Genomic DNA, 56,360 nt, shown 5'->3' with positions numbered 1-56,360 from the left:
GACCGGCGACTTACCGAAGGTAGTCGTGAGAAAGGTGATGGCCGTGCGGGGGCCGTCGGCGAAGACCGCGATCTGCACGGTCTGCCCGTCGGAGGTCTGGCTGACCAGCCGGGAGCCACTCATCACGATCGTCGACACGGTGGACGCTGCGGCCTGCGTCGGCGTGGCCGGGGGAGTGGCCGACGCAGTGGCCTCCGCGGTGGCCTGCACGGTGGCGGTGGGGGTGGTCCCCGGTGCGGGGGCGGAGGAGCAGGCGCTCAGCAGCAGCCCCGCCAGCATGGCCAGGGCGATGCTGCCCCGGATCCGGGACCGGGCCCGATCACCTGTTGTGCGTCGTTCAGTCATTGATTCCCCCGCCGGTCACTGTGTCCCCCACCCGATCATGCCGTGGTCACATGTTACTGCGCGGCGCCGGCGAGCACGGCGGCGAGGGCTGCGCGCAGCCGGGCATCCGCCTCGATGGCGACCTGTTTGATCTCCGGCTTCGTGCTGAGCTGCGCCATGATGGCCGGGTCGAGGGCCTCCACGGTGGTCTCCCCGGCCCCCGCGTGGCGACGAACGACGACGTTGCAGGGGAGCAGGGCGCCGATTCCCGGGTCGGCAGTCACGGCTCGCTGGGCCAGGGCGGGGTTGCACGCACCGAGAATCAGGTAGTCGCCAACCGCATCGGCGGCTTCCTGGCCGAGCTTGGCCGCGAAGGTGGACTGCATGTCGATTTCGGTCAGCACTCCGAAGCCCTGGTCGGCGAGCGCTTCCCGGGCCATCCGGACCGCCTCGTCGAACGGGACATTGACCGTGACTGTGTGTGCGTAGCTCATGGTGTTCCTCCACTTGGATGACGTTCACTCGGGACGGCGCAATGTCACCCCGAGTCCATCATGCGCGCAGGTGGCCCGACCCGCCACCGTCTAGGAAGCCAGAGGTGCCGAGTGCGCGGCGACCAGCGCGGAGCTCCGCTCCCAGAGTTCGGCCGCCAGCTGGGCGTCGTAGGCCTGCTTGTTCGCCTTCTGGATGCGGCGCTTCTCGTAGTACTCGCCCGATGCCCAGTCGGTGCCCGGCTTCGCGGTGGCCAGCCAGACCAAGGTGTCGGCCCCCTGCTCGGCCCCGAGCAGCAGGCGTTTCAAGGGAGTCTGGTAGATCAGCCGCATCAGGGTCGTCGACCCGGTGGAGAAGCTCGTCGCCACCACGCCCGGGTGGAAGGCGGCCGTGGTGAGTCCCTGGTCGCTGTAGCGGTGGTGGAGCTCCCTGGTGAAGAGGATGTTCGCAAGCTTGGCGTCGCCGTAGGACTTGTTCGCGGAGTACTTCGTCTCGGCCTGCAGATCGCCCAGGTCGATCTTGCCGAAGAGCAGGTTGGCGGCGCTGGACGTGTTGATCACCCGGGCCTGGCTGGCGATGAGCCGATCCATCAGCAGGGTGGTCAGCAGGAAGGGAGCCAGGTGGTTGACCTGGAAGGTCTTCTCGCAGCCGTCCACGGTGGTTTCGCGCTCACCCATGATTCCGCCGGCGTTGTTGGCGAGCACGTCGATGCGCGGGTAACGCTCCTGCAGTTCGACCGCGAGGTTGCGCACCTCGTCAAGGCGGGAGAAGTCGGCCACGAGGAAGTCGGCGCCCAGCTCCGCGGCGATAGCGGCGGTCTTGGCGGGCGAGCGGCCCACGATCACGACGCGGTCGCCGGACTGGCTGAGGGCGCGGGCGGCGGCGGCGCCGATCCCGTCGCTGGCGCCGGTGATCACGATGGTGCGTTCGGTCATTTCTGGTCCCCCTGGGTTACGTGACATAGCCGCCCTTTTTCAGGCCGGCTTCGATTTCGAAGCGGTTCTGCAGCGGATTGCGGCCGGCCACCAGGTAGAGCAGCGGAAAGACCATGCCGAAGCGCTGCCACTGGCGTTTGTGCACGGCCTCGTGTTCGAGGACGGCCGCCGACACGTTCCGGTTGGTCAGGTAGCAGCCGCCGACACAGGATCCGCCGCGACCGAATGTCCAGGCGGGCATCCCGCGGAAGACGATGAGGCCGCCTCGGCGCTCGACCTTGCCGGTGCTCCAGATGGATCCCCAGATCAGGGCGACCGTGGTGGCGTAGAGATAGCCGGCCCGGCTGAGGGGGGAGTCGAAGAGGATGCGGCGCACTCCTCCAGCGTAGGCGGCCCCCACGACAGAAAGCTGAGTCTTTCGCTCCCCAGGCGGTGCCGCCCGATCAGGCCAGTCCACGGGCGCGGGCGCGGCTACGGGCGGCCGTACTCCTCGAGCAGGCGCAGCCAGACCTCGCTCAGGGTGGGGTAGCTCGGCACCGCGTGCCACAGCCGGCGGATCGGCACCTCACCGACCACGGCAATGGTGGCCGCGTGCAGCAGCTCCGCGACATCCGGCCCCACGAAGGTGGCCCCGATCAGCACCTCCCGGTCGAGGTCCACGATGGCGCGCGCCGACCCGGTGTAGCCGTCGGCGTGCACGGATGCCCCGGCCACCCCGCCCAGGTTGTAGTCCAGCACCCGAATGCGAAACCCGGCCTTCTCGGCAGCAGCCTGGGTCAGTCCGATCGACGCCACTTCGGGGTCGGTGAAGGTGACCTGCGGCACGGCGGCATGGTCGGCCGTGGCGACGTGGGTGCCCCAGCGGGTGTCGTCGACGCTTGTGCCGGCGGCCCGGGCCGCGATCACGTCGCCGGCCGCGCGGGCCTGGTACTTGCCCTGGTGCGTGAGGAGGGCCCGGTGGTTGACGTCGCCGGCGGCGTACAGCCACTCCCCGGCCAGTTCCGGCGCGGCGCCCTGCACCAGCAGGGTGTCGTCGACCTCGAGCCAGTCACCCGGTGCGAGGCCAACCGTTTCGAGCCCGACATCCTCGGTGCGGGGCACCCGACCGGTGGCCACGAGCACCTCGGTCGCGGTGACCCGGGTGCCGTTGGACAGGGTGAGCGTCACGTCGCCGTCGGCGTTGCGGGTCGCCTCGGTGGTCGACACCCCGGACAGCACGGTGACGCCTGCTTCCCCGAGGGCAGCGAGCACGAGTTCGCCGGCGAACGGCTCCTGACCGCCGAGCAAAGCGCTCCGAACGATCATCGTGACCTCGGCGCCGAGCCCGGCGTAGGCGGTGGCCATCTCGGCCGCGACCACGCCGCCGCCGATGATCGCCAGGCTGTCCGGGATTCCGGGGGCGCTGGTGGCCTCGCGGCTGGTCCACGGCGACACGGATGCCAGGCCGGCGATGTCGGGCAGCAGCGCCGTCGACCCGGTGCTGACGACCACGGCGTGCGCGGCGGTCAGCACGGTCGTGTTGCCGTCGTCAGCGGTCACGGTCACCTGCCGCACACCGGTGAGCCGGGCGTGCCCGCGCACGAGGGTGATCCCGGTCTTCTCCAGCCAGCGCACCTGGCCCTCGTCGGACCAATTGCTCGTGAAGGAGTCGCGGCGGCGCAGAACGGCCGCGACATCCAGGTCGCCGGTGACAGCCTCCGCTGCCCCACCGACGCGCCGGGCGGCGGCCAGAGCCGCCCCGCTGCGCAGCAACGCCTTCGACGGCATGCACGCCCAGTAGGAGCACTCGCCGCCGACCAGCTCGGCCTCGATGATCACGGTGCGCAGGCCTGCCTGCGTCGTGCGGTCGGCGACGTTCTCGCCCACAGCGCCGGCGCCGATCACGATGACGTCGAAGCTCATCGCGCCGGGTTCGGTGGGGGTGGTGCTGGTGGCGGGCATCCGTCTCTCCTGGGGTCAGTGGCACTGATCAGTGGCGCTGATCAGTGGCGTGAATCGGTGGTGCGGACAGCCTAACGCCCGACGAACGTCGCGGGCCGGCGACTGACGAAGGCCTCCATGCCGATGCGGGAGTCCTCGGTCACGGCCAGGCGGGCCAGGGCCGGCTGCAGCCCGGCCTCCGCGGCCGCGGCGCCCTCCCGCACGGCGGTGCGGGCGCTGGCGAGCGTGGCCTGCACGGCCAGCGGGGCCTGGGCGGCGATCCGCTCGGCCAGTTCCAGTGCACGCTCGAACTGGGTTCCGTCCGGTACCACCTCCTGCACGAGCCCGATGCGGTGGGCCTCGCGGGAGTCGAACATGTCGCCGGTGAGCATCCAGCGCATGGCGTTGCCCCAGCCGGAGGTGCGCGGGAATCGGATCGTCGCGCCGCCGAACGGCAGGATCCCGCGCGCCACCTCGATCTGGCCGAACCGGGTCGACTCGGCCGCGACGGAGATGTCGCTGGCGAGCATCAGCTCGATGCCGAGGGTGAGGCAGGTGCCCTGCACGGCCATCACCACGGGCTTGGACACGCTCTGCCCGTCGACCTGCCACGGGTGGATGCCGCCGTCCGGCACCATGTCCAGGCCGTCGGGGCCGAGCCGGGGGCCGATGTCGGCCAGGTCGAGGCCGGCCGTGAAGTGGTCGCCGACCGCGTAGACGAGGCCGACGCGAAGCTCGGGGTCGCGCTCCAGCTCCCCGTAGGCGAGAGCCAGCTGCTGCAGCAGCGCCAGGTCGGCGGCGTTGCGCTTCTCCGGGCGGTTGAAACCGATCAGCAGCACGTGCCCGCGCCTCTCGGTGATGATTCGTGATGAATCGGAAACGGAGTGCTGCTCGTTCACGGATGCCTCCCTTGGCCTCGTGACGCTGGCGCGTCGATCCCATGCTAAGGCCGCGCGGGGCAGCCCCCCGACCAGCACTTTCGAGTCGCGGAACTCAGCGGGTGAGCGCGCCGATGATGCGCAGGATGCTCGGCAGGTCGTCGGTGGCGGCCTCCGGCGAGGCCGGGGCGAATCCGGCGATGGTGGCGCCGGCCAGCTCGAATTCGGCGCGCAGGGCGGTGATCAGCCGGTTCAGGGACTCGACGCTCAGCCCGAACGGGTAGAGGTCGGCGAGGCCGTCCAACGCCGACGGGTCGAGCACGTCCAGGTCGAGATGCAGGTAGAAGTTCTGCACGCCGGTGGCGTGCAGGGCAGCGACGAGGGCGCCGGGGGAGTCGAGGTCGTCGACCGGGAGGCTCACGATCCCACGTTCCTGGATCAGCGCGTCCTCGGCCGGGTCGAGGTCGCGCACGCCGCCGATGACGACGCGCTCCAGCGGAATGCACACGTCCGCGTCGAGGGTCAGCCCCTCGGCGCCCTCGCCGGTGATGGCGCGCAGCACCATGCCGGTGAAACCGCGGGAGGAGGAGGTCTCGGGGGTGTGCAGGGCGGCGTGGGCGTCCAGCCAGACCACGGCGAGGTCATCCGGATGCCGCCGCGACGCGTGCTCGACGGCCGCCAGTGACACCCCGTTGTCGCCGCCGATCGTGAGCACCGGTCCGTCACGGCCGGGCAGCGCGGCCGCGAGTCGTTCGCGCACCATGACCAGGGTCGAGAAGCGGTCGATTCCGGTGTTGAGAGCATCGCCGGCCTCGGCCGGCACGGGCACTTGGTGGGTGACGGAGGAGGGAAGATCGCCTCGGATCGCCTCCGCCCCGTCGCTCAGGCGCATCGCGCGCGGAGAAACCGAACCCTGCCACTGCGGCACAACAACGAAGGTGGGAGCCATACTTCAGTATGCTCCCAGACCTTCCCCGCGCGCGGGGTTTTCGTGGCGGATCGGGCGGCCCCGAACGCCCGATGAGCTGCCCCGAACGCAGAGGGGCGCCGATGGGATGCTCCCGTCGGCGCCCCTCTGTGCGGGTAGCGGCCGCTACTGCGTGATGGAGCTGGTTCCGCCGGACTTGAGCGCGGCGAGGCGAGCGTCGACCTCGGTGAGTTCGCCGAGGTCGTCGAGGCTTTCGAACTGGGCGTCCAGGCTCGACGCGGCCAGTTCGTGGGCACCGCGCACGCGGGCCTCCTCGCGGCGGATCTTGTCCTCGAAACGGCTGACCTCGCTGGTCGGATCCATGATGTCGATGCTCTTGACGGCATCCATCACCCTGGTCTGCGCCTCGGCGGTCTTCGACCGAGCGATCAGTTCGCTGCGCTTGGCGGAGAGCTGGTTCAGCTTCTCCTTCATCTTGTTGAGGCCGTCCTTGAGCTGGGCCACGACGGCCGTCTGCGAGGCGATCTGAGGTTCGGCGATCTTCGCCTCCTTCTCGGACTGCAGCTGGCGGCCGAGGGCCATCTTGGCGAGGTTGTCGAAGCGGTCGGCGTCGGCCGTGTTACCGGCGGCACGCAGCTCGTCGGCTTTGCGGCTCGCGGCCAGGGCCTTGCCGCCCCACTCGGTCGCGGCTTCCACGTCTTCCCGGTAGTCGTCCTCGAGCAGGCGCAGGTTGCCGATCGTCTCGGCGATCGCGCTCTCCGCGTCGGCGATGCTGTTGGTGTAGTCGCGCACCATCTGGTCGAGCATCTTCTTCGGGTCTTCGGCGGAGTCCAGGATTGAGTTGATGTTCGCTTTGGTCAGCTGGGAAATTCGGCCGAAGATGGATTGTTTCGTCATTGTGCGGTGTCCTTTCGAGTTCCGGAGCAGCGGATGCCTCCATTGTGTCGGTTTGTGCTGGTCGAGTCGTGCGTGGGCCCCGGGCGGGGCGCCGGGCTGCTGTTTCGGCATGCCCGGCGGATGCGAGGGGTCCGGTGTCTAGAACCGCCCGCCTCCGCCGCGGCGCGAACGGGATCCGGCCCCGCCGAATCCGCCGGGCATGCCGAAGCCGCCGCCCCCGCCGCGGCGACCGCCGCCTCCGCCTCCGCCGAACATGCCGCCCCCGCCGCCGCCGGAGAGGATCGTGTTGATCAGGATGCCGCCGAGCACGGCCCCCATCACCCCGTTGCCGCCGCTGCCGCCGGTTTGGTGACCGGGGCCGTAGCCGCCCGGAACCTGACCGGCGAACCCGTCGACGTCGTCCCGGGCGCGGGCGATGGCGGCCGCGGCGAGGGAGTTGGCCCGTTGCGAGGCGGCCAGGGCGGCATCCGGGTCGGCGGTGGCCAGTGATTCGGCCTCCACGAGGACCCGTCCGGCTTCGGCGAGCCGGGTGCGCGCCTCCGCGCCCACGGCCCCTCGTCGGGCGGAGATGAAGTCTTCGGCGGCCGACACCTGCCCGCGCGCGGCGAGCAGGTTCTGGTTCAGGGCGGCCCGGGCGCGCTGGGCGCGTGCCTCGGCGTCCCGCACGCCCTGCAGCGCGGCATCCATCTGGTTGTTGGCGGCGTCGAGCCCCGCCATCAGCTCGAGCGGGTTGATCCGGCCGGCCGCGGACCGGGCGCGCACGTCGGCGAGGGTCTGTTCGGTGTGGCCGATCACCCCCGGCAGCGCGGCGGCAGCCTCGGTCGACGCGGGCAGGCCGCGCGCGGTCACCAGATCGGTCTGCAGTTCGGCGACCGTGGCCGCCATCCGCTGGGTTGCGGCGGCGAGGTCGGTGCCGAGGCGGTCCACGGCGTCCAGCAGCATTCGTGCCTGGTCGACCGATTCCTCGGCCGCACGGATGTCCACGGCGGCCGCCGCCGTCTCGCCGGCACCCAGCCGGGTGGCGGCGCGGGCCAGGGCGGTGTCCGTGAAGGCGAGGCGTTCCCGAGTCTCGGCGGGGTTGTCGGCGACCGTGCCGAGCGTCGCGTCGGTGTAGCGGGCGGCCAGCCCCGCCAGGCTCTCCTCGCTGCCGCCGAGGCGGGCCCGCACCGCATCGGCGCCCCGGGACACGGTGGCGGCGACCGCCGGAGCGTTCTTCTCCAACTGTCGCAGTTCGTCGAAGTCGTCGGTCTGCGCGTCGAGGGTGAGGTTGGCCTGGCTGCAGAGGTCGATGATCGCGGCGTACCAGGCCCGCTCCTGCTCTTCGGAGTCGGGCTCGGCATCGTCGAGTTTCTGCTGCAGGGTGAACGCCTGGCTGAGCTGGTTCCTGGCCGTTTCGAGCGCAGCCTGGAAGGCGGTGGTGGCCTCCGTGCCGTACTGGGCGACCGCGAAACCGAGCTCCTGCTCGCTGGAACGGATCGCGTCGTCGGTCTGCACGAGGGTGCTCGAGGCGCGCCGCTTGAGCTCGGGGGTCGTCAGGGCCTGCAACCCGGTCGGCGCTGCGGCGCCGGCCGGGAGGGACTTCCTGCCACCGCGGCGGGCGAGCAGGATGACCGCGCCGACGACAAGGAGCACGAGCACGGCGATGACCACGAACACGACGATGAGCAATCCGCCGGCACCGCCGGGGCTTTCGTTTCCGGGGCTGATCTCGCCCGGAGCGACCGGTTCGCCCTGGAGAGCCGCGGAGACCCCCTCGGCTGCGCTGATCGCGGCGCCCGCCCAATCGTTCTGGCGCAGGGCCGGCTCGATGGCGACGGTTTCGATCTCCCGGAGCTGGGCATCCGTCAGCGCCGAGTCGGGGGCCACCGACAGCTGGTACTGGCGGTCGTCCGTCGCCACGGCCAGCAGCACGTCGTTGGTGCCGAAGCCGTTGTTGTCGGCCGTCTGGTCGGCCCACTGCTCGCGGTCCTCGACCCCGGTGAAACTGTCGACGTAGGCCACGAAGAGGTCGGCACCGGTCTCGGAATAGAGCTCATCGAACGCGGCGGTGACTTCGTCCGCGCGGTCGGTGACGGCGTCGACCGTGTCCACGATATGACTGGCCCCGAAGTCGACCGGGTCTTCAGCCCAGGCCGCCGTGGGCGCCCACGCGCTGGACATCGAAAAGCTCACAACCGCCGCAACCGCGACCGGAATCAACCACCGTGACCGCATGGACCCCATCCTCACACCAACCATCGCTTCTCCGGCGTTCCTCTGCCGAGCATAGAACGGCGAAGCAGGCCCGTCCACCGTCCACGCGCCAGAGGCACCATTGCCCACTGTTACGGCCGGCTGGCGGTGCCGGCCCGCTGTCCCCAGACTGGGTCCACACCCCAACCGCGGTAACCGCGCACGCGGACACCACAGAATCCGACCTCCGGAGGCCGACCATGACCCGTTCGTTCTCCATGGCTCCGCGGATCGCGGTCGTCGAAGTCACCCGCCACCGCCCCGACCGGCCCGCGTACCACGCGAAGGTGCAGCTGCTCAATGCCGCCGCCGCCGACGCCGCCGAACACGGCGGCTGGTCGGTCTCCCGGCTGGCGGCCGCCGACCGCACGCCGGCCGAACTGCTGGCGGCGACGGATGACTGCGACGCCATCCTGATCATGGGTGGCGAAGACATCGACCCGCGGTTCTACGGCGGCGGCACCGGCTATCCGGGGGAGACCCGTCACTTCGCGGTGGCCGACGCCGGGCAGATCGCCCTCGTGCGGCGCGCCCTCGACCGGGCCACCCCGCTGCTGGGCATCTGCCGCGGCCTGCAGATCATCAACGTCGCCCTCGGCGGAACCATCGTGCAGCACATCGAGGAGGGCCTCCACCGCAACGTCGACGTGCCCATCGACCAGATCCTGCGCGAGCACGCCGTGCGCCTGCTGCCCGGCAGTAGCCTGCGCCGAAGCCTCGGCCAGGCCGGCATCTCGGTGCAGAGCGCCCACCACCAGAGCGTCGACCGCCTCGGCGCCGGCCTGGTCCCGGCCGGGGTGGCTCCCGACGGCCTCGTCGAGGCGGTCGAACACGAGTCCGCGCCGATCACGGGCGTGCAGTGGCACCCGGAGGCGCCGGATTCCCCGGCGGAGCAGCTTCCGCTGCTGCTGGCCGCCCTGCAGTCTCAGCTCGCCGAGGCTCGCGTCGCCGACCCGCTGGCCGCCTGACCCGGCTCAGCACCCGGATGCCCGGGTCACTAGTCTGGACGGATGCCGCTCGAGATTCGCACCCTCCGCCTCCTGCTGCGCCGCTGGCGCGAGTCAGACCTGGCGCCGTTCGCCGCGATGGGGCAGGACCCGGAGGTGATGCGGTACTTCCCGGCACTCCTCGCCCGGACCGAGAGCGACGCGCTCGCCGCCCGGGCCGACCGGCTCTTCGACACGCACGGCTACGGGCTCTGGGCGCTCGAGAAACGGTCGACGGGCGATTTCCTCGGCTTCACCGGGCTCGCACCCGTGCCCGCGTTCCTCCCCGGCCCCGGTGGGATCGAGGTCGGCTGGAGGCTGTCCCGCGCGTCCTGGGGCCAGGGCTACGCCACCGAGGCAGCCCGGGCGGCCCTCGATTTCGCCTTCGGTCGGCTCGAACTCGAACAGGTGCACGCGATCACGGCGGTCATCAACGAACCGTCGCGGGCCGTGATGGAACGACTCGGGATGACCGCGACGGCCGAGTTCCAGCATCCGAAGATCCCCGTCGGCTCGCCGTTGCGGGTGCACATCCGCTACTCGATTTCGCGCGCGGCCGCCGCCCAGGCGTCCGCCGCGGCCGACCTCACCGGGTAGAGTTCAGGCACTTTACAAAAGGACTGGCCGCCACCATGGAATCGACTGCCGCGCACCATCTCCGCCGAGCGCGCGCATGAGTGGCCAGGAAGCCCTCACCCGCCAGACGGTGGACCTGTTGCGCGATCTCATCCGCAACGCCTGCGTCAATGACGGCACTCCCGATTCGGGCGGCGAGATCCGCAGCGTGCGCACGCTCGAGGGGTTCTTCGCCGGGTCCGGACTCGACCTCGAGGTCGTCGAACCGCATCCGGGGCGCGCCTCCCTGATCGCGCGCATCCGGGGCACCGACTCCACGGCCCCCACCCTCGCCCTGGTCGGCCACCTCGACGTCGTGCCGGTCGATGACGGCGGCTGGACCCGCGATCCGTTCGGCGCCGAGATCGTCGACGGCGAGATCTGGGGGCGCGGCGCCCTCGACATGCTTTACCTGACCGCCGCCTATGCCGTCGTCACCCGGGCCATCGCGACCGGACCGTACCGGCCGCGCGGCGACCTCATCTTCGCCGCGGTCGCGGACGAGGAAGACGGCAGCCGCTTCGGTGTGGAGTGGCTGACCGAGAACCGGCTCGACCTGATCGACGCCGACGCGGTGCTGACCGAATCCGGCGGGGCCATGGTCGGGCCGCGGCCGCTGATCTCGACGGCCGTCGGCGAGAAGGGCATCGCCGGGCGGCGCCTGTCGGTGCGCGGCACACCCGGCCACGGGTCGGCCCCGTGGGGTGCCCGCAACGCGGCCGTGATCGCGGCGGATGCGGTGACCCGCCTGGCCCGGTACCGCGCCCCGGTGCAGATCACCGCGGATTGGCGCCGCTACGTGCAGGCCCTCGAACTGGACCCCACCCTCGCCGCGCGACTGCTGGACCCGCACCGGATCGACGACGCCCTGAACGAACTCGGCAGCCTGGCCGGCTTCGCCCACGCCTCCACCCACACCACCATCTCACCCAACATCGTGCGGGCAGGGGTGAAGGACAACGTCATCCCCGCGCTGGCGACCATCACGCTCGACATCCGGGTCCTGCCCGATCTGGCGGCCACCGACGTCGACGCGTACCTGCGCGACGCGCTCGGCGACCTGGCCGACGACGTCACCATCGAGGGCGACGATTTCGCCGCCGCCACCCGGTCGGCGGTCGACACGCCGCTGTTCCGCTCGCTCGGCAAGGCCGTGCGCCGGGCCTACCCCGACGCCGACCTGCTCCCGGTGCTCAGCGTCGGCGGCTCCGATGCGAGGTTCTACCGCCGTCGCGGCATCCCCGCCTACGGCTTTGCGCTGCTCAGCCGGCACTGGGACTACGGCACCTTCCGGCAGCTGTTCCACGGCAACGACGAGCGCATCGACATCGGCTCGATCGCGCTGACGGTCGCGGCCCTCGACACCGTCGTGCGCGACTTCCTCGACTGAGCCGCCGCAGCCGAGAGACCGAGATGAGACCGAGATGAAAACGAGATCCATGCCCCGGAGGAAGTCCCGGCCCGGCAGTCAGACCGGCACGCGGCGACGGATGCCCACCCGCACCGGTTCGGGAGCCGTCGCCTACCTCGCCATCGTCGCCTTCGTGGCGACCTACCTCGTCGTCGACGCCTACCGGCCGGTTTCGATCTGGGTGGCCGCGTTCTACCTGGCCCTCAGCCTCGCCTGCTTTGTCGTCTACGCCGTGGACAAGTCCGCCGCGGTCGCGGCGCGCTGGCGGGTGCCGGAGAACACGCTGCTGCTCCTCGGGTTCGCCGGCGGCTGGCCGGGTGCGATCGTGGCCCAGCAGGTGCTGCGGCACAAGACGAAGAAGGCCAGTTTCCGGCAGGCGTTCTGGGGCACGGTGGCCCTGAACCTGGTGGCTTTCGTGGTGATCTTCTCGCCGCTGCTGCCGGGCATGCTGGCCGGCTGAGCCGGGCTGAGCCGGGCTGAGCCGGGCTGAGCCGGGCTGAGCCGAGCCGGGCGGCGCGTGCCCGGCCGCGGGTTCATCGTTCGATGTCAAGGTCGGCGACGCATTACGTGCACAATTCCGTCGTGGGCGAACTCTATCCCGTCTCCTGCCCTGACATCCTGCCGACCGGGACGCGCGAACTCGACTTCGAGTTCGAGTCGACCGGACCACCCGACCTGACGGCAGGCAAGGGTACGCCGGGCCGGATGCAGCTCTACCTGGACGGCGCGCTCGTCGCCGACGCCGAGGCGCCGGTCACCGTCCCCGTTCGCGCTGAACCCGGGCGTCCTGACCTGCAGCGCCAACCCCGGCTCCCGGTCACGCGGGAGTTCACGAGCCCGTTCAAGTTCACCGGCACGATCCGCGAGGCGACCGTGGACATCAGCGGTGAACTGCTCTCCGACCCGGAGGCCGAGCTGCGGGCGCATATGGCGCGGCAATAGGTCGCCCGCCGGCTGGAATCCTCGTTGTGTACTTATGCTTGTATTGATAGGCTAATACAAAACTAAGAACACAACGGGGGGTTCTGATGCTCGGTGACGTCTGGTCCAACATGGTTTTCCACGTGGCCCTCTCAACCTGGGTCGTGGCCGTTCTGCTCGGGGGTTCGTGCGTGCTTCTGTGGTTCTCGACCCACGTTCCCGCTGTGCAGCGACGGCTCGTTGCCCAGGCGTCGACGGCCGCCGGGCTGGGCCTGCCGCACGCGTCGGCACCGATGGTGCGGGCTGCCCAGGTGCGGCGGGTGCGCGGCTTCGCCGTCGGTGCATTCCTCGGCGTGATCGTTGCGGTCTTCTTCGTGTACCTCCTCGGGGCGGACCGCGGCGGCCCGGCCACCGTGTTCCTGCTCGGCGGTTTTTTGATCGTCGGGGCGTTGGGCCGTGCCGTCGCATCCGTGGCCGGCGAGGTGAAGAGGACCGGTGTGGGGGAGCGTGTCGCCCACGGACGTCGCGCCCGGCTGGCTGATTATGTGCCGCGGTGGAAACGCGTCGGAGCCCGTATCGCCGTGTCTCTCAGCCTGGCGGTACTCGGCATCCTGGTAATGCTGCCCGTCACCCGGGAGCTGCAGCTCGCCGTCTTCCCCGAGCGCTTCAGTCTGGCGGTGGTGGTGTCCGGGTTGGCCGTGGGGGCGCTTGCTGCGTTCGAAATTGGCGGCCGGCTCCTCGTTGCACGGCCCCAGACCACGGCGTCGGAGCGGGAGCTGGCCTGGGACGATGCGCTGCGCTCGGCTGCGATCCTGGATCTGGTCGCCGCCGCGTCCCTGCTCGGCGCGTTCGGCGCCTTCTTCGCGGTTCAGGAAATCGCGATGGCGCTCCAGGGGAGCGGTGGCGGTCTGGCCTCCGTGGAAGCGGTCAACGTCTTCGCGTTCGCAGTGCTGTGCGCGGGTACCGCCGCATCGGCTCTCACCTCGTCACGGCGCCATACCCTCCGCACCCTCCATGCGGATGCCGCTCCGCGCCTGGTCGGCCCGAAATGATCCTCCGCATCGACCCGAGCTCGGCGACACCGCCGTTCGATCAGCTGCGCGTGCAAGTCATTGCGCACATCGGGAGCGGGGCCATGGTTGCGGGAACACGCCTGCCGACAGTACGCCGGCTTGCCGCGGACCTGGGGCTAGCGCCGAACACCGTGGCCCGCGCGTACAAGGAACTCGAGGCTGCGGGGTTCATCGAGACTCGCGGCCGGGCCGGTTCCTTCGTCAGGGCCGCGCCGGAATCGGTCGAACAGCAGGCGCTCGGCGCGGCGCAGACCTATGTCGAACGCCTGCGGGAGCTGGGGGTCAGCCAGGCCGACACCGTGGCCTACGTCACCACGTTCCTGCAGAGCTGAGGCCCCCCGGTGGGATCGGAGGCCTCCCGGGAAGAGTTCGTGGAACTTCGGTTCGTTGCCGCCGGGGTGGTCCTCGGATCCCTGCTGGCCGGTGATCTCCGCCAGGCGCGCCTCCACGATCTGCTCGAGCACATCGTCGGGCACCGGGCGGTCCGGCGTGAAGCGGATGGTGCCCGTCGACAGGGAGAAGCCCTCGAGGTGAGCGCGCACCGCATCGATCGCCGCGGGTGAGAACGGGAGAACTGACAGCGGCTCGGCGCTGGCGGCCACGCCGATGAGTGGGCTGCCGTTCACCGTGAGGGTGGGGAGACCGTACCCGTCGGGGCGCACCGTGTGGAAGCCGGCGCACGATCGAACATGCGCCCGCTTCCCCAGGGTGCGCCGCGACGGCTGCTGCGCCCCTGGCCGGAGCGGCCTAGGATCCCGGCATGGACATCATCCTCGTTCCCGGGTTCTGGTTGGATGCCTCGTCGTGGTCGGAGGTCACCCCGGCGCTGGTCGCTGCGGGGCATCGGGTGCATCCGCTCACCCTGCCCGGACTGGAAGCGGCCGACGCGCCACGGGCCGGCATCGGACTGCGCGACCACATCGACACGGTCGTGGCGGCGGTCGACGCCATCGGCGGCCCGGTGGTCCTGGTCGGCCACTCCGGCGGAGGTGCCATCATTCACGGCGCCGTCGACGCCCGCCCGGAACGGGTGGTTCGCGCCGTCTACGTCGACAGCGGCCCGCTCGGAGCAGGGGGCGTCATCAACGACGGGTTGTCCGCCGTGGGCGACGATATACCGCTGCCGCCGTGGAAGGACTTCGAGCAGGCCGAACTCGTGGACCTGACGGACGATTTGCGGGCAATGTTCCGGGCCCGCGCCGTTCCGGAACCGCGGCGTGTGGCCTCAGACCTGCTGCAGCTGCTGGACGAGCGCCGATACGACGTTCCGGCCACTATCATCTCCTGCGAGATCCCGTCCAAGCTGCTCACCGAGTGGATCGCGGCCGGACATCCGTTCGTGGACGAGCTCGCCCGCATCCACGACGTCGAGTACGTGGACCTGCCCACCGGGCACTGGCCCCAGTTCACCAGGCCGGCCGAACTCGGCGCCGCAATTCTGGCGGCCGTGGAGCGCGCCACCTGAGGTGCTGAGCGGGCCTCTCGCGGAAACCGTCCGCTACGGAGTCGCGACGAGTGTGTCCGGGTGCTCATTCGGCGTTGCGCGGGAGCTGCGCCGCTCCGCGCCAGGCGTGCCACGCGCGAAGCGGCGCACGACCTGCGCGAGACGGATGCCCGCGGCGTCGGCCACGCACCGATGCCGCAGAATGGGAAGGTGGAAGACCTCGCACTCGACGGTGATGGCCCCGCGTGTCCGGCATGCGGGGCAGAGATGAGTGCAGACGGCGTGGACACGGCCGAGGGGCTCGAGTCCTGTCACCGGTGCCCGTGCTGCAAACTGGTCATCGTCATTCCGGGGCTCTGGCCGGAGTGATCGTCAGCCGTGGGAGCGACCACGGACGGCGTCACCCGGGGGAGCGAGCGCCCCGCCGCCGCCCGACTACTGGCCGGGAGCCCGATAGGCCGGTGTCTTCCTGGCGGCGGCGTCGAGATCCTCCACCGTCAGGAGCGGCTTCAATCGCACCCTCACCGCACCCGTCGAATTGATCATGAGCGAAAGTGCCGCGGCGTCAGAGGGTTCCGGGACCTCGATGACCCCCAGAACGTCGGTCTCCCCGAAGGCGTAGTAGAAGCACTCGACTGATCCGCCCACCGTTTTGAGGGCGGCGACGAGCGCCTCCCGACGGCTCGTGCCGCCTTCGCGCATCAGGCCCTTGATGCCTTCGCCCACGTAGTTCGCTTCAAACAGATATTTACTCATGGTGATTCCCGTCCTCTGATGCGCAGGACGCGGGCATCCGGAGTAACGCCCGAGACCTGCATGCGGTGACCTGCCGAGACACGGCACCGTCGCTGGTCCCCGAAGTGGGGCTGCGGAACATGCTAGGCCCGGCTGTTGCCCCTGGCAACGGGGCGGCGACCCGGCCAACCCGGTGGGCGAGCCCGTCGAGACCGGCGAAACGCCCTGGGGCCGGTGAACAGGAATTCGATACTAATTCTAAAAAAATCCCATGAAAGATGACAGACTCTCGATTATTCGTACTAATCAAGCTATCCTCGAAGCATGACAAACCTCGCGGACGACCTCAGGCAGGCAACGGATGCCGTCGCCCGCCTGGGCTCGTCCAGCGCCGACTATGAGGCCCTGCCCGACGCCGTGGTGTTGGCCGGTCAGAAGCAGCTCGCGGCCGCCCGGCGCCTGCTCGATACCCGGTCCGCGTGGATGGCCGCGACCATCGCCCGCCGTTCCCGGCCCGAGCTTGGCCACTCGGGTCTGGCAGCGCAGCAGGGGTTCCTCTCGCCCGAAGCCCTGATCCAGAAGTGGACCGGCTCGTCCAAAGGCGACGCGTACAAGCTGGTCGCGGTCGGCACGATGATGGCCGATGCCGAGGCGGCGGAGAAGCTCGTCGAAGCCGCCCTCTCGTCGCCCGACATTGATGCCGCCGGCGTGGCCGGATTCGTCGCAAAGGTGCCCTGGCAGGCCCCGATCGCCCGGGCCGTGACAACCGGTACCCTCTCGGTCGACGCGGCGGAGTCGATCCGTTCCGGACTCGGTCAGATCGATGCCGCGGTCACGGCCGAGAAGCTCGGGGCGGCTCTCGAGACGCTGTTGGCCGAGGCGTCGACTCTGAACGCCGACGAGGTCTTCAAATGCGCGAGACGGATGCGCGACCGGCTCGACGAGGCCGGCATCGCCGCCCGCGAAAAGCAGGCCCACGACGACCGCTACCTGAAGGTCTACCGGCTCGGCAATGGCAACGTGCGCCTGAGCGGTCTGTTCGCCCCGGAAGACGGCGAGTTCGTGCTCTCCACCTTCGACTCCATCACCGGTCCGCGTCGCGGCGGGGTCCGATTCGTCGACCCGGAGCGGGCCGCCTGGGCCAAACGTCTGCAGGAGGACCCGCGCAGCACGGAGCAGATCGCCGCGGACTCCCTGGTGCAGCTGCTCAAGATCGCGGGTGAGGCCGACCCGGGCCGGGTGTTCGGCGGCCGACGCCCCTCGGTGCGCGTCATCGTGACCGAGAAGGCGCTCAAGCCGGGTCAGCCGGGAGCCACGGACCCCGCCGAGCCCGCCACGTCCGCCGCTCACGGGCAGATCGAGGGAAACCCGGTCCCGATCTCGCAGGAAACCATCGACCGGCTGCTCTGCGACACCGGAACCCGCGGCATCCAGCTCGACGCAGACGGCCAGATCATCAACGTCGGCCGCGACGAACGCCTCTTCACACAGGCCCAGCGCGCCGCGATGGCCGTACGGGACGGCGGATGCCTCTAGGTCGACTGCGACCGATCACCCGCCGGGACCGAAGCCCACCACATCAACGAATGGCTGAAAAACAACGGGAACACCGACCTCGCAGACGGAGTACTCCTCTGCCACCCGCACCACCTGCTGCTGCACAACCAGCACTGGACGATCCTCCGCAACGGGACCGACTACTGGCTCCGGCCGCCGATAGAAGTGGACCCGGAGCAGAAACTGATCGCACTGCCGAGCAAGAGCGCGAATCTTTAGCGCCCGGCCCGGCCCGTGGGGGTTCGCGGCTCAGAGTTGAGGGTGTGTGCGCGCCCATTCCAGCGAGTGACGTGCCTGAGCTGCGGTGAGCCTGGTGGTACCCCCGCAGTGCGTGCAGGTGTTGATGTATCTCGACGACAGCGGGAACAGGGGGATGAAGAACAGGGTGAATTTTGTTGATCTTTTGATCACGTGCTGTTCGGCCAGGGTGCCGCAGTATGCGCACGCGAAGGAGACGACGTTGATCAACGCCTGGTGAGCGCGCGTGCCGAAGAGTAAAAACATGATCGACTCCCAGATTCTTGAGGTGGCAGGTATGGCGGCTATGGCTGCGGGTCTCGATCCCTTAGGGGGAAGGGATATGCCGTGCGGCAGCGACGCGTGGTCGGCAGCCTAACAGGACGCCATGGCGGTGAACCTGGGCGTTCAGCGCGGTTTGTCCGTGACAAAGCATCGTTCAATACCGTCTTGTCTGTGACAAACCATTTATGCTCGTCCCGGCCGGGACATCAGGCCACTGATGAAGGTCACTGAAAGGTCAACCGTGTCGAAATCGAAAAAGTCGGGCGCTGTCAAACGAGTTCCCAAGCCGCTGTACGAGCAGGAATTGGAACGGTTGCAAGCCGAATTGGTCGGCATGCAACAGTGGGTCATCGAAACCGGGGCACGTGTTCTGGTCATCTTCGAGGGCCGAGATGCCGCGGGCAAGGGCGGCGCCATCAAGCGCATCGTCCAATACCTCAATCCGCGCTCGGCCCGAGTCGTGGCACTGCCAGTTCCGAGTGAGCGGGAACAGAAGCAGTGGTATTTCCAGCGATACATCGAGCAGCTGCCCACTGCCGGAGAGATCGTCCTGATGGACCGTTCCTGGTACAACCGTGGTGGCGTCGAACGGGTTTTGGGCTATTGCACCGATGAGCAGTACCACCGGTTTCTGGAACAGGTACCCCAGGTGGAACGGATGCTCGTTGATGACGGGATCATTTTGGTCAAGTTCTGGTTCTCCGTTTCCGACAAGATCCAGGAGGAAAGGTTTCGCTCCCGTCTGGAGGACCCGATGCGCCGGTGGAAGCTTTCCGACACAGACCTCTTTTCAATTACGCGCTGGGAGGATTACTCTCGGGCCAAGGACGCGATGTTCGCGGCAACGGACCTGTCCTATGCGCCGTGGTGGACGATTGAGAGCGATGACAAGCGCGCGTCCCGGATCAATTCCATCAAGCATCTCCTGACCCAGATTCCCTACGAGCACCGGGAACCGAAAAAAGTGACCATCCCGGATCGTCCGGACGCGAACGAGTACGACCGGCCCCCTCATGACGAGGCGAACTTCGTCACGGACCACGCCAAGACTCTGAAGAAGTGAATCCGGATTGGACCCTCGCGAATTGCGTGCCAGTAGCTGAGGAATCATGACACACCTACCTGCCTCCGCCCGTCGTCTACCCTTCCCGGCGATCACGGTATAGCCGAGGCGTTCAACGTGGCCAACAGCGACGCAGCCAGCCGACCGGCCGCTCGTCGCGCATCGTGATGTCCTTGCTCTCGTGGAGGACCTTTCACTCCGAGTCAGCCCCGTACACCGGTGGTGCCCGTGCGCGTCGACATTTGCGTATGGCGCGGTCGAAGTGGCGGCCAGTGGTCGGAACTGCGTGGAGAACGCCCGAAATGGACTGTCACGCGTCAAATGTGCCCCCAGGCAGATTCGAACTGCCGCCCCTGCCTCCGGAGGGCAGTGCTCTATCCCCTGAGCTATGGGGGCCAGGGAAAACACTAGGTTATCAGCATCTCGGCGTGCCATGTTCCGCATCGAGTTCGACGGATGCGGTCGAGCTCGCCTCGCAGGCCATTCGAACTCGACCGGAAGTGTCGAACACGGCGGATTCCGGGAGGTTCGGACGGGGGTGGGCAGGTTCGAACGGGTTTCGCCGCGCGGTCCGGCGGGGGTGCTACTGCAGGTTCGAGATCGCCGCGGAAACGAGTGCTGCGGCGTCGCCGGGCTCGAAGAACTCGGGGGAGCCGACCGTGATCCAGTAGGTGGAGGTGAAGACCTGAGCCACTCCGGTGCCGCCGGCCGCCGAGAAATAGCCTTCAACGTCGGGAGGGGTGCCATACGTGGGAACGATCTGGCTGGAGCCGACGGCCTCGGTCTTGAGCTGGGACAGCAGCACGTCGTTGGGCTGGGTCACCGAGACCTCGATGGTTCCGCCGCTGGATTGATGGAGCAGCCCGCAGTTCAGCCCCTGGAACTCGGCCGCTTTCTGGCCCGCATCGAGGGTCGGCTCGAAACCGGGCGCGGAGCCGTAGTTCGGGTTGTACGCGTAGACGTCGTCGAGCGTGAGCACCTGGTCGCAGGTGAGCGCGACCGGCGTTCCTGCGGCCGTGGGTGTGGGAGTCGGCGTCGCAGTGGACTCCGGCGTCTGCGTGGCGTCCGCCGTCGACGCTGGAGTCGACCCGGGAGTGGACGCGGACGACGTTGCCGTCGGGCCGCTCCCCGACGGTGAACCTGCGCCGCAGCCGGCCAGCGCCACGACGGCGACTGTGCCCGTGGCAAGGAGGAGGGTGGTGCGCAGGAGCCGTCCGCGCGGGAATGTGGGCGAGAGGGAGTCAGTCACGCTTGACCTTACCAAGTGGGTGGCCCGTGACCGGGCCGGTAAGATTGCGTTTCGTGACTCCCGCTGAGCTTTCCCAATCCCTGTTCGACCTCATCCTCCAATTGAGCGAGCGTCGACGCGAGGCAGGGACCCCGGTGGCCGACCTCAATCTGAGCGTGGCGGATGTCACGCTCGAGCGTCCCAGAAACCGCGACCACGGTGACTGGGCCTCCAGTATCGCGATGAAGATCGCCAAGCCGCTCGGCTCCAACCCGCGCGAGGTGGCCGCCGAACTGGCCGCCGGCCTGGAACAGCTTCCGGACGTGGCCTCGGTCGACGTCGCCGGTCCCGGCTTCATCAACATCCGTCTCGAGGCCGCCGCCGCCGGCGCACTGGCGAAGACCATCGTCGACGCCGGTCCTGCCTACGGCACCGGACACCTCTACGACGGCCTCAAAATCAACCTCGAGTTCGTCTCCGCCAACCCCACCGGCCCCATCCACATGGGAGGCGTGCGTTGGGCGGCCGTGGGCGACAGCCTCGCCCGGGTGCTGCAGGCGGAGGGCGCCGACGTCACCCGCGAGTACTACTTCAACGACCACGGCTCGCAGATCGACCGTTTCGCCCGCAGCGTGCTCGCGGGTTACCTGGGCGAGCCCACCCCCGAGGACGGCTACGGCGGCGCCTACATCGGCGACATCGCCGACCAGGTCGTGGCCGGCCATGCCGGCGACATCGCCGTGCTGTCCCGTGACGAGCAGCAGGAAGTCTTCCGCAGCGTCGGCGTCGACCTGATGTTCACCGAGATCAAGGAGAAGCTGCACGGCTTCGGTGTGGACTTCGACGTCTACTTCCACGAAGATTCCCTGCACGAGTCCGGCGCCGTCAACCGGGCCATCGAACGGCTGCGCGAACAGGGCCACATCTTCGAAGAAGACGGTGCCATCTGGTTGCGCACGACCACGTTCGGCGACGACCGCGACCGGGTCATCATCCGTTCCAACGGTGAACCGGCCTACATCTCCGGCGACCTCGGCTACTACCTCGACAAGCGTGAGCGCGGCTTCGACCAGAACCTGATCATGCTGGGCGCCGACCACCACGGCTACGTCGGTCGCATGATGGCGATGGTCGAGGCCTTCGGCGACGTGCCGGGCGTCAACCTGCAGATCCTGATCGGCCAGATGGTCAACCTGCTCAAGGGCGGCGAACCCGTTCGGATGAGCAAGCGCGCCGGCACGATCGTCACCCTCGACGACCTCGTCGACGCCGTCGGCGTGGACGCCGGCCGGTACTCGCTGGTGCGCTCCTCGAGCGACACCCAGCTCGACATCGACCTGGACCTGCTCGGCAAGCGCACCAACGAGAACCCGGTCTTCTACGTGCAGTATGCGCACGCCCGCACCTGCTCCGTTGCCCGCAACGCGACCGCCGCGGGCGTGGAGCGCAGCGCGTTCGCCCCGGAACTGCTCATCCACGACAGCGAGTCGGCCCTGCTCGGCGTGCTGCAGGAATACCCGCGCGTCGTCGCGCAGGCCGCCGAACTGCGCGAGCCCCACCGCATCGCCCGCTACATCGAAGAGGTGGCCGGCTACTACCACCGCTGGTACGACAGCTGCCGCGTGATCCCACTCGGTGACGAGCCGATCACCGACTTGCACCGCACCCGCCTGTGGCTCAACGACGCCACCGGCCAGGTCATCCGCAACGGCCTCGGCCTGCTCGGCGTCTCCGCGCCGGAACGCATGTAAGCGTGGACGCCTCTGCCCGGAAACCCCGGCGCCGCACGCTCGGGGCGCTCGTCGTCGCGGGTCTCGTGGTGGTCGGGCTCGTCGCGGCCTACTTCGTCCTCGACGGGGGACTGCGCAGCTACGCCGAAAACCAGATCGAGCAGGAGATCGCCTCGAACCTGCCCGACACCGTGACCGGGGACGTGGCCGTCTCCGTCGGCGGGTTTTCGGTCATCGCGCAGTACCTCGGCGGCAGCTTCGACCGGGTGGCCCTGGAATCCGGCGCGCTGACCGTGGACGGCGTGCCGGCATCCGTGCACGTCGTGGCGACGGATGTCCCGCTCGACCAGTCCCAGCCCGTCGGCGACCTGCGCGGCATCGTCGACCTCGAACCCGACGCGATCAACGCCCTGCTGAGCCGGTCGCTGCCGAGCGATGCACCCGACGCCAGCGTCGAACTGGGGCAGGACGAGATCAGCTACAGCGGCAGTGCCCGGGTGCTCGGCCTCCCGATCGGCTACCGGGCGTCGGCGACGCCGAGCGTCGACGCCGACGCCCTGATGCTCACGCCGAGCGGTGCCAGCGTCACTTCCAGTGAGGGCAGCATCGACGCCGGCAACCTGCTCACGCTCGTCCTCGGCGAGGAACCGCTTCGCATCTGCGTGGCCCAGTACCTCCCCGAGGGGATCACCCTCGCCGGCGTGAACGTGACGCCCGAACGCGCCCGGCTCACGCTGGAGTCCAGCACGCTGACGCTCAGCCGCCAGGCGCTGACCACCCTCGGCAGCTGCAGCAGCGACTGAGCCGCGCGCGGCACTCCGACCGTGACCGACCGGTTCGTGAACCGTTCGGTCCGTGACCAAACCGGGGCTGACACGGTGGCCGCGGCGTCGTACGCTGGTCTCAGCGCATTCGCCTGTTCAAGGAGGCACCATGACTGTCCTGCGCATTCAACACCCCGTGCCCGACTACGACCGCTGGAAGCGCGCCTTCGACCAGGACCCGGCCGACCGGCGCGGATCCGGGGTGATCCGCTACACGATCATGCGCTCGGTGACGAATCCGAACTTCGTCATGATCGACCTGGAGCTGGGCACCGTCCGAGAGGCGGAGAAGCTTCTCCTCAAGATGCGGCGCATCTGGAGCAGCAGCGGCTCGACGGTCATGATCGACCCGGAGGCGTGGATCGTCGAGGCGGCCGAGACCGCCGAGCTGCTCTAGCCGCAGCCCACCGCACGGCCCGCCGCGCAGCCCAACGGGGATCCCGCCGCGGAGCGGGGCGTAACGCGATTCGGTGCTCACCGGCGGCGTTCGCTACACTCGGGGCAGGTCCCCGGTCGCAGCCGACGGCATCCTTTCACTGGCTTCAGGGACCAACCCGGGTTCGCTCGCCACTCAGTGAGACACCCACTCGACATTTCCCGTGAGGTTTTCACCCGTGGCCACCAACCCGCTCGCCCCCGCATGGCTCCGCCTGCCCGCTGACGCCAATGTTCTCGCCGACGGTCTCTGGCCGGCCACCGCCGCACGCACGCCGCAGGGGGAGCTCCTCATCGGCGGCTGCACCGCCGCGGCCCTGGCCGCCGAATTCGGCACGCCTCTCTATCTGATCGACGAAACGGATGCCCGAGCCCGCGCGGCCTCGCTCCGCGCCGCCTTCGAGACCGAGTTCGCCCGCATCGGAACCAGCGTGCACATCTACTACGCCGGCAAGGCCTTCCTCTCCACCGAGATCGCCCGCTGGATGCTGGCCGAGGGTCTCAACATCGACATCTGCAGCGGCGGTGAACTCGCCGTGGCGCTGGCCGCCGGCAGCCCGCCGAACCGGATCGGGTATCACGGCAACAACAAATCACTGGCCGAGATCGACGAGGCCTGCCGGGTCGGCGTCGGCACCATCGTGATCGACAGCCCGGTCGAAATCGGGCGGGTCGCCGCGGCCGCCGCCCGGCACGGCATCGTTCAGGCCGTTCGTCTGCGCGTCAACAGCGGCGTGCACGCGCACACCCACGAGTTCCTGGCCACCGCGCACGAAGACCAGAAGTTCGGCGTGACCCTCGATGACGCCCCGGCTCTGGTGGGGCGCATCCGAGCCGAGCCGAGCCTGGCCTTTCGCGGCCTGCACTGCCACATCGGTTCACAGATCTTCGGCGCCGACGGTTTCGCCGAGTCCGCGTCGAGGCTCCTGGCCGTGCACGCCGCACTCCTCGACGGCGGACCGGTCCCCGAGCTGAACCTCGGCGGCGGCTTCGGCATCGCCTACACCTCCGCCGACACCCCGACCCCGATCGGCGAACTCGCGGCCAGCCTGGCCGACATCGTCGCCGCCGAGTGCGGCACGCGGGGCATCCCGGTGCCCGTCGTCGCCTTCGAACCGGGACGCTACATCATCGGCCCGGCCGGCATCACCCTGTACGAGGTCGGTACCACCAAGGCCGTCGACGTGGCCGGCAACCCGCGCCTCTATGTCAGCGTCGACGGTGGCATGAGCGACAATGCCCGTCCGGCCCTCTACGGCGCCGACTACACCGTGCGGCTCGCCGGCCGGGTGTCGGCGGCCGAGCCGGTTCTGGTGCGCCTCGCCGGCAAGCACTGCGAGAGCGGCGACATCGTCGTCGACGCCGACTACCTGCCCGCAGACGTGTCCCCGGGCGATCTGGTGGCCGTGGCGGCCACCGGCGCCTACTGCTGGTCGTTGTCGAACAACTACAACTTCCTCGGCCGGCCGGCCGTGGTCGCGGTGGCCGAAGGCACCCCGCGGATGCTCGTGCGCGGCGAGACCATCGCCGACCTGCTCGCCCGCGACACGGGCGTCGGGGCCGGTTCGACCACCGCCGGTTCGACCACCGCCGACTCGACCGCCGATCTACCGAAGGAACCCTCCCGATGATCGAATACCGCAATTTGCGCGTCGCACTCCTCGGCGGCGGCTCCGTCGGCGCCCAGGTGGCCCGGCTGCTGCTCGAACACAGTGAAGAACTCGCCAACCGGGTCGGCGCCAGCCTCGAGCTGGTCGGCATCCTGGTGCGCGACGTCGACGCCGAACGCACCGTCGACCTGCCCCGCGAGCTGTTCACCACCGACGCCGAGACCCTGATCCTCGGCGCCGACGTCGTGATCGAGCTGATGGGCGGCATCGAGCCCGCCCGCGAATACATCCTGATGGCGATCAATTCGGGGGCGGATGTCGTCACCGCCAACAAGGCGCTGCTGGCCACCCACGGGCCCGAACTCTTCGCCGCCGCCGACCAGGTCGGTGCGCAGCTCAAGTACGAGGCCGCCGTGGCCGGCGCGATCCCGATCGTGCGGCCGCTCGGCGAGAGCCTCGGCGGCGACCAGGTCAACCGTATTCTCGGCATCGTGAACGGCACCACCAACTTCATCCTCGACCGGATGGACACCGAGGGAGACACCCTCGAGGAGGCGCTCGCGCTGGCCACCGATCTGGGCTACGCCGAGGCCGACCCGACCGCCGACATCGGCGGGTACGACGCGGCGCAGAAGGCGGCCATTCTCGCCAGTCTCGCCTTCCACACGACCGTGCCGCTGGCATCCGTCTACCGCGAGGGCATCACGGCCATCACCCCCGCGCAGATCGAGTCCGCCCGGAAGGCCGGCTACGTCGTGAAGCTGCTTGCCATCTGTGAACGTCTCGTCGATGCCGCAACCGGCCAGGAGGGCGTCTCCGCCCGGGTCTACCCGGCCATGGTGCACCGCAGCCACCCGCTCGCCTCCGTGCACGGCGCCAACAACGCGGTCTTCGTCGAGGCGGAGTCGGCCGGCAGCCTGATGTTCTACGGCGCCGGCGCCGGGGGAGTGGAGACGGCGTCCGCCGTGCTCGGCGACCTGGTTTCCCTGGCCCGCCGCCACATCGCCGGCGGCCCCGGCGTTCCCGCGTCCCAGCACGCCGACCTGCCCATCCTCGACATCGGACGCATCGTGACGCGCTACGCCGTCACGCTGGAAGTCACCGACGAGCCCGGCGTGCTCGCCACCCTCGCCGGCGTGTGCAGCGACCACGGCGTCTCCCTGGCCCTGGTCGAGCAGTCGATGACGCCGGCCCAGCCCGGCACCGCGAGTCGCTCCGCCGTCTCCGCCACGGCTACCCTTGTTATCGGAACGCACGAGGCCACGGAGGCTGCCCTGGCTGCCACCGTGACAGACCTCGCCGCGAACAGATTTGTCACCAATGTCGCATCCGTTTTGAGAGTTGAAGGAGCCTGATGTCCAGCGAACGAGAGACTCTGACGAAGCCGGCCGTGAAGACGGCTTCCCGGCAGTGGCGCGGCGTGCTGCGCGAGTACGCGGACCGCCTGAACATCACGTCTGAGACGCCCATCATCACGCTGGGCGAGGGTGGCACCCCGCTGATTCCCGCGCCGGCGCTCTCCGCCCGTACGGGTGCGAAGGTCTGGATCAAATATGAGGGCATGAACCCGACCGGTTCGTTCAAAGACCGCGGCATGACCATGGCCATCTCCAAGGCCGTCGAAGACGGCGCCCAGGCCGTCATCTGCGCCTCCACCGGCAACACGTCCGCGTCGGCCGCCGCCTATGCGACCCACGCCGGCATCCAGGCGGTCGTGCTGGTACCCGAGGGCAAGATCGCCATGGGCAAGCTCAGCCAGGCCATCGCGCACAACGCGCAGCTGCTGCAGGTGCAGGGCAACTTCGACGACTGCCTCGACATCGCCCGCGACCTCTCCGCGAACTACCCCGTGCACCTGGTCAACTCGGTCAACCCCGACCGGATCGAAGGCCAGAAGACGGCCGCCTTCGAGGTCGTCGAGGTGCTGGAAGACGCCCCGGACATCCACATCGTCCCTGTCGGCAACGCCGGCAACTACACCGCCTACACGCGCGGCTACACCGAAGAACTCGAGCGCGGCGCCACCACGAAGCTGCCGCGCATGTTCGGGTTCCAGGCTGCCGGCAGCGCCCCGATCGTGCTCGGCCACCGCGTCGACCACCCGGAGACCATCGCCAGCGCCATTCGAATCGGCAACCCCGCCTCCTGGGACCTCGCCCTGGCCGCCCGCACCCTCACCGACGGCTACTTCGGTGCGATCACCGACGAGAAGATCCTCGAGGCCTACCGCATCCTGTCGGCCGAGGTCGGCATCTTCGTCGAGCCTGCCTCCGCGATCAGCGTCGCCGGTCTGCTCGAACGCGCCGAAGCCGGACTCATCCCCGCCGGCTCAACCGTGGTTCTCACGGTCACCGGCCACGGTCTGAAAGACCCGCAGTGGGCGCTCCGCACCGCGGACGGCTCCGACGTCACGCCGACCATCGTGCCCGTCGACACCGCCGAAATCGCCGGCATCCTCGGGCTGGTCCAGAAATGACCGTTGCCGAGGCCCTCTCCGGCAAGTCCGTGCTCTCGGGCCGTTCAGTCACCGTGCAGGTGCCGGCGACCACGGCCAACCTCGGCCCCGGATTCGACACCCTGGGCCTGGCTCTGGCGCACCACGACCACCTTGAGGTCTCGGTGCGCGACGAGCCGGGCATCACGGTCGAGGTGCACGGCGTCGGTGCAGGCGTGGTGCCCACCGATGAGAGCAACCTCGTCGTGCGCGCCATCATCCACACCTTCGCCGCCTACGACCAGGAACTGCCCGGTCTGAACCTCGTCGCGCACAACGAGATCCCGCACGGCCGCGGCCTGGGCTCATCCGGCGCCGCCATCGTCTCCGGGATCATGGCCGCGAAGGGACTCCTCGAGGGCGTCGTCGACATCGACGCCGAGGCGCTCCTCGCCCTCGCGACCGAGATGGAGGGGCACCCCGACAACGTGGCCCCGGCCCTGTTCGGCGGGCTCACGATCGCCTGGATGACCCCCGAGGGCCCCCGCCACAAGAAGCTGATGGTGCACCGCGGCGTCAAGCCGCTGGTCTTCGTTCCCGAGCACGCCATGTCCACGGCACTGGCCCGCAGCCTGCAACCCGAGAGTGTCCCGCACGAAGACGCCGTCTTCAACCTGTCGCGCTCGGCCCTGCTGATCGCCGCCCTGATCCAGAGCCCGGAACTCCTGCTCGCGGCCACCGAAGACAAACTGCACCAGAGCTACCGTGCCGCTGCCATGCCGGAGACCAACCGGCTGATCACCCTGCTGCGGGAGCACGGATTCGCCGCCGTCGTCTCCGGCGCCGGGCCGTCGATTCTGGTGCTGGCCAGCGATCCGGGGCAGCGTCTCGTCGCGGCCGAGCTCGTCGCCGCCGAGTCCGAGACTCCCTGGCAGGCGCTCATGCTGGCCGTCGACGTGCTGGGCGCGACCGTCACCCGCACCGACCGGTAGAAGCGCGTCCGAACGTCGAGGACACGCCGATTCCGGAGGCCATCGGCGTTCTTGCGTTCTGCTACAGTGAAGGGGCACCCGATGGAACCGCGTAACGCCCGGCTCCCTTCTCCGGTGCATTCCCTGTAACTCACTGCTATCGCATCATCTATGCGTAGCTGTGTGTGTTCACCTCAATCCACATCACTTTGGGATTGAACCACCCGCAGCGCGTGAGACGCTGCAACAGCTTCCCTGGCCAGCACGCATGACGCCAGGGGAAAGGACAATTTTCGTGACTGACGTCAACCTCCTCACCCCCGGTGCGAATTCTTCGCACCTCACCACCCTTCGCGTCGCCGAGCTTCAGGCTCTGGCGCTCGAACTGGGCATCCCGGGTGCGTCCAAGCTTCGCAAGGGAGAGCTCGTCGGAGCTATCACCGCCGAGCAGGCCAAGAACGCTTCCTCGGGTGTCTCCGCTGATGCCACAGCCGTCGACGCCCCTGACGCGGCTCCCGCGGCGGACGCCGTGACCGACGCTGCCGAGACCGCCGACGTCGCCGTTGCCGCGCCCCGCAAGCGGGTCTCCCGGCGCGCCTCCAGCGACACTTCGGCTCCCGCCGTCGCGCACATCAACGCCGACGGTGACCTGGGCATCGGCATGATCGTTCCGGACGACGCCGCCAAGCTCCGCCGCACCACGGCCCCCACCACCTACGCCGGCTCCTCGGCGAATTCGCCCGCGACCGAGACTGCCCCTGCCACGAAGCCGGTCCGCCAGGCGCGCAAGCGCGCCACCTCGGTCACCGTGAAGGCCGAGGCCGCAGCGGCAGCCTCCGAGGCCGTGGCGCCCGTCGACGAGATCGTCACCGAAGGCGCCCCTGCCGAGGCCGTCGTCGATACCGAGAGCGAGACCAGGACCAATACCGCGACCGCGGCCGTGGTCGAAGAGGCCACCGAGGCTGCGCCCGAGACCACCGGCTCCGGCCGGTCGCGTCGCGGCAGCTCACGCGGTGGCCGCAGTGGCGGCGCCCGCAACAGCATCGACGCGCGCACCAGCATCGACGCGCGTAACAATGCCGACGAGCTCGCCACGGAGACCGTCACGGACCTGGACGCCACGGCCGAGACCACCGCCACCGAACCGGCCGCAGAGGTCGAGCAGGTCGAGCAGGTCGAACCGGCCGAGCAGCCCCGCCAGGGCCGCAACCGCAACCGCAGCCGCGGGGGCGACCGCACCCAGGGCGCCGACCGCGGTGAGGACTCCACCCGCCAGAATCGCCAGACCGGCAACCGCGGCCAGGGCCAGGACAACCAGGGCCAGGACCGTCAGGCTCAGGACCGCAGCGAGGGTCAGGACCGCCAGGCGCAGGGTCAGGACCGCAACCAGGGTCAGGACCGCCAGTCGCAGCAGGGCCAGGATCGCGGCCAGGACCGTCAGGAGCGTCAGGCTCAGGACCGTCAGGATCGCCAGGACCGTAACCAGGGTCAGGACCGTAACCAGGGTCAGGACCGCAACCAGGGTCAGGACCGCAACGCCGGCCCCGACCGCGCCGGGCTCGAAGACGACCTGAACGGCCGCAGCAACCGCAACCGTTTCCGTGACCGCAAGCGTCGCGGCGTCACCACCGGCGACGACTTCGAGCCGGAGCTGAACGACGACGACGTGCTGATCCCCGTTGCCGGCATCCTCGATGTTCTCGACAACTACGCGTTTGTGCGCACCTCCGGCTACCTGCCGGGTGCCAGCGACGTCTACGTCTCGCTCGGCCAGGTCAAGAAGTACAACCTGCGCAAGGGTGACGCCGTCGTCGGCGCCATCCGCCAGCCGCACGAAGGCGACCAGAGTGGTCGCCAGAAGTACAACGCGATCGTCAGGGTCGACTCGATCAACGGCCTGACCGTCGAAGAGGCCGCGAGCCGCGTCGAATTCCAGAAGCTCACCCCGCTCTACCCGACGGAGCGTCTGCGCCTCGAGACCGAGCCGGGCAAGCTGACCCAGCGCATCATCGACCTGGTCGCCCCGATCGGCAAGGGCCAGCGCGGCCTGATCGTCGCTCCGCCCAAGGCCGGCAAGACCATCGTCATGCAGCAGATCGCCAACGCCATCGCCACGAACAACCCCGAGGTCCACCTCATGGTCGTCCTGGTCGACGAGCGTCCCGAAGAGGTCACCGACATGCAGCGCACGGTGAAGGGTGAGGTCATTGCCTCCACCTTCGATCGTCCCGCCGAGGACCACACCACGGTTGCCGAGCTTGCCATCGAGCGCGCCAAGCGTCTCGTCGAGCTGGGCCACGACGTCGTCGTGCTGCTCGACTCGATCACCCGCCTGGGCCGCGCCTACAACCTGACGGCCCCGCCGTCGGGCCGGGTCCTCTCCGGCGGCGTCGACGCCTCCGCGCTCTACCCGCCGAAGCGTTTCTTCGGCGCCGCCCGCAACATCGAGAACGGTGGCTCGCTCACCATCCTCGCCTCCGCGCTGGTGGAGACCGGATCCAAGATGGACGAGGTCATCTTCGAGGAGTTCAAGGGCACGGGCAACATGGAGCTCCGGCTGTCCCGCCACCTGGCCGACAAGCGCATCTTCCCTGCCGTGGATGTCAACGCATCCGGCACCCGGCGTGAAGAAATGCTGATGAGCGCCGACGAAGTGAAGATCACCTGGAAGCTGCGCCGCGCCCTCGCCGGGCTCGAGCAGCAGCAGGCACTGGAGGTCATCCTCGGCCGTCTCAAGGAGACCACATCCAACGTCGAGTTCCTGATGCAGGTTCAGAAGTCGATGCCGACCCTCGGTGGGTCAGACAAGGATCACTGATGTTCGAGTCTGTTCTGACTCTGCTGGCTGAGCACGATGAACTCCAGTCTCAGCTGGCGGATCCCGAGCTGCACGCGAACCCGGCCAGGTCAAAAAAGGTCAACCGTCGCTACGCCGAACTCAGTCGTATCATCGCGGCCTGGAACGAGTGGAAAGAGATCGGCGAAAACCTCGACGCCGCGCGGGAACTCGCGGACGAGGACGCCGATTTCGCCGCGGAGATCCCCGGTCTGGTGGAGCAGCTGGAAACCGCAGCCGAAAAGCTGCGGCGCCTGCTGATCCCGCGCGACCCGCTCGATGCCCGCGACGTGATCATGGAGATCAAGATGGGGGAGGGCGGTGCGGAGTCCGCACTGTTCGCCGCCGACCTGCTTCGCATGTACCTGCACTACGCGGAGTCGAAGCGCTGGAAGACCGAGATCATCGAGCAGACCACGAGCGACCTCGGCGGCATCAAGGACATCCAGCTCGCCATCAAGGGCAACTCGAGCGACCCTGCCGAGGGCGTCTGGGCGCACCTGAAGTACGAGGGTGGCGTGCACCGCGTTCAGCGGGTGCCGGCCACGGAGTCGCAGGGACGCATCCACACCTCCGCCGCCGGAGTCCTCGTCTTCCCTGAGGTCGACGAGCCCGAAGAGGTCGAGATCAGCGCGAACGACCTCAAGATCGATGTGTACCGCTCCAGCGGCCCCGGCGGACAGTCGGTGAACACGACCGACTCCGCCGTGCGCATCACGCACCTTCCGACCGGCATCGTCGTGGCCATGCAGAACGAGAAGAGCCAGCTGCAGAACAAGGAAGCCGGCATGCGCGTTCTGCGTGCTCGCGTTCTCGCCCGGCAGCAGGAAGAAATCGACGCCGCGGCCTCCCTCGTGCGCAAGGGCCAGATCCGCACGATGGACCGGTCCGAGCGCATCCGCACGTACAACTTCCCGGAGAACCGGATCGCGGACCACCGCACCGGCTACAAGGCTTACAACCTGGACACGGTCATGAACGGCGCCCTCGACGCTGTGATCGACTCCTGTATCACGGCGGATGAAGCAACCCGGCTGGCCGAGATCGGCGATCACGACTAACCACGCACGCCGCGGTTGCCCAGCCGCCGGTCTCTCGTAGTCTGGAGAGAACGGAGGCCGGGCTTTTCGCATCCTCCGTTCGACAACGAGGCGAGGATGCTGATGGAATCCCTGACGAGTCACACCGACTACGGCGCAGTGAGCCTGACCGAGGACATGGTCAACCCTGACCCGATGCTCGAGTTCGCGGCCTGGCTGGCGGCCGCCGAGGCGGCCGGGGTCTACGAACCCAACGCCATGGTCGTCGCCACCGTCGACCCCGACGGCCGGCCGAGCAGCCGCACCGTGCTGCTGAAGGGGCTCGACGGCAGCGGGTTCGACTTCGTCACCAACTATGACTCGCGCAAGGGGCGCGCGCTCCGGGTGAACCCCGGCGTGACGCTGCTGTTCCCCTGGTACTCGATGCAGCGCCAGGTGATCGTCTACGGCACCGCCGAGGCCACGGATGCCGCCGTCAGCGACGCCTATTTCGCGCGTCGGCCGCGACCCGCCCGCATCGCCGCCCTCGCCAGTGAACAGTCGAAGCCGATTGCGAACCGCGAGCTGCTGGAGGAACAGGTGCGGGAGGTCGAGCGCCGCTACCCGGGCGACTCGGCGATCCCACGCCCGGTCACCTGGGGCGGATTCCGGGTGGTTCCGCACGCCATCGAGTTCTGGCAGGGTCGCACGTCCCGACTGCACGACCGCCTGCGCTTCACGGCGCAGGAGGGCGGCGGCTGGACGTTGGAACGCCTGCAGCCGTAACGAACGCCAGAAGCCGGCCCGGTCCCGGCTACAGGGCCAGGTCGGAGTAGTGGATCGCCGCCACGTCCGGGTGCGCGCGCAGACGGCTCTTCAACGCGTTCTCCCCATAGGTGGAGAAGATCGGATTATCCGGGTCGGCCGTGACACCGGGAGCCTCGAGTGCGTCCGGCACGGTGAGCAGCGGGATGGTCGCGTCGAGCGCGGGGCCGAAGAAGAACGGGATCGAAACCCGGTCGTCGCCGATCAAGGGCGAGATCACCCGGTGCACGGTGGCCTTGAGGTAGCCGTTCGTGGCCACCTCGAGCAGTTCGCCGATATTGACGACGAAGGCGCCGTCGAGCGGGGGAGCGTCGATCCAGGCGCCATCCTTCTCGACCTGCAGGCCGCCCTTGCCCGGTTCGACGAACAGGAGCGTCAGCACGCCGGAGTCCTTGTGCGCGCCCACACCCTGTCGCGGGGTGGGATCGGACTTGCCGGGGTAACGCACGATCTTGATCAGCGTGAACGGCTTCTCGGCGAAAGCCGCGTCGAACACGTGCTCATCGGCGCCGAGGGACAGCGCCCAGGCCTGCATCAGGCGCAGGGCGACCGCGTTGAGTTCCTCGCGCCAGGCGGTCATCACCTCTTCGAGAGCGGGGAGCGCGGACGGCCACTGGTTCGGTCCCTCGAGTCGCAGGTAGTCGGCATCCGTGGGCCTTGGCAGTGCCGGTCGTTCCGGCCCGATGTCGATCTGCTCGCGCCAGTCGACCCTGCCCTGGGTGAGTTCGCCGCCCACACGGGTGTAGCCCCGGAAGTGCGGGCTCTTCAGATTCTCGATCGCCATCTTGTCGGCTTCGGGGAGGGCGAAGAAGTCCCGGGCGGTGCGCATCACCCGGTCGGTCAGGTCCGCAGGCACACCATGACCGGTCAGGTAGAAGAACCCGAAGGAGTGGGTGGCCTCCCGGAGGTCGGTGCGGAATGCCTCCGCTTCCGCGTCACCCCGGTCGAGTCGCGAGAGATCGAGAACGGGGAGGGTGAGGGGTGCGGTGTCGGTGCTCATCGGTCGGTGCTCATCGGTCTGGGTTCCTCACTCGTCGCCGGGCTGCAACCCGCGGGCGGATTCGATCGTGTCGGGGCTGGCCGGCTGCACGGTGGCGGGGATGCCGAGCAGCAGTGACTTGGACGGGGCATCCCGGGTCACCACCGCGTTGGCGCCGATGGTGCTCCAGGCGCCGATGACGATGGGTCCGAGCACTTTCGCCCCCGCGCCGATCGTCACCCCGTCCTGCAGTGTGGGATGCCGCTTCTCACCACGGGTCACTCCGTGCCGGGTCTTCCCGCCGAGGGTGACCCCGTGATAAAGCATCACGTCGTCGCCGACGTCCGAGGTTTCCCCGATCACCACGCCCATGCCGTGGTCGATGAACAGCCTTCGGCCGATCCGGGCGCCGGGGTGGATCTCGATCCCGGTCAGGAATCGGGTGAACTGCGACAGGAGCCGGGCCGGCAGCCGCAATCCTGCTTCCCACAGCCGGTGCGACACCCGGTACGACCACACGGCGTGCAGACCGCTGTAGGCCAGGAACACCTCAATGTTGCTGCGAGCGGCAGGGTCGTGGGCGCGCGCCATCGCCATGTCCTCCCGGATGCTGGAAAAGACTCCCATTCGCTTCCTTGCCTGCCGGGTTCCGCCGACTAGTCCAGCAGGTCCTCGTAGAGCACGGTAGAGAGGTAGCGTTCGCCGAAGCTCGGCATGATCGCGACGATGGTCTTGCCCGCGTTCTCGGGGCGCTTGGCCTGTTCGATGGCCGCCCAGACGGCCGATCCGCCGGAAATGCCGGAGAGGATGCCCTCGTCCGTCGCGAGCTGTCGCGCCGTGGAGACGGAGTCGGCGAGAGTGACGTCGGTGACCTCGTCGTAGACCTGCGTGTCCAGAACGCTCGGGATGAAGTTGGCGCCGATTCCCTGGATCTTGTGCGGTCCGGGCTTGCCTCCGGTGAGGATGGGGGAGTCGATCGGCTCGACGCCGACGACGCGCACGGAGGGCTTGCGTTCCTTGAGCAGCCGGCCGGCGCCCGTGATGGTGCCTCCGGTGCCGATCCCGGCGACGAGGATCTCGACGGCGCCCGCAGTGTCGTCCCAGATCTCAACACCCGTGGTCGCGAAGTGGATGGCCGGGTTGGCCGGGTTGTCGAACTGGCGGGCCAGGATCGCCCCGGGGGTGGCGGCGGCGATTTCCTCGGCCTTCGTGACCGCGCCGCGCATTCCCTCGGAGCCCGGCGTCAGCACAATCTGGGCGCCGTAGGCGCGCAGCAGCTGACGGCGTTCGCGGCTCATGGTCTCCGGCATCGCCAGGATGACGGTATACCCGCGGGCGGCGCCCACCATGGCCAGGGCGATCCCGGTGTTGCCGCTGGTGCCCTCGACGATGGTTCCGCCCGGAGCGAGCTCGCCGGACGCCTCGGCCGCATCGACGATCGCGATCCCGATCCGGTCCTTCACACTGCCCGACGGATTGTAGAACTCCAGCTTCACCAGCACGGTGGCGTCGAGGCCCGCGGTGAGCCGGTTGAGCTTGACCAGGGGGGTCTTGCCAACGGCAGCGGTGATATCGGAGTAAATCTGAGCGGGCATCGGGGTCGCCTTTCGATCGGGTTCACTAACCTCGCCCAGCTTACGGCTACGGCATCGGGCAGGCGCGTGGGTTACATTTCAATACGTGACAACTCCGCCCGGCAACGATTCCATTCCCACCAGCGCCATTCCCACCAACATTGCCGAATTGCGGAGCCTGGCCATCGGTACCCTGTCCCGGGCCGGCATCAGCGATCCCGACGTCGACGCCGATCTTCTGATCGGCCATGTTCTCACCCAGAGCCGCGGCCAGGTGCAGGCCGCCGCCATCCTGCGCACCATCCTCAGCGCCACGGATGTCGCGGCCGTCCTGGAACTCGTTCAACGCCGCTCCCTGCGCGAGCCGCTGCAGCACATCACCGGGCGGGCGCCCTTCCGCTCCCTCGAACTGTTCGTCGGGCCGGGTGTATTCGTTCCCCGCCCCGAGACGGAGCAGGTGGCGCAGTTCGCCATCGACGCACTCCGGGCCCTGCCCGATGCGGAGCCGATCGGCGTGGACCTCGGCACCGGCAGCGGCGCGATCGCCCTGGCCCTGGCGGTCGAGGTGCCGAACGCGCGCATCTGGGCGGTCGAGAATTCGCCGGAGGCCTTCCCCTGGACGTCCCGCAATTTCGAGCACGTAGCCGCGCCGAACGCCACGCTGGTGTTCGGCGACCTCGCCGACGCGCTCATCGAACTCGACGGGACCGTGGCCGTGGTCATCTCCAACCCGCCCTACATCCCGGCGGATGCGATCCCGCGGGACCCCGAGGTGCGTCTCTTCGACCCGGCCAGCGCCCTGTTCGGCGGCCTCGACGGGCTCGACGTGGTGCGGCACGTCTCCCGCACGGCCCTGCGCCTCCTGCGCCCCGGCGGCCAGGTCGTGATCGAGCACGGCGAGCTGCAGGGGGCTGAAATTCGGGACCTGCTGACCGCCGACGGCTGGCGCGCCGCGGCCACCCACCGCGACTACACCACCCGCGACCGCGCCACCACGGCCCTCGCCCCGGTTCCCGCCGACCGGTGAAGCCGTTCCCTCAGGGTGGCTGGACTAGAATCGGTCACAATGACTCGCATCTATGACTGCTCGGTTGACACGGAATACGCGGCCGGCATGAGGCTCGCGCGCTCGGCCATCGGCCGCGGCGCGCTCGTCGTCATCCCCACCGACACGGTCTACGGCATCGCCGCGGACGCGTTCGACCCGGATGCGGTGCAACGGCTCCTCGACGCCAAAGGCCGTGACCGTTCCTCGCCGCCGCCCGTTCTGATCCCCGGCATCCCCACCCTCGACGCCCTGGCCCAGAACATTCCGCAGCCGGTGCGCGAGCTCGTCGCCGCGTTCTGGCCCGGCGGCCTCACGGTGGTTCTGAACGCCCAGCCGTCGCTGGCCTGGGACCTGGGGGACACCCGAGGCACGGTGGCCCTGCGGATGCCGAGCAACCCGGTTGCCCTCAACCTCCTCTCCGAGACGGGGCCTCTGGCCGTGTCATCCGCCAACACGAGCGGTCGGCCCTCCGCCATCGACGTGGACGGCGCCGAAGAGATGCTCGGCGACAGCGTGGCCGTCTACCTTGATGGTGGAACAGCCGGTCTCGGCTACGAACCCATCGGCGACCGGCCCGGGGATACCTCGTCGACCATCGTGGATGCCACCGGTTTCGACTCGAACGGCGGAAAGGTGCTGATCGTGCGAAACGGTGTGATCTCCCGGGCGGCCATCGAATCCGTCATCGGTGAGGCGCTGGCGCCGATCGGGTTCGGCTTGCCTGGGGAAGAGCTCCCCGCCGCGGCGACGCCCGACCCGGCCCCCCCTGCGGCAGACGCGGGCTAGCCATGACCGTCTTCATTCTGCTCAGCCTCGTCTCGGCTCTGGTGACCTTCGGGTTCTCCGTCATCGTGCTCAAGCTCAGTCACCGCTACCGCCTGTACCCGAAGATCCGCGAACGCGATGTGCACACCCGTCCCACGCCCCGCCTCGGCGGGATCGCGATTTTCGTCGGCATCGTCGCCGCCTTCGGGGTGGCCTATCTGGTCGCGGCCCGCTTCGCGCCGCTGCGGCTCATCTTCAGCGATCCCCAGCAGATTCTGGCCATCCTGGGCGCAGCACTGCTAATCGTGCTGCTCGGGGTGGCGGACGACCTCTGGGACCTGGACTGGATGACCAAACTGGCCGGGCAGTTCATCGCGGCCGGCCTCATCGCCTGGCAGGGTGTGCAGGTCTTGTCGCTGCCGATCGGCGGCCTGACCGTCGGCTCCTCCTGGATGTCGATCCTGATCACCGTGCTCGTGATCGTGATCGTGATGAACATGATCAACTTCATCGACGGGCTCGACGGGCTGGTCGCGGGAGTCGCGCTGATCGCGAACGGAGTGTTCTTCCTCTACAGCTATCTGCTGGCCCGGGATACCTCCCCGAGCAACTACTTCAACCTCGCCTCGCTGATCGCGGCCATCCTGGTGGGCGCCTGTATCGGGTTCCTGCCGCTCAACTGGAGGCCGGCGAAACTGTTCATGGGGGATGCCGGCGCGCTCCTGGTCGGTTTGCTGATGGCGACGTCCGCGATCGCGATCACGGGCCAGGTCGACCCGACCGCCGTCAACCGGTCGCAGCTCTTCCCGGCCTTCATCCCGATCATCCTGCCCATCGCCATCCTGATCATTCCGCTTCTCGACTTCGGTCTGGCGGTCTTCCGGCGCGTCCGGGCCGGCAAATCACCCTTCAGCGCCGACCGCAAGCACCTGCACCATCGGCTCCTGGACATGGGCCATTCGCACCTGCACGCCGTGCTGATCTTCTACGGCTGGACCGCGGCCGCATCGGTCGGTTGCCTGCTCTACTTCCTGCTTCCGGTGCATTTCGGGCTCCCCACCTGGTATGCCACAATCTTCCTGATCGTCGCGCTGCTGGTCTGCACCCTCGTCACGCTGGCTCCCCTGAGTCGGCGCAAGGCCGTTGAGGCCGCCAGCCAGCTCGCCCGAACGGCCGACCACAGACAAGAAATCGCCCGACTCGATCGCCTCGATGAGGCATCGGCGACGGCGGAGGAGAAGGTATGACCACCGCACCACCCCGTCCGCCCCAGCCCACCTCGGTTCCGGTCCTGCGTCGCATCCTCGTTCACGGTTCGTTCCTCGCCGGAGGGATCGCCCTGGTCGGAGCCGTCATCGGCGGCTTCGTCGCCGGCGGCTCCGGCGTTGTGAGTGCCCTGATCGGCACCCTGATGGCCGTGGTCTTCATGGGCATCACCGCGGGCAGCATCCTGTTGGCCAACCGCTTCGCCGGCACGTCAGCCGCCATCGGTGCCTTCTTCGGCATCGTGATGGGCGGCTGGCTGGTCAAGTTCGTGGTCTTCCTGGTGCTGATGGTCCTTCTCAAGGACCAGCCCTGGATCCAGCCGGTGGTGCTGTTCCTCAGCATCATCGCCGGGGTCGTGGGCTCGCTCCTGGTCGACGTTTTCGTCCTGATGAAGAGCAGAATGCCCTACGTCAGCGACATCACACTCCCCGCTCCATCCGACCAGGGGTGACGGCGCGCCTCGATTCGGTCCCGGGCCCAATCTTTGCTATGGTTAGCCACGGTTCGCCCCGGTCTTTCTATGCCATGTTGCACAGCTGCCCGGCCCATCATTCGTCACCGCGAGAGCAGAGCTCCCCGCCCCGAAACAGGAGAAAGCGCTGCTAGAAACCGCCGTAAACCTGATGATTCCGTTTGCCACCGACGAGGGTGGTTTCAACGGTCCGACGATTGGCGAATTCTTCCCGGAGGCGATTTTCTTCGCCGGGACGCCATTCGAAATCAACCGGATCATGCTCGTCCGATTCCTGGCCGTGGCCGTGCTGCTGCTGGTCTTCTGGCTGGGCACCCGCCGCATGAAGGTCATTCCGACCCGCATGCAGAGCATCGTCGAGATGGGCCTGGACTTCGCCCGGGTCAACATCGCCGAGGACATCCTCGGCAAGAAAGACGGCAAGCGTTTCCTGCCGTTGATCACGACCATCTTCTTCATGGTGCTCTTCCTGAACATCACCGGGCCGATCCCCTTCCTGAACATCGCCGGCACCTCCGTGATCGGGGTTCCGCTGGTTCTGGCCCTCGTGGCCTACGGCGCATTCATCTACGCCGGCGTCAAGAAGAGCCCGGGTAACTTCTTCCGCAACGCGCTGTTCCCTCCCGGGGTCCCGCCGTTCCTTTACATCATCGTGACGCCGATCGAATTCATTTCGACGTTCGTTATTCGGCCGATCACGCTGACGCTGCGGTTGCTGATGAACATGATCGTCGGCCACCTGCTCCTGGTGCTGTTCTTCAGCGCCACGCAATTCTTCTTCTTCACGGCAGACGGCGGATTCAAGCTGTTCGGCGTGGGCACCCTGGTCTTCGGCTTCGCTTTCACGCTGTTCGAAGTTCTGATCGCCCTGCTGCAGGCCTATATTTTCGCCCTGCTCACCGCTGTCTACATCCAGCTCGCGCTGGCTGAGGAACACTAAACAACAAGTCCAGCACTTGCTGAATTTGTCACTACGGAAGGAAACATGTTGGACGCAACAACCGTTCTCGCGGAAATCAACGGCAACATCGCGACTGTCGGTTACGGCCTCGCCGCAATCGGCCCGGCCATCGGCGTGGGTATCGTCGTCGGCAAGACCATCGAGGGTGTCGCCCGTCAGCCTGNGGTGTCGCCCGTCAGCCTGAACTGGCCGGCCAGTTGCAGGTTCTGATGTACATCGGCATCGCCTTCACGGAGGCACTCGCCTTCATCGGTATCGCCACCTACTTCATCTTCGTTTAGTCCTCTTTTCTCTCTAGTCAGGAGGCACGATGTTTAACGCAGTGATTGCAGCTGCTGCAGAGGGGGAGTCGGCGAACCCGCTCCTCCCCGCGGTCTACGACATTGTCTGGTCCTTGGTCATTTTCGTCGTCATTCTGTTCTTCTTCTGGAAGTACGTACTGCCGAAGATGCAGAAGCTGCTCGACGACCGTGCCGAGGCCATCGAAGGCAACATCGCCAAGGCGGACGACGCTCAGCGGAAGGCCGAAGCTGCCCTCGAGCAGTACACGGCCCAGCTCGCCGACGCTCGTGCCGAGGCCGGCCAGATTCGGGAGCAGGCTCGCGCCGACGGTCACAAGATCGTCGCCGAGCACAAGGATCAGGCTCTGGCCGAGGCCGCACGCGTGACCTCGAGCGCCAAGGCCCAGATCGAAGCAGAGCGTCAGGCGGCAGTTGTCTCGCTCCGCTCCGAAGTGGGCACCCTGGCCATCGACCTCGCATCCGGTGTCATCGGCGAAAGCCTGGCCGACGACGCGAAGGCCAGCGCCATTGTCGACCGTTTCCTGGCTGATCTTGAGGCCTCGGAGAAAGCAGCTAAGTAATGGGAAGCGCCACCAGAGAAGCTTTGGCCTCGTCGCGGGCGGCACTGGCTGCCCATGGCAGCACGGCCGATCTGGCGACGGGTGAGAGCCTGTTGAACGCCGGCCGTGTCATCGGTGAATCGTCACAGCTGTTGTCGGCTCTGGCCGACCCGGCAGCGGATGACGCGGCGAAGGCCGCGCTCGTTCGCGTGGTCTTCGCGTCGGGGCTGACCCCGACGGCCCTCGAGCTGGTTCAGGCGGTCTCCGCGACGCGCTGGTCCAGCCACGACGACCTGCTTGCCGGGATCGAAGACCTCGGCTTGCGGTCCATCGCGACGTCGGCCCCGTCCTCCGGCGTAGTCGAAAGCGAACTATTCGCCTTCGGCACGGCGGTGTCGTCCAACGCCGAGCTCGAACTTGCCCTGGCCAGCAAACTGGGGAAGACAAGCGCCAAAGTCGGCCTGGTCAACTCGTTGCTGGCCGGCAAAGTCACCGAGCAGACCCTCACGATCGTCCGACACCTCGTGCAGCAGCCTCGCGGCCGCCGCATCGGCGAATTGCTGCGCTATGCGGCATCCATCGTCGCGGACCAGGCGGGCACTTCGATCGCCACGATCACGTCGGCTGCCGCACTGGCCCCGGAGCAGGTCGAGCGCCTACGCGCCAGTCTCACGGTGCGCTACGGGCGCCGGCTCAGCATCAACCAGGTTGTCGACTCCGCTCTTGTCGGGGGCGTTCACGTTCAAATCGGTGACGATGTCATCGATGGCAGCATTGCCACCCGCATCAAAGATCTGAGACTCCAGCTCGCTGGCTGACCGCTTCAGCCAGTACCACACACCTCGGGACGGCAGCGTCTCGTGCACGACAGAACCTGTACACCCAGTACAGAAAAGGGAAGATGATGGCAGAACTAACGATCAGCCCCGATGAGATCCGCGACGCTCTCCAGGACTTCGTGAAGTCCTACGAGCCGAACAAGACCGCAACGACCGAGGTTGGCTACGTCACCACGGCCGGCGACGGTATCGCCCACGTCGAGGGCCTTCCCGGCGTGATGGCCAACGAGCTCATCAAGTTCGCTGACGGCACCCTCGGCCTCGCCCAGAACCTGGACGAAGACGAGATCGGCGTCGTCGTACTCGGCGAGTTCGCCGGCATCGTCGAGGGCATGGAGGTGCACCGCACCGGTGAGGTGCTTTCCGTGCCCGTCGGCGACGGCTACCTCGGCCGCGTCGTCGACCCGCTCGGCGCGCCCATCGACGGTCTCGGCGAGATCAAGAGCGAAGGCCGCCGCGCCCTGGAGCTTCAGGCTCCCGGCGTGATGGACCGCAAATCGGTCCACGAGCCGATGCAGACCGGTATCAAGGCCATCGACGCCATGATCCCGATCGGCCGCGGTCAGCGCCAGCTGATCATCGGTGACCGCCAGACCGGCAAGACCGCGATCGCGATCGACACGATCATCAACCAGAAGGCCAACTGGGCTTCGGGTGACGTCAACAAGCAGGTTCGCTGTATCTACGTCGCCATCGGCCAGAAGGGCTCCACGATCGCCGCCGTCAAGGGCGCGCTCGAGGATGCCGGAGTCATGGAGTACACGACCATCGTCGCGTCCCCGGCCTCCGACCCGGCCGGGTTCAAGTACCTCGCCCCGTACACCGGCTCGGCCATCGGCCAGCACTGGATGTACGCCGGCAAGCACGTTCTGGTCATCTTCGACGACCTGTCCAAGCAGGCCGAGGCTTACCGCGCCGTGTCGCTGCTGCTGCGCCGCCCGCCGGGACGCGAGGCCTACCCCGGCGACGTGTTCTACCTGCACTCCCGTCTGCTCGAGCGTTGTGCCAAGCTGTCCGACGCCCTCGGCTCCGGATCGATGACCGGCCTTCCGATCATCGAAACCAAGGCGAACGACGTCTCCGCCTACATCCCGACCAACGTGATCTCGATCACCGACGGCCAGATCTTCCTGCAGTCCGACCTGTTCAACGCCAACCAGCGTCCCGCGGTCGACGTGGGCATCTCGGTCTCCCGAGTGGGCGGTGACGCTCAGGTCAAGTCGATCAAGAAGGTCTCCGGAACCCTGAAGCTCGAGCTGGCTCAGTACCGGTCGCTCGAGGCCTTCGCGATGTTCGCCTCTGACCTGGACGCGACGAGCCGTCGCCAGCTGGGCCGTGGTGCACGCCTGACCGAGCTGCTCAAGCAGCCGCAGTACTCGCCGTACCCGGTCGAAGACCAGGTCGTCTCGATCTGGGCCGGCACCAACGGCAAGTTCGACGAGGTGCCCGTGGCCGACGTGCTGCGCTTCGAGCGTGGCCTTCTCGACCACCTCGGCCGCACCACGAGTGTCCTCTCGACGCTGCGCGACACGAACGTGCTCGACGACGCGACCATCGCGACGCTCGAAATCGAGGTCGACAAGTTCAAGCAGGAATTCCAGACGGGTGAGGGCAAGCCGCTCGCCTCGGTGGGCAAGGAACAGTTCGAGGCGATCGCCGCCGACGAAGTGAACCAGGAAAAGATCGTCAAGCACCGCCGCTAAGTGAGGCGGCCGCGTCCCCCACTCGCCCGAGCCGAGGGACGCGGTCGGCCTCACTCGATCACCCGCACCAATTCAGCACTGACAAGGAAGCACAGGAGACACATGGGAGCGCAACTTCGGGTCTACCGGCAGAAGATCAAGTCTGCCCAGACGACTAAGAAGATCACTCGGGCCATGGAGTTGATCTCTGCCTCGCGCATTCAAAAGGCCAAGGCCCGCGTCGCCGCGTCAACCCCGTTCGCCCTTGCCGTCACGCAGGCGGTGTCTGCGGTAGCCACCTACTCGAACGTCGCCCACGTGCTCACGACCGAACCGGAGAAGATCGAGCGCGCTGCGGTCGTCATCTTCGCCTCCGACCGTGGTCTGGCCGGGGCGTTCAGCTCCCAGGTCCTGCGTGAGGCGGAGTCGCTCAGCGAGTTGCTGCGCAGCCAGGGTAAGGACATCGTCTACTTCCTCGTCGGGCGCAAGGCCGCCGCGTACTTCAGCTTCCGCCGTCGCGTCTCCGAACGAATCTGGACCGGTTCCACCGATCAGCCGCAGTACGAGACCGCCCGTGAGATCAGCGAGGCGCTGCTCGAGGCCTTCCTCCGCGACGCGGAAGACGGTGGCGTGGACGAGATCCACGTCGTGTACAACCGCTTCGTGAGCATGGTCACCCAGCTTCCGCAGGTTGTCCGGTTGCTCCCGCTCGAGGTCGTCGAAGGTGTCGAAGAGCCCGGCGAGACCCAGGTCCTGCCGCTCTACGAGTTCGAGCCGGACGTCGAAACGGTGCTGGACTCGCTCCTTCCGGTCTACATCGAAAGCCGCATCTTCAACTCCATGCTGCAGTCCGCTGCAGCCGAGCACGCCGCACGTCAGAAGGCCATGTCATCGGCCTCCGACAACGCGGACAAGTTGATCAAGGACTACACCCGGCTGTCCAACAACGCCCGGCAGACCGAGATCACGTCGCAGATTTCCGAGATCGTGGGTGGAGCCGACGCGCTCTCATCCGCCAAGCACTAAACCAGAGAAGAGAGAGCAATGACTGACACCGCAACCGCGCCAGTCCATGCACCGGTCGAGACCGTCGCCGTGGGCCGGATCGCCCGCGTCACGGGCCCGGTCGTCGACATCGAGTTCCCGCACGACTCGATTCCGGGCATGTACAACGCACTGAAGACCACCATCGTCATCGGTGATGTGTCGACCGTGATCACGCTCGAGGTCGCCCAGCACCTGGGCGACGACCTCATCCGCGCCATCGCACTCAACCCGACCGACGGTCTGGTCCGTGGCCAGGAAGTCCGGGACACCGGCTCGCCCATCACGGTTCCCGTCGGAGACGTCACCAAGGGGCGCGTGTTCAACGCCATTGGCGAGGTGCTCAATGCGGAGCCCGGCGAGAAGATCGAAATCACCGAGCGCTGGCCCATCCACCGCAAGCCGCCGCCCTTCGACCAGCTGGAGTCCAAGACCCAGCTGTTCGAGACCGGCATCAAGGTCATCGACCTGCTCACCCCGTACGTCCTGGGTGGAAAGATCGGCCTGTTCGGTGGTGCCGGAGTCGGCAAGACCGTTCTGATCCAGGAAATGATCCAGCGCGTCGCTCAGGACCACGGTGGAGTGTCCGTGTTCGCCGGTGTCGGCGAGCGCACCCGTGAGGGAAACGACCTCATCCACGAGATGGAAGAGGCCGGCGTCTTCGACAAGACCGCCCTCGTGTTCGGCCAGATGGACGAGCCGCCGGGAACGCGTCTGCGCGTCGCCCTCTCCGCGCTCACCATGGCCGAGTACTTCCGCGACGTTGCCAAGCAGGACGTGTTGCTCTTCATCGACAACATCTTCCGTTTCACGCAGGCCGGTTCCGAGGTGTCGACTCTTCTGGGGCGCATGCCCAGCGCCGTCGGCTACCAGCCGACCCTGGCCGACGAGATGGGCATCCTGCAGGAGCGCATCACGTCGACCCGTGGCCACTCGATCACCTCGCTGCAGGCCATCTACGTGCCTGCCGACGACTACACCGACCCGGCTCCGGCGACCACCTTCGCCCACCTCGACGCCACCACCGAGCTGTCGCGGGAAATCGCGTCGAAGGGCCTGTACCCGGCCGTCGACCCGCTGACGTCGACCAGCCGGATCCTCGACCCCCGCTACCTGGGCGCCGATCACTACAACACGGCCGTTCGCGTCAAGGCGATCCTGCAGAAGAACAAGGAACTTCAGGAGATCATCGCGATCCTCGGTGTCGACGAGCTCTCCGAGGAAGACAAGGTCACCGTCTCCCGCGCACGCCGCATCCAGCAGTTCCTGTCGCAGAACACCTACATGGCCAAGAAGTTCACGGGCGTCGAGGGGTCGACGGTTCCGCTCAAGGACACCATCGAGTCCTTCACGGCCATCGCCAACGGTGACTTCGACCACGTGGCCGAGCAGGCATTCTTCAACGTCGGCGGCATCGCCGACGTCGAAGAGAAGTGGGCGAAAATCCAGAAGGAGAACGACTAGTCATGGCCTCTGCTCCGCTCCAGGTCAGCGTCGTCGCGGCCGACCACGAGGTGTGGTCCGGCGAGGCGAGCATGGTCGTCGCTCGCACCGTCGAGGGCCAGATCGGCATCCTCCCCGGGCACGAGCCCATGTTGGCCATCCTGGCCAGCGGTGAGGTGCGCGTGACCCTGAGCGGCGGCGAAAAGATCGTCGCCGAGGCGGCGGACGGTTTCCTGTCGGTCGCCAATGACGTGGTCACCATCGTGGCGCGCAAGGCAGAACTCGTCTAACCAGTGTGCTGATCCTGTTGCCGCCGTCCGAGACGAAACGTCTCGGTGGCACCGAATTGCCGCTTGACCTGCAAAACCTCAAGTACCCGTCGCTTGGATCCAAGCGGCGGGTACTTGTGCGTGCGGTGCAGTCGCTGGCGAAGCATCCGGATGCGATGATGTCGGCCCTCAAACTGGGCCGCACGCAGTCCGGCGAGGTGGAGCGCAACCGCGTGCTGTCATGCTCGCCCACGATGCCGGCCATCGACCGGTACACCGGCGTCGTCTACGACGCCCTCGACGCCGCCAGCCTCACCCCGCGCGATCGCGAGTGGGCCGGCCGGAACGTGCTGGTGCACTCCGCCCTGTTCGGGCCGGTCGGTGCTCTCGACCTCCTCCCGGCGTACCGGCTGTCCTGCGACTCCCGGCTGCCGGAACTGGCCCTGAAGAAGCACTGGGCAGACGCCGTGGGCGGTGTTCTGGCAGGCTCCGCCGGCCTTCTACTGGATCTCCGCTCGAACGGGTACGTTGCCCTCGGCCCCGCGCCGGTACGGTCCGACTCGCTGTTCCTGCGCGTGGTCACGGAGACGTCGGACGGGTACACCCGAGCCCTGAATCACTTCAACAAGAAGGCCAAGGGTGACTTCGTCCGGGCTCTGATCCGTCACGGTCAGTGCTTCGACACGGCTCGCGAGCTGCTCGACTGGGCGCCCGGGGCCGGCTTCTGGTTGCGCCCGGGTGCTGCCGGGGAACTGGATCTGGTCGTCCCCGCACCGGTCGCGGCGGTGCGAGGCTGACGCCGGGCCCGATCCGGCCCTAGGCTGGCTCTCGTGTCCACACCTATGAATGTCACCGTCACCGGCGCCGGCGGACAGATCGGCTACTCGCTGCTCTTCCGGATCGCATCCGGAGACCTCCTCGGCCCCACCACCCCCGTCAACCTGACCCTGCTGGAGATCCCGTCCGGGCGCGCCGCGGCCGAGGGCACGGCCCTCGAACTGCAGGACTGCGCGTTCCCCCTGCTGAGGTCCGTGACGGTCACGGAAGACCCCGTGCGGGCCTTCGACGGCGTGAATATCGCTCTTCTGGTCGGCTCCAAGCCCAGAGCGGTCGGCATGGAGCGGGTCGCCCTGCTTGAAAGCAACGGCCGCATCTTCGGCCCGGTCGGAACCGCTCTCAACGCGGGCGCGGCGGCCGACGTGCGCGTTCTGGTTGTCGGCAACCCCGTCAACACGAACGCCCTGGTGGCGAGCGCGTTCGCCCCCGACATCCCCGCCGAGCGGTTCACCGCCATGACGCGCCTGGACCACAACCGCGGCATCGCCCAACTCGCCAGCCGACTGGATGTGCACGTCGCCGAGCTGGACGGTCTCACCATCTGGGGCAACCACTCCGCGAGCCAGTACCCGGATGTCTTCCACGCGACCGCCGGCGGACGGCCGGTCGCCGACCTGGTCGAGCAGGACTGGCTCGCCGATGAGTTCATCCCCCGGGTGGCGAACCGGGGCTACGAAATCATCCAGGCCCGCGGGGCGTCGTCGGCAGCCTCCGCGGCCAGCGCCGCCATCGACCACGTCTACGACTGGGTCAACGGGACCGGTCAGCGGTGGACCTCGGTGGGAATCAGCTCCGACGGCTCGTACGGCGTGCCGGAGGGACTCGTGTGCTCCTTCCCGGTGCGGGCCGTCGACGGCCGCTGGCAGATCGTGCCGGACCTGGCGATCAACGCGTTCTCCCGGGCACGGATCGACGCGTCCGTCGCCGAGCTGATCGAGGAGCGGGAGGCCGTTCGCGCTCTCGGTCTGCTGCCGGCGCTCCGGTAGGGGAGCGCCGCCCGCAGAGCGGCTGGCGTCAGCCGTCGGCCGCCCGGTGGCATCCGCTCAGGTGGTCGTCGACGAGGCCCGCCGACTGCATCAGCGCGTACATCGTGGTGGGGCCGACGAAGGTGTAGCCGCGGGTGCGGAGAGCCCGGCTCAGAGCCGTCGATTCCGGCGTGATGGCCGGGATCTCCCCGAGTTCCCGCAGCCGGGCGCGGCGAGGTTCGGGCGCATGACTCCAGATCAGCCCGGTCAGGCTTTCGCCGAGATCCCGGGTGACCCGGGCGTTCCGGATGGTGGCCTCGATCTTGCCGCGGTGCCGGATGATGCTCGCGTCCGTGAGCAGCCGGGCGACCTCCGCTTCGTCCATCACGGCCACGCGGTCGACGTCGAAGCCGTGGAACGCGGCCCGGAATGCCGGCCGGCGCCGCAGAATCGTGATCCAGGACAGGCCGGCCTGGAACCCCTCGAGGCACAGCTTCTCAAAGAGGAGCCGCTCGTCCCGGAGCGGTCGCCCCCACTCCTCATCGTGGTAGCGCCGGTATTCGGGGTCGGTGCCGACCCAGCCGCACCGGGAGAGTCCGTCGTCGCCGAGGTTCAGCGAGGCGGGCGTCGTGGCCTCGGCCGGCCGTGCGCGGGTCGTTTCTGCGCTCATGAGCGGTGCTCGATCCCCTCGTGGTCCAGCAGCCAGACCTTGGTGGGCACGCCGTTGCCGCCGCTGTAACCGGTGATGCGGTGGTCGGCGGCCAGCACCCGGTGGCAGCCGATCAGGATCGGGACGGGGTTGGCCCCGACGGCGCCGCCCACGGCCCGGCCGGACCCCGGCCTGCCCAGCGAGCGTCCCAGCTCGCCGTACGAGGTCACTTCGCCGAAACCGAGTTCGGACAGGCGCTGCCAGACACCCTGCTGGAACGCAGTGCCCCCGGTCGGTGTGACGGGCAGGTCGAAGGCCGTGCGGGTGCCCGCGAAGTACTCCGTCAGCTGTCGGGCGGCACGGTCGAGCAGGGGTGACGGCTCCTCCGGGGTTTCTTCGAGGGGCAGGTGCCCGCCCTGTTCGATGGACAGGGAGAGGATGCGCTCGCCGTCACTGGTGAGTTCCAGCCGGCCGATGGGGCTGGGCAGCCGGATCAGGAAGGTTCCGATGGTCGTCATGCCTCGACTGTAGTCGGCGGCACCAGTCGACCCTCGCGGATTTCGGACCAGGCAGGGGGAACCCGGCCGGACCCTGCTGGGGAGGAGCCGACCGCCCTCAGTCGAGGTGGGCGTGGGGGTACTCCGCGGTGCGGCGCTGGAATGCGAGGACGTTGGGATTCTGGATGATGCCGTCGCGAATCTCGATGGCCCGCCGCAGGGTGTCGTTGGCGGTCCAGGCGGCCTCGCCCGCGAGCACGTCGTGCAGGTAGGGCAGCAGCGCCTCGCTGATCTCCCAGGTGGCCGAGTTCCAGAGATACGACGGGCTGTGGTCGACCGCGTAGTAGGTGACATTGCTGCCCACCAGGAAGGTCGGCTCGTCGAAAGTCGTCGATCGCGCCCAGCTGAATCCCATGCCGGTGTCGCAGGACACGTCGATGATCAGCGACCCCGGGGCGACCATCCCCAGATCGTCATCGGTCAGGAACGTCAGGGGGGCGTTCGTGTCCTGCAGCACGCAGTTCACGATGATGTCGTGACCGGCGAGGAATTCGGGCAGCGGCACCCGCTCGTTGTCCGGCAGGGCGTAGTTCTCGTGCGGCACGTCGCCGTGGCCGAGGCGCACGATCTGGGCGGAGTGGATCGGAGAGCTGACCGCGGTCACGTCCCGGTTGGTCAGCACCGTGACGTCGTAGACGCCGAGGGCGTTGAGCGCCGTCACGGCGCCCCGGGCGGTGGCCCCGAAGCCGATCACCGCGGCCCGGAGCTTACGGCCGTAGTCACCGGTCGAACCGATCAGCGACAGGGCGTGCATCACGGAGCAGTACCCGGCCAGTTCGTTGTTCTTGTGCAGCACGTGCAGGTGGAACTCGCCACCATTGGTCCAGTGGTTCATCGCCTCGAACGCGATCAGGGTCAGCCGTTTGTCGATCGCCAGTTGGGTGAGCTTCGTGTCCTGCACACAGTGCGGCCAGCCCCAGAGGACCTGCCCGTCGCGGAGCGCCGCGACATCCTCCAGCAGGGGTTTGGCAAGCAGGATGACGTCGCACTCCCGAATGAGGTCCGCGCGCGACCGCAGGCCGCCCACGAGCGGGGCCAGCGTGTCGTCCGACACCCCGAACTGCTCGCCGTAGCCGAGCTCGAGGAACATGCGCGCCCGGAGATCGGGATCGATCCGTTCGAAATGTGACGGATGAATCGGCAAACGACGTTCATTCGGCTTACCTGAACGCGACATAACTCCGAGCGTGTAACGACTCACCGGCACCCCTTTGCGATTGAGTCCTGTCTAGCACAGGCCGGCTGTCGGAGAGACCCGATCGGAGAGACCCGATCTGGATCCCGCACCTCGTCGCCGGAGCGCCGCTCACACTACCCCTTGATGAGTGAGCGCTCACTCAGATAGGTTGGGGAGATGTCCGGCAAACCTGTGCGCGCCAAGTCCCTGTCCGTCGAGGACCGGCAGTCGATGATCCTCGACGCGGTCACCCCGCTGCTGATCGAGCACGGGCAGGGCGTCACCACCCGGCAGATCGCCCAGTGCGCCGGGATCGCCGAGGGCACCATCTTCCGGGCCTTCGACAGCAAGGACGAGCTGCTCCGTGCGGCCATGGACCGCCAGCTCGACCCGGAACCCTTGCGCCTCGAACTCGCGGCGCTCGACCGGCACCGCCCGCTCGAGGAGCGGGTGCGCACCATGGTCACCCTCCTGCGCCGCCGCTTCGCCCAGGTCTTCGCGTTGATGACGGCGGTGGGCCAGGTGGGCAGACCCCACACGCACGACGTCGCGCACGAGTTCACCCTGCTGCTCGCCGACGTTCTCGCGCCGGACCTCCTGCGCCTCACGGTCACCCCGGAGCGGGCGGCGCAGGTCATCCGGATGATCGCGCTCGCGGCATCCGTGCCCCACATCACGGCCGGCCCCGTCTTCGACGACGACGAGCTGACCGCCCTCATCCTCTACGGCATCCTCGGCTCCCCGACGCCGCCGAACGCCACCCTCTAGGAGATCCGATGCTCTGGAAACTGCTTGTGAAGTACCTGCGGCCGTACCGGCGGCTGCTGGCGGCCGTCGTGGTGTTCCAGCTGGCCCAGTCGATCGCCTCGCTCTACCTGCCCACCCTCAACGCCGACATCATCGATGAGGGTGTCGCCACGGGCGACACCGAATACATCCTGCGTACCGGCGTCCTCATGCTGCTGATCACGCTGTTCCAGATCGTGTGCGCGATCATCGCCGTCTACTTCGGCGCGAAGGCCGCCATGGCGCTCGGGCGCGACCTGCGCGCCGCCGTCTTCACCCGGGTCGGCGAGTTCTCCGAGCAGGAGGTCACCCGGTTCGGCGCCCCGTCGCTGATCACCCGGTCGACCAACGACGTGCAGCAGGTGCAGATGCTCGTGCTGATGACCGCCACCATGATGGTCACCGCGCCGATCCTGTCCATCGGCGGCGTGATCATGGCCATCCGGCAGGACGTGCAGCTGTCCTGGCTGATCGCCGTGAGCGTGCCCGTACTTCTGATCGCCGTCGGGCTGATCATCGTGCGGATGGTGCCGTTGTTCCGGCTGATGCAGACCCGCATCGACACCGTCAACCGGGTGCTGCGGGAGCAGCTCACGGGCATCCGCGTCATCCGCGCGTTCGTGCGTGAAGACGTCGAGACCGTGCGGTTCGGCGAGGCGAACACGGATGTCACCGACACCGCCCTGCAGGCCGGCCGGCTGATGGCTCTGATGTTCCCGGTCGTCATGCTCGTGCTGAACGTGTCCAGCGTGGCCGTGATCTGGTTCGGGGCGTTCCGGATCGAGGACGGGTCCATGCAGGTCGGCACCCTGGTCGCCTTCCTCAGCTACCTGATGCAGATCCTGATGGCCGTGATGATGGCCACGTTCATGGCCGTGATGATCCCGCGGGCCACCGTGTCCGCCGACCGGATCGGCGAGGTGCTCGGCACCGAGTCCAGCGTGCGCCCGCCGCGGCACCCGGTCGTCGACACGATCGGCCGCGGCGAGCTGGAGCTCGTGAACGTGGGCTTCGCCTACCCCGGCGCCGAGCAGCCGGTGCTCTCCGACATGAGCTTCACCGTTCGCCAGGGCCAGACCACCGCGATCATCGGCAGCACCGGATCCGGCAAGACCACCCTGGTCAACCTGCTGCCGCGTCTCTTCGACGCCACCAGCGGCAGCGTACGGGTCAACGGGGTGGATGTGCGGGAGCTGCACCCGGACCTGCTCTGGGGCACTATCGGGCTGGTGCCGCAGAAGCCGTACCTGTTCTCCGGCACCGTGCGCAGCAACCTGCTCTACGGCAAGCCGGATGCCACGGAGACGGAACTCTGGCAGGCCCTGACCATCGCGCAGGCCCACGACTTCGTGGTGGAGATGCCGGACGGACTCGACGCCCCGATCGCGCAGGGCGGAACGAATGTCTCCGGCGGGCAACGGCAGCGCCTGGCCATCGCCCGTGCCCTGGTCAAACGACCCGAACTCTACATCTTCGACGACTCGTTCTCCTCGCTCGACCTGGCGACGGATGCCCGGCTGCGCCAGGCCCTGGCCCTCGGCACGGGCGGCGCCACCCTGGTGATCGTCGCCCAGCGGGTGTCGACCATCGTCGGTGCCGACCAGATCCTGGTGCTCGAAGGCGGACGCATCGTCGGCCGCGGCACCCACGACGAACTGCTCGACTCGAACGAGACCTACCAGGAGATCGTGTCATCCCAGCTCGCCGCGGAGGAGGCAGCATGAGCCAGACATCCGGGGCCACGACCACGACCTCGGCCCGGCCGCCCGCGCGCGGCCCCGGTCCCGGGCACGGCCCGTTCGGTGGCATGAGCGCCCCCGCCGAGAAGGCCATGACCTTCGGCCCGTCGGCCAGACGGCTGCTCGGCAGGCTGCGCCCGGAGCGGCTGTGGCTCGCGCTGGTCCTGGTCCTCGCCGTCGCGAGCGTCACCTTCGCCGTTCTCGGCCCGCGCCTGCTCGGCGAGGGCACCAACCTGATCTTCGCCGGAATCATCTCCCAGGATCTGCCGGCCGGGGTGAGCCAGGCACAGCTGATCGACCAGTTGCGCGCCTCCGGCGACACCGGGAAGGCCGACCTGCTCAGCGGGATGACCCTGACGCCGGGCCAGGGAATCGACTTCGCGATGCTCTCCACCGTGCTGCTCTGGGCGATGGCGCTCTACGTGCTGTCCTCGGCGTTCGCCTGGGTGCAGGCCTATCTGCTCAACGGCATCGTGCAGCGCACCGTGTTCCGGCTGCGCGGCGAGATCGAGGACAAGATCAACCGTCTCCCGCTGCGCTACTTCGACAAGGTGCAGCGCGGCGAGCTGCTCAGCCGGGTCACCAACGATGTGGACAACGTCTCGCAGAGCCTGCAGCAGTCCCTGAGCCAGGCCGTCACCTCGCTGCTCACGGTCGTGGGCGTGATCGTGATGATGTTCCTGCTCTCGCCCCTGCTGGCCCTGATCGCCCTCGTCACCGTGCCGCTGACCCTGGTCACGACCGTGCTGATCGCGAAGCGCTCCCAGAAGATGTTCGTCGCCCAGTGGACCCACACGGGCGAGCTGAACGGCCAGATCGAGGAGACCTTCACCGGTCACGCCCTGGTCAAGGTTTTCGGCCGCCAGAAGGAGGTCGAGCAGCGTTTCCAGGCCAAGAACGAGGAGCTCTTCGAGGCCAGCTTCGGCGCCCAGTTCGTCAGCGGCCTGATCATGCCGGCGATGACGTTCATCGGCAACCTCGTCTACGTGGGGATCGCCGTCGTCGGCGGCCTCCAGGTGGCATCCGGGGCCATGCAGCTCGGGGATGTGCAGGCGTTCATCCAGTACTCCCGGCAGTTCACCCAGCCTCTCGCCCAGCTCGGGTCGATGGCGAACCTGCTGCAGTCCGGTGTCGCCTCCGCCGAGCGGGTCTTCGCCCTGCTCGACGCCGACGAGCAGAGCCCCGACCCGGAGCCCGCCGAGAGCCCCGAGGCCTCCCACGGCCGGCTGACGTTCGAAAACGCCTCATTCCGGTACACCCCGGACAAGCCGCTGATCGAGAACCTCAGCCTGGTGGCCGAGCCCGGCCAGACCGTGGCCATCGTGGGTCCGACCGGGGCCGGCAAGACCACCCTGGTGAACCTGATGATGCGCTTCTACGAGCTCGACGCCGGACGGATCACCCTCGACGGCGTGGACGTCAGCCGAATGACCAGGGACGACCTGCGCGGTCGCATGGGCATGGTGCTGCAGGACACCTGGCTGTTCGGCGGCACGATCCGCGACAACATCGCCTACGGGCGACCGGATGCCTCGGAGGAGGAGATCCTGGACGCGGCGCGCGCCACCTACGTGGACCGGTTCGTGCACACCCTGCCCGACGGCTACGACACCGTGCTCGACGACGAGGGCGGCAACGTCAGCGCCGGCGAGAAGCAGCTGCTCACCATCGCCCGCGCGTTCCTCGCGAAGCCCAGCGTGCTGATCCTCGACGAGGCCACCAGTTCCGTCGACACGCGCACCGAGGTGCTCGTGCAGAAGGCGATGAGCGCCCTCCGCGCCGACCGCACCAGCTTCGTGATCGCGCACCGCCTCTCCACGATCCGTGACGCCGACCTCATCCTGGTGATGGAGGCCGGCCGGATCGTCGAGCTGGGCACGCACGAGCAGCTGCTGGCAGCGGATGGCACCTACCACGTGCTCTACAACGCCCAGTTCGCGGCGGCGGTCGCCGACGAAGCCTGAGGTCCGCACCGGCCGCTGCGCAGGTCAGGCCCGGCGCTGGGATTCCAGTTCGCGGGCGCAGTCGATGCACAGTTCGGCGGCCGGCCTGGCTTCGAGGCGTTCCCGTCCGATCGGTTCGCCGCGGCGGGTGCAGAACCCGTAACTGCCGTCCGCGATCCGCGCGAGCGCCTGGTCGATGCCCGTGGACTTCGCCGCCAGGTCGCTGTGAACGCCCGAGATGCGAGACCACTCCATGGTCAGGGTGGGGCCGTCGGGGTCGTGCTCGTCGTCGGCCGTGCCACTGTTGCGGGCCTCGATCACACCGTCGAGGGTGGTGCCGATCAGGCCGAGGGCGATATCGAGGTCGTACCGCTGGTCGCGGAGCAGCTTCTCGAAGTGCCGCAGGCCGGCGGCGGTCAGTTTCGTCTGGGTGCGCATGGTCGTCTACTCCGTTACCCGGTGGCGACGCGAGGCGCCGGCGCGAACTGTCGATGCGAAATTCCGGTGCATGATTCCCGTCCTCTCAAGTTGGGCACGCCAAGTCGGGCGCGGCGATACGCCGGCACACTGCGTGGTTGACGGTGTTGAGGATACGCCCGAGCCGGTCGGCTGTCGCGGGGCTGAGAAAACCGGTTCAGGCGACCGTGACCGGGCTGGAGTGCAGGCCGGTGGCCCCGTCGGGGATCACGTCCCGGCGCTCGGAGGTCTGCACCAGACCCGCGGCATCCGTCGCCCGCACCCGCAGGGTGTGCCGTCCGGCCGGGGCCGCCCAGACCCAGCTCCACTGCCGCCAGGTGTCGACCGAGATCGGGTCGGCGAGGGAAGCGTCGTTCCATTCGCCGTCGTCGACCTGCACCTGCACGCCCCGGATGCCCACGTGCTGTGACCAGGCGACGCCCGCCACGGTCACCGGTCCCGCCCTGACGTCGGCATTCCGGCGCGGCACATCGATCCGGGAGGAGAGCTTGACCGGTCCTTGCGCGGTCCAGCCGCGCGTGGTCCAGTACGCGGTCGCCTGGTCGAAGCGGGTGACGTTCAGTTCCACCACCCATTTCGTGGCCGAGACATAGCCGTACAGCCCGGGCACGACCATGCGCACCGGGTAGCCGTGCTCGAGGGGGAGCGGCTCCCCGTTCATCCCCACCGCGAGGATCGCGTTGCGCCGATCGGTGAGCACCGCGAGCGGGGTGCTGGCGGTCCAGCCGTCCTCGCTGCGAGAGAGCACCATGTCGGCGCCGTCGAGAGGTCGGGCCTGCGCCAGCAGCAGGCGGATCGGGTAGCCGAGCCAGGTCGCGTTGCCGATCAGGTCGCCGCCGACGGCGTTGGAGACGCAGGTGAGGGTGGTCGTGCTCTCCTCGAGGGGCAGGGCGAGGAGCTCGGCGAAGCCGATCTCGACCTCCTGCTCGACCATGCCCGTGATCTTCAGCGTCCAGGTTGCCGGGTCGATCCGGGGCACAGTGAGGGCGGTGTCGATGCGGTAGAAGTCGGTGTTCGGGGTGATCAGCGGGGACAGGCCGGGGATGTCCAGCGCGGCTCCCGCCGGGATCGGGGAGCCGGGAACGGCCGCGGCCGGCAGCGGGAAACGGGCGCGCGCGGCATCCGTCGCCCGGATGCCGGCCGAGATCAGCTGCCCGCCGGCCGCGGCGAGCACGCCCAGTCCGGCGCCGGCCCCCGCCCAG

57 protein-coding genes, 1 tRNA gene and 1 pseudogene (1 of these 59 running past the window's edge) are annotated in these 56,360 nt (G+C 68.3%); 38 read left to right on the top strand and 21 right to left on the bottom strand.

What is annotated here, in order from left to right:
* The 9 genes from E3T23_RS08940 to E3T23_RS08900 all read right to left on the bottom strand — a co-directional run.
* Positions 1–345 carry the 5' end (the start) of a hypothetical protein gene (locus E3T23_RS08940; RefSeq protein WP_134370030.1) on the bottom strand. It extends 375 nt beyond the left edge of the window, so the window shows 345 of its 720 coding nt (coding positions 1–345); its start codon is at positions 343–345; its stop codon lies beyond the left edge, outside the window.
* 53 nt (positions 346–398) lie between these two features.
* Entirely contained in the window at positions 399–818 is a 420-nt protein-coding gene (locus tag E3T23_RS08935) for a DUF302 domain-containing protein (protein ID WP_134370029.1), read from the bottom strand.
* Positions 819–908: 90 nt separating this feature from the next.
* The gene (locus E3T23_RS08930) at positions 909–1,751 is read right to left on the bottom strand and encodes an SDR family NAD(P)-dependent oxidoreductase (RefSeq protein ID WP_134370028.1); all 843 of its coding nucleotides are present in this window, start codon (positions 1,749–1,751) and stop codon (positions 909–911) included.
* A 16-nt stretch (positions 1,752–1,767) separates the two neighbouring features.
* Positions 1,768–2,151: a Fe-S oxidoreductase gene (locus tag E3T23_RS08925; RefSeq protein WP_134370027.1), complete on the bottom strand. Its 384-nt coding sequence runs from the start codon at positions 2,149–2,151 to the stop codon at positions 1,768–1,770.
* 71 nt (positions 2,152–2,222) lie between these two features.
* Complete coding sequence (locus tag E3T23_RS08920; protein WP_241977790.1) at positions 2,223–3,692, bottom strand: dihydrolipoyl dehydrogenase family protein; 1,470 nt, start codon at positions 3,690–3,692, stop codon at positions 2,223–2,225.
* Between the two features lie 71 nt (positions 3,693–3,763).
* On the bottom strand, positions 3,764–4,570 hold the full coding sequence (locus tag E3T23_RS08915) for a crotonase/enoyl-CoA hydratase family protein (protein WP_241977788.1): 807 nt from the start codon (positions 4,568–4,570) through the stop codon (positions 3,764–3,766).
* Positions 4,571–4,664: 94 nt separating this feature from the next.
* Positions 4,665–5,498, bottom strand: coding sequence for an arginase family protein (locus E3T23_RS08910; RefSeq protein ID WP_134370026.1), 834 nt, complete (start codon positions 5,496–5,498; stop codon positions 4,665–4,667).
* Positions 5,499–5,642: 144 nt separating this feature from the next.
* On the bottom strand, positions 5,643–6,374 hold the full coding sequence (locus E3T23_RS08905; protein ID WP_134370025.1) for a PspA/IM30 family protein: 732 nt from the start codon (positions 6,372–6,374) through the stop codon (positions 5,643–5,645).
* A 138-nt stretch (positions 6,375–6,512) separates the two neighbouring features.
* Positions 6,513–8,534, bottom strand: coding sequence for a TPM domain-containing protein (locus E3T23_RS08900; protein WP_241977786.1), 2,022 nt, complete (start codon positions 8,532–8,534; stop codon positions 6,513–6,515).
* A 272-nt stretch (positions 8,535–8,806) separates the two neighbouring features.
* On the opposite strand from E3T23_RS08900, the gene E3T23_RS08895 reads away from it, so the two are divergent.
* From E3T23_RS08895 to E3T23_RS08855, 9 genes are all read left to right on the top strand, one after another.
* Positions 8,807–9,574: a gamma-glutamyl-gamma-aminobutyrate hydrolase family protein gene (locus tag E3T23_RS08895; RefSeq protein WP_241977784.1), complete on the top strand. Its 768-nt coding sequence runs from the start codon at positions 8,807–8,809 to the stop codon at positions 9,572–9,574.
* A gap of 42 nt (positions 9,575–9,616) precedes the next feature.
* Positions 9,617–10,189: a GNAT family N-acetyltransferase gene (locus tag E3T23_RS08890; protein ID WP_134370023.1), complete on the top strand. Its 573-nt coding sequence runs from the start codon at positions 9,617–9,619 to the stop codon at positions 10,187–10,189.
* Between the two features lie 76 nt (positions 10,190–10,265).
* Complete coding sequence (locus E3T23_RS08885; RefSeq protein WP_134370022.1) at positions 10,266–11,597, top strand: M20/M25/M40 family metallo-hydrolase; 1,332 nt, start codon at positions 10,266–10,268, stop codon at positions 11,595–11,597.
* 49 nt (positions 11,598–11,646) lie between these two features.
* Positions 11,647–12,078: a DUF1294 domain-containing protein gene (locus E3T23_RS08880; protein WP_198416204.1), complete on the top strand. Its 432-nt coding sequence runs from the start codon at positions 11,647–11,649 to the stop codon at positions 12,076–12,078.
* A 122-nt stretch (positions 12,079–12,200) separates the two neighbouring features.
* Positions 12,201–12,560 (top strand): hypothetical protein, encoded by a 360-nt coding sequence (locus E3T23_RS08875; RefSeq protein ID WP_134370020.1) that lies wholly within the window; start codon positions 12,201–12,203, stop codon positions 12,558–12,560.
* An 86-nt stretch (positions 12,561–12,646) separates the two neighbouring features.
* Positions 12,647–13,591, top strand: a complete 945-nt coding sequence (locus tag E3T23_RS08870) for a hypothetical protein (RefSeq protein WP_134370019.1) — start codon at positions 12,647–12,649, stop codon at positions 13,589–13,591.
* Complete coding sequence (locus tag E3T23_RS08865) at positions 13,588–13,944, top strand: GntR family transcriptional regulator (protein ID WP_166806259.1); 357 nt, start codon at positions 13,588–13,590, stop codon at positions 13,942–13,944. Before E3T23_RS08870 ends, E3T23_RS08865 begins: the two co-directional genes overlap by 4 nt.
* A gap of 39 nt (positions 13,945–13,983) precedes the next feature.
* Positions 13,984–14,175, top strand: a complete 192-nt coding sequence (locus E3T23_RS08860; RefSeq protein ID WP_134370018.1) for a hypothetical protein — start codon at positions 13,984–13,986, stop codon at positions 14,173–14,175.
* 197 nt (positions 14,176–14,372) lie between these two features.
* Positions 14,373–15,077: an alpha/beta fold hydrolase gene (locus tag E3T23_RS08855; RefSeq protein ID WP_134370017.1), complete on the top strand. Its 705-nt coding sequence runs from the start codon at positions 14,373–14,375 to the stop codon at positions 15,075–15,077.
* Between the two features lie 414 nt (positions 15,078–15,491).
* Here E3T23_RS08855 and E3T23_RS08850 read toward each other — a convergent pair whose 3' ends face one another.
* A complete protein-coding gene (locus E3T23_RS08850) occupies positions 15,492–15,812 on the bottom strand; it encodes a GYD domain-containing protein (RefSeq protein WP_134370016.1) in 321 nt (106 codons plus the stop codon).
* Between the two features lie 303 nt (positions 15,813–16,115).
* On the opposite strand from E3T23_RS08850, the gene E3T23_RS08845 reads away from it, so the two are divergent.
* The gene (locus tag E3T23_RS08845) at positions 16,116–17,327 is read left to right on the top strand and encodes a DUF222 domain-containing protein (RefSeq protein WP_134370015.1); all 1,212 of its coding nucleotides are present in this window, start codon (positions 16,116–16,118) and stop codon (positions 17,325–17,327) included.
* A 270-nt stretch (positions 17,328–17,597) separates the two neighbouring features.
* Here the strand turns inward: E3T23_RS08845 and E3T23_RS08840 are convergent, their stop codons facing one another.
* Positions 17,598–17,852: a zinc-ribbon domain-containing protein gene (locus E3T23_RS08840; protein ID WP_134370014.1), complete on the bottom strand. Its 255-nt coding sequence runs from the start codon at positions 17,850–17,852 to the stop codon at positions 17,598–17,600.
* 235 nt (positions 17,853–18,087) lie between these two features.
* Between E3T23_RS08840 and ppk2 the strand changes: the two genes are divergently transcribed.
* Positions 18,088–18,933 (top strand): polyphosphate kinase 2, encoded by an 846-nt coding sequence (ppk2, locus tag E3T23_RS08835; protein WP_134370013.1) that lies wholly within the window; start codon positions 18,088–18,090, stop codon positions 18,931–18,933.
* A gap of 324 nt (positions 18,934–19,257) precedes the next feature.
* On the opposite strand, the gene E3T23_RS08830 is transcribed toward ppk2, so the two are convergent.
* Positions 19,258–19,329: transfer RNA gene (locus E3T23_RS08830), tRNA-Arg, on the bottom strand.
* Between the two features lie 187 nt (positions 19,330–19,516).
* A complete protein-coding gene (locus tag E3T23_RS08825) occupies positions 19,517–20,182 on the bottom strand; it encodes an iron ABC transporter ATP-binding protein (RefSeq protein WP_134370012.1) in 666 nt (221 codons plus the stop codon).
* A gap of 53 nt (positions 20,183–20,235) precedes the next feature.
* Here E3T23_RS08825 and argS point away from each other — a divergent pair, with 53 nt between their 5' ends.
* From argS to pdxH, 10 genes are all read left to right on the top strand, one after another.
* Positions 20,236–21,912, top strand: a complete 1,677-nt coding sequence (gene argS / locus E3T23_RS08820; protein WP_134370011.1) for an arginine--tRNA ligase — start codon at positions 20,236–20,238, stop codon at positions 21,910–21,912.
* Between the two features lie 2 nt (positions 21,913–21,914).
* Entirely contained in the window at positions 21,915–22,694 is a 780-nt protein-coding gene (locus E3T23_RS08815; protein ID WP_166806258.1) for an LmeA family phospholipid-binding protein, read from the top strand.
* Between the two features lie 130 nt (positions 22,695–22,824).
* Entirely contained in the window at positions 22,825–23,112 is a 288-nt protein-coding gene (locus E3T23_RS08810) for a hypothetical protein (RefSeq protein WP_134370009.1), read from the top strand.
* A gap of 217 nt (positions 23,113–23,329) precedes the next feature.
* Positions 23,330–24,781, top strand: coding sequence for a diaminopimelate decarboxylase (gene lysA / locus E3T23_RS08805; protein WP_134370008.1), 1,452 nt, complete (start codon positions 23,330–23,332; stop codon positions 24,779–24,781).
* The gene (locus E3T23_RS08800) at positions 24,778–26,115 is read left to right on the top strand and encodes a homoserine dehydrogenase (RefSeq protein ID WP_134370007.1); all 1,338 of its coding nucleotides are present in this window, start codon (positions 24,778–24,780) and stop codon (positions 26,113–26,115) included. Before lysA ends, E3T23_RS08800 begins: the two co-directional genes overlap by 4 nt.
* Positions 26,115–27,236 (top strand): threonine synthase, encoded by a 1,122-nt coding sequence (gene thrC, locus E3T23_RS08795; RefSeq protein ID WP_134370006.1) that lies wholly within the window; start codon positions 26,115–26,117, stop codon positions 27,234–27,236. The genes E3T23_RS08800 and thrC overlap by 1 nt, the downstream gene beginning before the upstream one ends.
* Positions 27,233–28,186: a homoserine kinase gene (gene thrB, locus E3T23_RS08790; RefSeq protein ID WP_134370005.1), complete on the top strand. Its 954-nt coding sequence runs from the start codon at positions 27,233–27,235 to the stop codon at positions 28,184–28,186. The genes thrC and thrB overlap by 4 nt, the downstream gene beginning before the upstream one ends.
* A 274-nt stretch (positions 28,187–28,460) precedes the next feature.
* Entirely contained in the window at positions 28,461–30,983 is a 2,523-nt protein-coding gene (rho, locus tag E3T23_RS08785) for a transcription termination factor Rho (protein ID WP_241977782.1), read from the top strand.
* Positions 30,983–32,062: a peptide chain release factor 1 gene (gene prfA / locus E3T23_RS08780; RefSeq protein WP_134362834.1), complete on the top strand. Its 1,080-nt coding sequence runs from the start codon at positions 30,983–30,985 to the stop codon at positions 32,060–32,062. The genes rho and prfA overlap by 1 nt, the downstream gene beginning before the upstream one ends.
* A gap of 102 nt (positions 32,063–32,164) precedes the next feature.
* Positions 32,165–32,806 (top strand): pyridoxamine 5'-phosphate oxidase, encoded by a 642-nt coding sequence (pdxH, locus tag E3T23_RS08775; RefSeq protein ID WP_174843862.1) that lies wholly within the window; start codon positions 32,165–32,167, stop codon positions 32,804–32,806.
* Between the two features lie 28 nt (positions 32,807–32,834).
* Here pdxH and E3T23_RS08770 read toward each other — a convergent pair whose 3' ends face one another.
* Genes E3T23_RS08770 through cysK form a run of 3 tightly spaced genes read right to left on the bottom strand, consistent with a single transcriptional unit; the run spans position 32,835 to position 35,419 of the window.
* Positions 32,835–33,845 carry an isopenicillin N synthase family dioxygenase gene (locus E3T23_RS08770; protein ID WP_134370003.1) on the bottom strand — a complete coding sequence of 337 codons (1,011 nt, stop codon included), beginning with the start codon at positions 33,843–33,845 and terminating at the stop codon, positions 32,835–32,837.
* A 27-nt stretch (positions 33,846–33,872) separates the two neighbouring features.
* Positions 33,873–34,451 carry a serine O-acetyltransferase EpsC gene (gene epsC / locus E3T23_RS08765; RefSeq protein ID WP_134370002.1) on the bottom strand — a complete coding sequence of 193 codons (579 nt, stop codon included), beginning with the start codon at positions 34,449–34,451 and terminating at the stop codon, positions 33,873–33,875.
* Between the two features lie 29 nt (positions 34,452–34,480).
* On the bottom strand, positions 34,481–35,419 hold the full coding sequence (cysK, locus tag E3T23_RS08760; RefSeq protein ID WP_134370001.1) for a cysteine synthase A: 939 nt from the start codon (positions 35,417–35,419) through the stop codon (positions 34,481–34,483).
* Positions 35,420–35,531: 112 nt separating this feature from the next.
* Here cysK and prmC point away from each other — a divergent pair, with 112 nt between their 5' ends.
* The 14 genes and pseudogenes from prmC (at position 35,532) to E3T23_RS08690 (ending at position 47,851) form a co-directional block, all read left to right on the top strand.
* On the top strand, positions 35,532–36,425 hold the full coding sequence (prmC, locus tag E3T23_RS08755; protein ID WP_134370085.1) for a peptide chain release factor N(5)-glutamine methyltransferase: 894 nt from the start codon (positions 35,532–35,534) through the stop codon (positions 36,423–36,425).
* A 39-nt stretch (positions 36,426–36,464) separates the two neighbouring features.
* Positions 36,465–37,232 (top strand): L-threonylcarbamoyladenylate synthase, encoded by a 768-nt coding sequence (locus E3T23_RS08750; RefSeq protein WP_134370000.1) that lies wholly within the window; start codon positions 36,465–36,467, stop codon positions 37,230–37,232.
* 2 nt (positions 37,233–37,234) lie between these two features.
* A complete protein-coding gene (locus E3T23_RS08745) occupies positions 37,235–38,458 on the top strand; it encodes an MraY family glycosyltransferase (protein ID WP_134369999.1) in 1,224 nt (407 codons plus the stop codon).
* Positions 38,455–38,928: a Cg1360 family ATP-synthase-associated protein gene (locus tag E3T23_RS08740; RefSeq protein ID WP_134369998.1), complete on the top strand. Its 474-nt coding sequence runs from the start codon at positions 38,455–38,457 to the stop codon at positions 38,926–38,928. The genes E3T23_RS08745 and E3T23_RS08740 overlap by 4 nt, the downstream gene beginning before the upstream one ends.
* A gap of 172 nt (positions 38,929–39,100) precedes the next feature.
* Positions 39,101–39,889 carry a F0F1 ATP synthase subunit A gene (atpB, locus tag E3T23_RS08735; RefSeq protein WP_134369997.1) on the top strand — a complete coding sequence of 263 codons (789 nt, stop codon included), beginning with the start codon at positions 39,101–39,103 and terminating at the stop codon, positions 39,887–39,889.
* Positions 39,890–39,937: 48 nt separating this feature from the next.
* Positions 39,938–40,191, top strand: a pseudogene (locus E3T23_RS08730) (ATP synthase subunit c family protein).
* A gap of 29 nt (positions 40,192–40,220) precedes the next feature.
* Positions 40,221–40,772: a F0F1 ATP synthase subunit B gene (locus tag E3T23_RS08725; protein ID WP_134369996.1), complete on the top strand. Its 552-nt coding sequence runs from the start codon at positions 40,221–40,223 to the stop codon at positions 40,770–40,772.
* Positions 40,772–41,569, top strand: a complete 798-nt coding sequence (locus E3T23_RS08720) for a F0F1 ATP synthase subunit delta (RefSeq protein WP_134369995.1) — start codon at positions 40,772–40,774, stop codon at positions 41,567–41,569. Before E3T23_RS08725 ends, E3T23_RS08720 begins: the two co-directional genes overlap by 1 nt.
* Before the next feature lie 86 nt (positions 41,570–41,655).
* A complete protein-coding gene (atpA, locus tag E3T23_RS08715) occupies positions 41,656–43,293 on the top strand; it encodes a F0F1 ATP synthase subunit alpha (protein WP_134370084.1) in 1,638 nt (545 codons plus the stop codon).
* Between the two features lie 102 nt (positions 43,294–43,395).
* On the top strand, positions 43,396–44,298 hold the full coding sequence (locus E3T23_RS08710; RefSeq protein ID WP_134369994.1) for a F0F1 ATP synthase subunit gamma: 903 nt from the start codon (positions 43,396–43,398) through the stop codon (positions 44,296–44,298).
* A gap of 18 nt (positions 44,299–44,316) precedes the next feature.
* On the top strand, positions 44,317–45,780 hold the full coding sequence (gene atpD, locus E3T23_RS08705; protein ID WP_134369993.1) for a F0F1 ATP synthase subunit beta: 1,464 nt from the start codon (positions 44,317–44,319) through the stop codon (positions 45,778–45,780).
* A gap of 2 nt (positions 45,781–45,782) precedes the next feature.
* Complete coding sequence (locus tag E3T23_RS08700) at positions 45,783–46,049, top strand: F0F1 ATP synthase subunit epsilon (protein WP_134369992.1); 267 nt, start codon at positions 45,783–45,785, stop codon at positions 46,047–46,049.
* Positions 46,050–46,054: 5 nt separating this feature from the next.
* Complete coding sequence (locus E3T23_RS08695) at positions 46,055–46,825, top strand: YaaA family protein (protein WP_134369991.1); 771 nt, start codon at positions 46,055–46,057, stop codon at positions 46,823–46,825.
* Positions 46,826–46,870: 45 nt separating this feature from the next.
* Positions 46,871–47,851 (top strand): malate dehydrogenase, encoded by a 981-nt coding sequence (locus E3T23_RS08690; RefSeq protein ID WP_134370083.1) that lies wholly within the window; start codon positions 46,871–46,873, stop codon positions 47,849–47,851.
* 28 nt (positions 47,852–47,879) lie between these two features.
* On the opposite strand, the gene E3T23_RS08685 is transcribed toward E3T23_RS08690, so the two are convergent.
* The 3 genes from E3T23_RS08685 to E3T23_RS08675 all read right to left on the bottom strand — a co-directional run bounded on the left by E3T23_RS08685 (position 47,880) and on the right by E3T23_RS08675 (position 50,213).
* Positions 47,880–48,500, bottom strand: coding sequence for a DNA-3-methyladenine glycosylase I (locus E3T23_RS08685; RefSeq protein WP_134369990.1), 621 nt, complete (start codon positions 48,498–48,500; stop codon positions 47,880–47,882).
* Positions 48,497–48,997 (bottom strand): methylated-DNA--[protein]-cysteine S-methyltransferase, encoded by a 501-nt coding sequence (locus E3T23_RS08680; RefSeq protein ID WP_134369989.1) that lies wholly within the window; start codon positions 48,995–48,997, stop codon positions 48,497–48,499. Before E3T23_RS08680 ends, E3T23_RS08685 begins: the two co-directional genes overlap by 4 nt.
* Before the next feature lie 97 nt (positions 48,998–49,094).
* Complete coding sequence (locus tag E3T23_RS08675) at positions 49,095–50,213, bottom strand: N(5)-(carboxyethyl)ornithine synthase (protein WP_166806257.1); 1,119 nt, start codon at positions 50,211–50,213, stop codon at positions 49,095–49,097.
* Positions 50,214–50,390: 177 nt separating this feature from the next.
* Between E3T23_RS08675 and E3T23_RS08670 the strand changes: the two genes are divergently transcribed.
* The 3 genes from E3T23_RS08670 to E3T23_RS08660 are packed head-to-tail and all read left to right on the top strand — an operon-like array spanning position 50,391 to position 54,702.
* Positions 50,391–50,981 carry a TetR/AcrR family transcriptional regulator gene (locus E3T23_RS08670; protein WP_134369987.1) on the top strand — a complete coding sequence of 197 codons (591 nt, stop codon included), beginning with the start codon at positions 50,391–50,393 and terminating at the stop codon, positions 50,979–50,981.
* Positions 50,982–50,989: 8 nt separating this feature from the next.
* Complete coding sequence (locus tag E3T23_RS08665; protein ID WP_134369986.1) at positions 50,990–52,723, top strand: ABC transporter ATP-binding protein; 1,734 nt, start codon at positions 50,990–50,992, stop codon at positions 52,721–52,723.
* Positions 52,720–54,702, top strand: a complete 1,983-nt coding sequence (locus tag E3T23_RS08660; protein ID WP_134369985.1) for an ABC transporter ATP-binding protein — start codon at positions 52,720–52,722, stop codon at positions 54,700–54,702. The genes E3T23_RS08665 and E3T23_RS08660 overlap by 4 nt, the downstream gene beginning before the upstream one ends.
* 24 nt (positions 54,703–54,726) lie before the next feature.
* Here the strand turns inward: E3T23_RS08660 and E3T23_RS08655 are convergent, their stop codons facing one another.
* Together E3T23_RS08655 and E3T23_RS08650 are read right to left on the bottom strand one after the other, a co-directional pair.
* Entirely contained in the window at positions 54,727–55,119 is a 393-nt protein-coding gene (locus E3T23_RS08655; RefSeq protein WP_134369984.1) for a TraR/DksA family transcriptional regulator, read from the bottom strand.
* Positions 55,120–55,315: 196 nt separating this feature from the next.
* On the bottom strand, positions 55,316–56,360 hold a 1,045-nt coding region (locus tag E3T23_RS08650; protein WP_134369983.1), incomplete at its 5' end, for a molybdopterin-dependent oxidoreductase.

Source organism: Cryobacterium cheniae (genome assembly GCF_004403395.1).
Classification (GTDB): domain Bacteria; phylum Actinomycetota; class Actinomycetes; order Actinomycetales; family Microbacteriaceae; genus Cryobacterium; species Cryobacterium cheniae.
This window is presented reverse-complemented; position numbering and strand designations above follow the sequence as displayed.

Coding starts and splice junctions, on each gene's coding strand:
- E3T23_RS08770 (WP_134370003.1), bottom strand. CDS start 33,845: ATGAGCACCGACACCGCACCCCTCACCCTCCCCGTTCTCGATCTCTCG.
- thrC (WP_134370006.1), top strand. CDS start 26,115: ATGTCCAGCGAACGAGAGACTCTGACGAAGCCGGCCGTGAAGACGGCT.
- E3T23_RS08810 (WP_134370009.1), top strand. CDS start 22,825: ATGACTGTCCTGCGCATTCAACACCCCGTGCCCGACTACGACCGCTGG.
- E3T23_RS08680 (WP_134369989.1), bottom strand. CDS start 48,997: ATGACGACCATCGGAACCTTCCTGATCCGGCTGCCCAGCCCCATCGGC.
- E3T23_RS08855 (WP_134370017.1), top strand. CDS start 14,373: ATGGACATCATCCTCGTTCCCGGGTTCTGGTTGGATGCCTCGTCGTGG.
- thrB (WP_134370005.1), top strand. CDS start 27,233: ATGACCGTTGCCGAGGCCCTCTCCGGCAAGTCCGTGCTCTCGGGCCGT.
- E3T23_RS08655 (WP_134369984.1), bottom strand. CDS start 55,119: ATGCGCACCCAGACGAAACTGACCGCCGCCGGCCTGCGGCACTTCGAG.
- prfA (WP_134362834.1), top strand. CDS start 30,983: ATGTTCGAGTCTGTTCTGACTCTGCTGGCTGAGCACGATGAACTCCAG.
- E3T23_RS08740 (WP_134369998.1), top strand. CDS start 38,455: ATGACCACCGCACCACCCCGTCCGCCCCAGCCCACCTCGGTTCCGGTC.
- E3T23_RS08890 (WP_134370023.1), top strand. CDS start 9,617: ATGCCGCTCGAGATTCGCACCCTCCGCCTCCTGCTGCGCCGCTGGCGC.
- atpD (WP_134369993.1), top strand. CDS start 44,317: ATGACTGACACCGCAACCGCGCCAGTCCATGCACCGGTCGAGACCGTC.
- E3T23_RS08700 (WP_134369992.1), top strand. CDS start 45,783: ATGGCCTCTGCTCCGCTCCAGGTCAGCGTCGTCGCGGCCGACCACGAG.
- E3T23_RS08800 (WP_134370007.1), top strand. CDS start 24,778: ATGATCGAATACCGCAATTTGCGCGTCGCACTCCTCGGCGGCGGCTCC.
- atpB (WP_134369997.1), top strand. CDS start 39,101: ATGATTCCGTTTGCCACCGACGAGGGTGGTTTCAACGGTCCGACGATT.
- epsC (WP_134370002.1), bottom strand. CDS start 34,451: ATGGGAGTCTTTTCCAGCATCCGGGAGGACATGGCGATGGCGCGCGCC.
- E3T23_RS08710 (WP_134369994.1), top strand. CDS start 43,396: ATGGGAGCGCAACTTCGGGTCTACCGGCAGAAGATCAAGTCTGCCCAG.
- E3T23_RS08865 (WP_166806259.1), top strand. CDS start 13,588: ATGATCCTCCGCATCGACCCGAGCTCGGCGACACCGCCGTTCGATCAG.
- E3T23_RS08660 (WP_134369985.1), top strand. CDS start 52,720: ATGAGCCAGACATCCGGGGCCACGACCACGACCTCGGCCCGGCCGCCC.
- E3T23_RS08900 (WP_241977786.1), bottom strand. CDS start 8,534: ATGTCCAGCGCGTGGGCGCCCACGGCGGCCTGGGCTGAAGACCCGGTC.
- E3T23_RS08895 (WP_241977784.1), top strand. CDS start 8,807: ATGACCCGTTCGTTCTCCATGGCTCCGCGGATCGCGGTCGTCGAAGTC.
- E3T23_RS08665 (WP_134369986.1), top strand. CDS start 50,990: ATGCTCTGGAAACTGCTTGTGAAGTACCTGCGGCCGTACCGGCGGCTG.
- E3T23_RS08745 (WP_134369999.1), top strand. CDS start 37,235: ATGACCGTCTTCATTCTGCTCAGCCTCGTCTCGGCTCTGGTGACCTTC.
- E3T23_RS08685 (WP_134369990.1), bottom strand. CDS start 48,500: ATGAGCGCAGAAACGACCCGCGCACGGCCGGCCGAGGCCACGACGCCC.
- pdxH (WP_174843862.1), top strand. CDS start 32,165: ATGGAATCCCTGACGAGTCACACCGACTACGGCGCAGTGAGCCTGACC.
- E3T23_RS08850 (WP_134370016.1), bottom strand. CDS start 15,812: ATGAGTAAATATCTGTTTGAAGCGAACTACGTGGGCGAAGGCATCAAG.
- cysK (WP_134370001.1), bottom strand. CDS start 35,419: ATGCCCGCTCAGATTTACTCCGATATCACCGCTGCCGTTGGCAAGACC.
- E3T23_RS08840 (WP_134370014.1), bottom strand. CDS start 17,852: ATGTTTTTACTCTTCGGCACGCGCGCTCACCAGGCGTTGATCAACGTC.
- E3T23_RS08690 (WP_134370083.1), top strand. CDS start 46,871: ATGAATGTCACCGTCACCGGCGCCGGCGGACAGATCGGCTACTCGCTG.
- E3T23_RS08930 (WP_134370028.1), bottom strand. CDS start 1,751: ATGACCGAACGCACCATCGTGATCACCGGCGCCAGCGACGGGATCGGC.
- E3T23_RS08885 (WP_134370022.1), top strand. CDS start 10,266: ATGAGTGGCCAGGAAGCCCTCACCCGCCAGACGGTGGACCTGTTGCGC.
- E3T23_RS08675 (WP_166806257.1), bottom strand. CDS start 50,213: ATGTCGCGTTCAGGTAAGCCGAATGAACGTCGTTTGCCGATTCATCCG.
- E3T23_RS08670 (WP_134369987.1), top strand. CDS start 50,391: ATGTCCGGCAAACCTGTGCGCGCCAAGTCCCTGTCCGTCGAGGACCGG.
- E3T23_RS08920 (WP_241977790.1), bottom strand. CDS start 3,692: ATGCCCGCCACCAGCACCACCCCCACCGAACCCGGCGCGATGAGCTTC.
- E3T23_RS08870 (WP_134370019.1), top strand. CDS start 12,647: ATGCTCGGTGACGTCTGGTCCAACATGGTTTTCCACGTGGCCCTCTCA.
- E3T23_RS08910 (WP_134370026.1), bottom strand. CDS start 5,498: ATGGCTCCCACCTTCGTTGTTGTGCCGCAGTGGCAGGGTTCGGTTTCT.
- E3T23_RS08845 (WP_134370015.1), top strand. CDS start 16,116: ATGACAAACCTCGCGGACGACCTCAGGCAGGCAACGGATGCCGTCGCC.
- ppk2 (WP_134370013.1), top strand. CDS start 18,088: ATGAAGGTCACTGAAAGGTCAACCGTGTCGAAATCGAAAAAGTCGGGC.
- E3T23_RS08905 (WP_134370025.1), bottom strand. CDS start 6,374: ATGACGAAACAATCCATCTTCGGCCGAATTTCCCAGCTGACCAAAGCG.
- E3T23_RS08725 (WP_134369996.1), top strand. CDS start 40,221: ATGTTTAACGCAGTGATTGCAGCTGCTGCAGAGGGGGAGTCGGCGAAC.
- E3T23_RS08720 (WP_134369995.1), top strand. CDS start 40,772: ATGGGAAGCGCCACCAGAGAAGCTTTGGCCTCGTCGCGGGCGGCACTG.
- E3T23_RS08750 (WP_134370000.1), top strand. CDS start 36,465: ATGACTCGCATCTATGACTGCTCGGTTGACACGGAATACGCGGCCGGC.
- E3T23_RS08935 (WP_134370029.1), bottom strand. CDS start 818: ATGAGCTACGCACACACAGTCACGGTCAATGTCCCGTTCGACGAGGCG.
- atpA (WP_134370084.1), top strand. CDS start 41,656: ATGGCAGAACTAACGATCAGCCCCGATGAGATCCGCGACGCTCTCCAG.
- E3T23_RS08880 (WP_198416204.1), top strand. CDS start 11,647: ATGCCCCGGAGGAAGTCCCGGCCCGGCAGTCAGACCGGCACGCGGCGA.